Here is a 57,671-nt window from a genome sequence, read left to right as displayed (position 1 = left end):
TGCGGGCGGGCTGCCGCCAAAGGCAATTCGCTCCGGCGCGAGTTCACTGAGTTCCCGCGTTGACGCTTCCGCGTGCCTCTGCCTGCGTCCCCGATAGATCAGCCAGGCGGCCAAAGCCGCGCCGATCAGAAGCCATTCCATGCTTGCGCCCCGCCCCTATGGGTACTTAATCGAAATCATGACATGTTTCGGATAACCTAGACAACGTGGAATTGCCTCGGAAATACTCTTCCGCACTTCAGAAGCGTTGGTTGCGTTAAGCTCCCTATCTGTCTGCTTCATGATCCTTTGCCTTCAGACACTCGAACCGCCACAAGTCATGACGTTCCTGAACGACTGGCGACATACGGCTCTTTACGAGAAGAACGCGGTCAACAGACAAGGACGGAGTTCGAAGACGTCATTACAGACAGACGAGCGCCGGGACGATAGGCGGCCACTCACGGCCTACGCGCGGAGCCGTTCCAACTTCGTCCGGACGGAACGGAACCGCCTCCGCCACGGGTCGGCTTCACCTTTCGCGCCGAGAAACCGAGAAATCGGACCGTTGTTGGCCGCGCTTGCATGAGGGAAGCCATCGAGAATCCTGGAACCATCGATCCCTGCCCGCTTGGCTATTTCGGAAACCGCACTGGATACCTTTTCGCCCATCGGCACCACGAGCGCGCCCCGAACCTGGTAAAGTTCCTCCGCCAGCCATATGTTCGCGTTCCGAATCAACCAAGGAACTCGGTTCGGATCGGGTGTGCCGCCATAGTTGTCCCCATTCGCAAAGACGGGATAACGGATCAGCGAGGTGAAATGCGCCATGGCCGCGTGCTCCGACCACAAGGCGGCTGACGTTTTAATGCCGAGGGTGTCAGGCACGCCGGTGGCATCGAGAAGCTTTACGAGATTCGACCGCATTTGCCCCGCGAAGCTGGCGTAAACCTTCGCCCGAGCTATTGCCTCGCTCAAACCAGCTCCCTCCCGCAATGCCCGATGGGCTTCGAACAAGGCATCCCGCATCTGCCTTCGGCCCGGCGTCAGCCCAATGATCACGATCCGAGCTGTCGGGTTAACGTACTCGAACGGGGCCCAAGCGACGGAGAATTCCGTGCCCGCACTACTGTGGCTGCTGATAAGGAGCCGACGTGGGCGCTCGATTTCGCTCTCCAACTCGTCGACGGTCATCGAGTGCAGGAGCGTCATGAAGCGGTCGAGATCTAGCGAAGCGACCGACGCCTCGTCGCCGAACGCTTCGCGAGGCTCGGCTTTGACACTTTCCGTCGGCATGGGCGCGCGAGGAGAGCGAACGACATTCGGATTCTCTCTCGGGGCCGGCGCGTCAATGATGCCCTTGCTCACCAGGTTTCGGTGCGCTGTAGTCCTTCCTCGCATCCAGATAGGCCAGCCCTTGAGCCATGCTGCACGAACTTCGTCCAAAGAGCGGAAAACCACGCGATTCTTGAGGTGATGGCGTTCCTTGCCGAACGACGGATCCGCGCCCGCGTAAGTCCCGCCCTCGAAGACCTCGAGCTCAAAGATCTCCCCGGTATCAGGTCGGATTCGGTACATCGTGCTTCCTTATGCTTGATGGTGGGTCGGATGCCGGGAGGGCTACTTCAAAGATCGGTCCACCGTTCGGTAGCAACCGCCCCAAATAACAGGCTGGGTCTGAGAGGCACCCAGCCAGTCAGGATGCGCTTAAGTGCATGAAGCTAACTCTCCACACGCCGTGACCCCTTCGGATACGCGCCGGGCTACGACACGGTTCAGGAGCTCGACAAATCGGCCGTTCTCCTGGGCACACTTCCAGAAGTTCACAAATCGGCACACCAGCTGGACGTTCCCGATTGCATAATGACCATTGCTGTCGATGCGATCAGCTGAGGCCAGCATGTCGTGCTCAAAACCGTCCTGTCCGTCGAGGTGCATCGGGAGCTTCGTGATCGCACAGAGTCCCTGCTGGCTCTTCATAAGATCGGCGAGATGGGACCGCATCTCCGCTTCCGAGCATAGGAGTTTCTTGTCCTTCAGGGTCTTCAGAACGAGTTGACCGTTCGAATTCTTGACGGTGTCCCTGATCGAAAAAATCATGCGGGTTATCGCCATTTCGGAAAGCTCAACGTTCTTTCCAAGCGACTTGCCCTTGCCCTCCCCAAGCCGCTCCCTCCAGTCCGGACGTGTGTGCCACGCGTCCAGACTAGAACCCTCGATCAGCGCACGCAGGTAGGCCTTCATGTCCTCGTTCGCGACCCTGAAGATCGCCTGTTGCGTGACCAGGTAGTCCTTGGCTTTCGGGTGTATTGAATTCCATGTGAGGGCGACGGTCTTCCTGTTTCGCCGTAACCATCCGCCGACCGGCTTCGCGATCATCACCTGATCATCGTAGGGCTCGAACACTGGCGCATCCGCGGTGGTTTCAGCCCAATAAAGGTTGTTGCCGTCGCGATGCAACCAGACGTCACCTTCGCTCTCCGTGAGCCGTGTGGCGCGATTGAACCAGAGTGTCGCGCGAGCCTTGATGTCTCCGTCGAGAGAACCCGCAGGCGCCGCCGCCCGTTCGAGCGCCAGATAGCCTTCGTAGTCTCCTCCATGCCATGCCTCGAAATACGGCCTGTCGAAACCAAGCGCGACCAGGTTCCGCTGCAGGCATTCCGCCCAGAGTTCATTTCGGTCGCCAGTCATCGAGATGAATATTTCGCCTGCCATGATATCTCCCAAACCATGCACGTGATGACCGAAGCACCGCTCCTGTCGACGACGTTGCGGGAAAAATGCCCAGATCGGTTTTCGAAATTCTTACACATCCGGCAGTCAATCCAGACGGCAAGGTTCCACCCTTCGCGGATGCTTGTTGCCAGAGAGAAAACGCGAATCCGGTAGCTAGTGGCGGTTACTCCCGAATACTGCGGAATTTACGCTTCTTGGAACATGGACCCGCCAAAAGCACCGCGCGCCGCCTTCCATCCTTCCCTTCTCATCTAACAGCGCAGTTTCCTGGGGACACATGACAGGAATTGGCACCCAACACCGCTATGGCATGCAAACGTACGGTTCCTTGGGGAATCATCGGCAGCTGATTGGGAGCGGGAGGTTGGGTAAGTGGCGTATCGATTTGTTCACGCGGCGGATATCCATTTGGATTCTCCGCTCAGATCTTTGGCTATGCGAAGCCCGGAACTCGCCGACCTGATCGGGAATGCGACCCGGCAGGCATTCGTGCGTGTCATTGATCTCTGCCTTCGAGAGCAGGTCGACGCGCTGCTGCTGGCTGGCGATCTCTACGACGGCGAGCAGACATCGATGAAGACGGCGCGGTTTCTCGCGGAACAGGTGCGTCGGCTGCACGAAGCGGGCATTCGTGTTTTCATCATCAGGGGCAATCACGACGCCGTCTCGCAGATCACGAAGGAATTGGTCTTTCCGGAAACGGTGAAGGTGTTCAGCGGGCGGGCCGAAGCCATTGCGGTCGAGAGAGCGCGAGGCGACTTCCCCGTCTTCGTTCATGGCCTGAGCTTTGCCGAGCCGCAGGCACCTGAAAGTCTCGTCGGCAAGTACAAGCCCGCGATCGAGGGCGCCTTCAACCTCGGCATCCTTCACACCAGCCTCTCTGGATCGAGTGGCCACAATCCCTATGCCCCATGCAGCCTCGCCGACCTCCAGGCGACGGGCTTCCAATACTGGGCACTGGGTCACATCCACAAACGATCGGTATTCGAAGGGAAATGCACCGTGGTCATGCCCGGTATGCCGCAGGGGCGCGACATCAACGAAGCCGGCGTCAAGTCGGTATCACTCGTGACCGTCACCGACGATCTGTCAGTCCGGATCGAAGAGCGTTTCACGAGCGTCGCGCAGTTCGAACGGGTTGAAGTTGATACGAGCCAGACTGAAGACTGGATCGGCCTTGCTCGGGAAATCGGAAGGGCGCTGGAGCGGAGCCGGACGGATGCCGCTTCCGATCACCTGGTTGCGCGCGTCCGCCTGACGGGCACCACTCCCCTCGCTTGGCGCATGCGGCGCGACATAGATCTCCTCAAAGCCGAAGCCGATGACCGGGCATCCACGGTCGGGCGCTGTTGGGTCGAAAAACTCGAGGTCCAGTGCCAACCGCCCTCGGCTGCGCTGGTCGATTCCGGAGATCCGCTGGCGGAGCTGCGGCGCCTGATCTCGGACGAGGTAGCAGGCTCGGATGCGTTCAAGGCTGCGGCATTCGACGTCGCCGAGGAACTGAGAGGACAGCTGCCGCCGGAATGCCGACACATACTTGGAGAGGACGAGGCCGCCTTCGACATCGTCGTTGCTGACCTGCTGAATGAGGGCGCGGACAACGTAGTCGCACGCCTGCATGCCGACTCGGACGTGGAGGCCGCCTGATGCGTATTCGTCGTCTTGATCTCACCCGCTACGGCAAATTCACCGATCACGTGATCGACTTCGGCCAGCGCACCAAAGGCAGCCCGGACCTGCACATCGTGTACGGTCCGAACGAAGCCGGGAAGTCGACAGCACTTGCCGGCGTGCTCGACCTCCTGTTCGGCATCGAGACGCGTAGCCCCTATGGCTTCCTGCATTCTTATCCTTCGATGCGGCTCGGCGCGGCTCTGGAGCTATCTACGGGCGAGCGGGAAGTCTTTCGTATCAAGCGCCCACAGAACAGCCTCCTCGATGCGGATGACCAGCCGATTTCCGAAGCCGTGCTGCGCGGTGATTTCGGAGGCATCGATCGGGAGTCGTACCGGACCATGTTCTCGCTCGACGACGACACGCTGGAAGCAGGCGGCGAAAGCATCCTGGCGAGCGAAGGCGATCTCGGCGAGCTCCTGTTTTCGGCCAGTGCTGGCCTGGCTGACCTGAGCCATCGGCTTGGCGACCTGAGAACGGAGGCCGACGGCTTCTACAAGAAGCGAGCGCGGAGCGGAGAACTCGGCGAACTGAAGAGTCAGCTAGAGGCCCTCAAAGACGAGCGAACAAAGATCGACACGCTGGCCAGCCGATATGCCCAGTTGGTCGGGGCGCGAGAAAGTGCTTCGTCACAGTATGAAGAAACGATCGCCACCCGCGGCCGAATTCAGTCGCGGATCGACGAGATTCAACGTCTGCTCGCGGCGCTACCGCGCCTGACGACCCTGCGAACCGTCCGTGAGAAGCTCGCTCCCCTTGATTCCCTGCCGGAGGCCCCTATCGGAGTGGCAGAGGAACTTGCAACGCTGCAGAAAGATGAGATCGAGCTGGCGACGCGTTCGAAAAGCGCAGTCGAGAACATCAATGAACTCGTGTCGGAGTTGGAGAAGGAGTCCGTCGACGATGTTGCACTGAGGCTTGCCGAACGCGCGTCGCGGCTGCCTGACCTGCGGGCTCGCTATCTCACCGCGGCGAAGGACATTCCCGAGCGTCGATTGCAGATACGTGAGGCCGACGCCGCGATCGCAGGAATTCTGCGTCGGATTGGCCGGGAAGATGAGACCGATCCAGCACGGCTGGTTCTCCGGACGTCCGTGATCGGTTCCCTCCGCGAACTTATCGAGAGCCGTTCCGGCGTAACGTCGTCGCTCCGGTCGGCTGAAGGCGAGGTTTCAGGCGCCCGGCGTCGTTTGGACGAGGCTCGAGAGAAGCTCGAGGCAGCGGGACAAGGAACAGTCGTCACACCCGACAGCGACGCCGTCATGGCAGGTCTCGCGACTGCGCTGGCCGCGCTGCGAGCCGACGACCACCGCGTCCGTCTGCGACTGGCTGACCGTGCGCTTGCCTCACATCAGGAGACGCTGTCTACGAGGCTGCGGGGCCTGACACCATGGACCGGGGACCCACAGCAACTTCTCGAGATGGCGGTGCCGGACAAGTTTACCGTCAAACAGTGGAAGGCTGACCTGGCAACGGCTCGAAAGACGGTCGAGCGCCACCAGCAGGAGGTTGAGCGTCTGGCATCGGACCGGCAGCACCTGACCGCCGAACTCGATGCGTTGGAAGCCGTCGCAGGCGTGGTGACTGACCACGAAGCTGGTACCGTTCGGGCGGCCCGCGAGCAGGCATGGGCAGAGCATCGCCGGAAATTGGACGAGAGCACTGCCGACGTCTTTGAAAATACCCTCCGGCGCGACGACCTCGCAACGAACGCCCGCCTCGTGCATGTCAATGAACTTGCGAGACTTCATCAAGGCCTTCAAGCCGCTGCTGTCTTGGACGCAGACATTGCCCGCGCCGAAGAGCTCCTGGAAGCCGCGAAAACGCACCTCCAAAGCTTCAACGGCGAAATCGCCGAGGCCTTCTTGCGCATCACGCCGGGCTTCCGGGGAGACACGTCCCCCGAACGGCTTGAGTCTTGGCTAGACTCGCGCGATCTCGCTCTTGAAACATTGTCTTCAATTCGTGCAGTCGAGCGCGACCGGGCAGCGGCGAAGGCCGATGGTGCAGCCGTTGGCGACCGCCTGAAGGCCGCTTTGGCCGCCTGTGGCGTGTCGCATGATCCGAACGCCAGCTTCGAGGCGCTCGCAGTGTCTGCGCAGGCCGTCGTCGACCGGGCATCCGAAATCAAGCGGCTCCGGCAAGACTTCGAAGACCGTGCGCGGGAACTGGGAGACCGCGAGCGCATCCATAAGGAAGCCGTCGCGGACGATCGGCGGTGGACATCCGAATGGACGGCGGCGTGCTCCACGTCGTGGCTGGGCGGCGAAGGCCCGCGGCCGGTGGCGGACGTTCGAGAAATCCTGTCAGCGGTCGGCGATCTCGGCTCCTTCATCGAGAAGAAGAGCGGGCTGGCGGATCGGGTCGCGAAGATGGAGCGGGACCAAGGCGACTTCACTGCCGAGGTGGGCCGCCTCGCTGATGAACTGAGCATCCCCGCACAGCAGTCGGCTCCGCTGGATCTCGCCGCGGCGATAGAACATCGCATTCGCGAGGCCGAGTCCGCCAGGAACCGCCGCCTTGAGAAAGAGCAGGCCGTCCAGGTAGCGAGGGAAAAGCAGCGCGAGTTGTCTGACGCCGCCGCGATCCATGGACGACGGAAGGCAGAACTCCTCCAGTTCTTTGGCGTGCCCTCGCTCTCGGACATCGGTGTCGTGCTGCGGCAGCTGGAGCAGCGAGCTACGCTCAGGGATGAAGCTGATTCCGCTGCGGCGGACATCATAAACGCTGTTGGATCACCTACCCTCGACGAAGCTGAAAAGTCTCTCGAGAACACTGATCGGGCAGCCCTTGAAACGGAGGCGGCAGAACTCAAAGGCCGTTTCGAGGATCAGGATCAACGGAGCCGAGAACTGTTCACCGAACACAGCAAGGCGGCAGACGCGGTCAATGCGATAGGAGATGACGATGCCGTCGCTCGGATCGAAGAGCGTCGTCGGACTGTGTCACTCGAGATCGAAGAGAAGGCTGTCCGCTATCTGAAGCTCCGGATTGGAGTCGCGGCGGCCGAGCAAGCGCTCCGCATTTACCGGGAGCGCCATCGGAGTTCCATGATGGCTCAGGCATCTGAGGCGTTCCATACGATCAGCAGGGGTGCCTACAGAGGGCTTGCGACCCAGCCTGACAAGGACACCGAGATGTTGGTCGCCGTGAGCGCAGATGGCGGATCGAAAATTGCGTCAGCGCTTTCGAAGGGAACTCGATTCCAGCTCTATCTTGCGCTTCGCGTTGCTGGATATCATGAGTTCGCGTCTTCGCATTACCCGGTGCCATTCCTTGCCGATGACATCATGGAGACCTTTGACGATTTCCGTGCAGAGGAGGCCTTTCGTCTCTTCGCGGGGATGGCGAAGGTGGGTCAGGTGGTCTACTTCACCCATCATCGGCACCTGTGCGACCTCGCGCGGAAGGTGTGTCCGAGCGTCACGATCCACGAACTGCCGCAGGCGACAGTGCCGTTGCATCTAGTAGAGAGCAACCAAAAAGTCGCCTAGCTGGTAGACCATCCTGAAGGGTTGGCATCGACTGGAGAACGACTACTCACAGCCGATGCCGGAGTTCAAGTTTTGACCAGGTTGCTCCGTATTGATGGGATGAACCTCCGCTGCACCACCGGCGCGATCGCATTCCTAGCGATGCTGTTTTCCATTGCTCCCGCAACTGCGGATGATCCAACAATTGTCGCCTGCCAGTTCGAGAAGATGCCGCCGATGATCCTCACCTTCAGAGGCGGAATGAGTGCCGACGACAACACCCTTCAGGTGGGCCAGACGCCGCCGGTCCCGCTGAGCGTCGGGTCGAGTTTGATGACAGCCCAGTACGGCGCGCAGGAATTCGTGTTCTCCCTTCGGCTACCTGCGAGCGTCAGTGTGAGCGCGCCAGGTTCCGACACGCAGACGTTCTACGGGGAATGCATCAGCAGCCTTCAGCCGCCTCAGCAATGAGGGGGACAGGAGTTTTGACGATGAAACAGGTGCTCTTGGCGGTCGGACTGCTGCTCGCTTGCGCTGTGTCGACTTCGGCTGCGGATTGGGGCAGCTACGGCAATGCTCGTTTCGGCTACTGGATCGACATTCCGCCAGGGTTCTCGAAGGTGGAAGAGTCCGAAAACGGCGATGGCGGGATATCGGTGTCGCCTGACGGCGACACCGAGCTGAGGATCTGGGGCAGCCACATTACTGAGGGCGAATTCTTGTCAGAAGTCGGTTTGCGCATCGACCAGGACAAGGCGGAAGGCTGGGAGATCACGTACGAACGCAAAACGCGGCGGTGGGCTAGCTGGTCCGGCCGAAGGAGCGAGCGCGTTATGTACGAACGAGCCATTCCGTTGTGTCGGGATCAGGCTGCCTATTTCCAGATCGAATACGATCGTTCCGACATCGAGCGAAACGGCCCCGTGGTGGAACGGTTGGTGAAGTCGCTGAGGTCGAACGGCGAATGTCGATGAATGGCTATCTCGTGGGAGGTCGGTTTGATTAACCGAGGTACGCTCGACGAATAGCGGAATGCCGTGATTTCGGGCATAGTGTCCGAGGCATCAGGGGTTACATGGGCGAACTTATCCGAATTGGTCGGCGGCAAAGAAGCCGCTCGAAGGCCAGGCGTTCACGAGGGAGGACACCTCGAAGCGCTCGATGGCTGATTGCGGCTGCACTGCTGGCCGTGGGCGTGGCTGGATACGCAGGGGCTAACTTCCTCTCTGGCACTGGTGAGGCCCTTGGATTCGGGACGGTCCTGCGACAGACGACCTCCGCCTCAGCCGCCACCCTGGTTGGGCGTGCCTCCGTCATTGATGGGGATACTATCGAGATCCACGGCGAACGCATCCGCTTAAACGGGGTCGATGCGCCGGAGTCATCGCAGACATGCGAAGACGGCAATGGGAAAGCTTATCGCTGCGGTGCCAGGGCAGCGAGCGCGTTGGATGAGTTTCTGAGTGCTTCGTCTCCGGTCCGATGCGAGTTCGTCGAGCGTGATCAATATGGTCGCTTCGTCGGCGACTGCTTCCGTGCGGACGGAACCAGCGTTCAAGAGGCGCTCGTCCGGAGCGGGTGGGCAATGGACTGGCCTCGTTACAGCAATGGCGCCTACACAGGCCAACAGGAAGCCGCGAAGGCGGAACGGCTCGGAATCTGGGTCGGGGCATTCCAGTCCCCATGGGAATGGCGGGCCGCGCAGCGCGGGTCGAAAGAGGCACCGGCTCAGATAGCACCGCTTGTCGGGGTGTCGTCCAGCTCCAGCCCTGGAGCCTGTGACATCAAGGGCAATATCAGTTCGAAGGGCGAACGGATTTATCACCTGCCTGGCCAGGAGCATTATGGCAGGACCAAGATCTCCACCAGCAAGGGCGAACGGTGGTTCTGCTCAGAGGCGGAGGCGCGCGCCGCCGGGTGGCGGGGCGCCCGTCGCTAACAAGGAGATCAGCGCCTTTCTCAATCCTCTGCGGTCGCAGCGTCGGTTGCCACTGCGGTGCCATTCCGTTTTCGAACTCTGATCTCGATGCGCCGACGAGAGGCGACGTCGCCAGCCTGAGCGCCATTCGTCAACGTATCGTCCGGCAGGATCAACTGCGCGCCAGACATCGGGAGCACGGTGAGCCCGTCGAGCCCCGGCACGTCTTTCAGGATTTCAGCAACAGCGATCGCCCTGGCCAGGCCCAACCCGGCATTGTCGGCCGGACGCAGTGTTTTCACGGGCGTGGTCCCGCTGAGCACTCCCTGAAGGGCGCCATCCATGTTGGATTCGATCCCGGAGATTTTCTGTTCGTCGGTGTGTCCGATCACCTCAATAACGTCGACGTCATACCGAGCGGCAATGTCCGCGATCTGCTCCGCGGTTTTTCCTTGCAGGCTCGCGAGAAAGGCAGGGCTCAGTTCGGCACTGCCGGACCGGAAGAAGTAGCCGTTCGTTTCGCTGAGATTGATGATCGGCGGCCACTCGTGCGGCTTGGCTTCACCGTCCGCGGCCTGCGCCTTGCGCACCATCTCCAGCAGTTGGTCCTCGGGCTTCTTTTCGGCGGCCGAGACGACGACCTGATCGCGCAGGACCTTGATCGCCGGTGCGAGCTTCTCGATGTCTTCCGCTGTCAGACCTTGTTCGAGCAGTTCCTTGGCAACGGGTGCAAGGACCTCGAAATCCTTCGCGGTGATATCCTGTTCCTGGAGCTTGAAGAGTGTTTCAGCCCCAGTCCTCACCTCTTCAATAGTGACTTCCCGCGCCTTCAATTCGCGAAGGATAGGAGCCTGCTTCTTGACCTCCTCAAGCGTCAGCCCGGTTTTCAGAATCTCCGCCAATGACGCCTTAGCGAGTTCTAGCTCGCGCCACTCCTTCTCGAGCGCATCCCTGTCGGTGACCGCCTTGCGAAAGACCTCGAGCTTTTCGGCAAGCAGGGCGTTTGCGTCCTTCTGCGCCTCGAGTTCCTGCTCGACGGCAAGCTTGTCCACCTTCGCCTGCTCGGTTGCCGCCTTCTCGCGCATGACGATCGCCCCGGCGGCCAGAAGGAGGCAGAAGACGAGCAGCAGCATCGACTCCGCCATCGTGAGGCCGAGGATCAGGCCGCGGCCATATCCTCGTTGCTCGCCCGAAACAGATGTCCCCTGGATGCTCAACGGCGTTGCCACCAACGCTTGGCGTCCGCATCCCTAGTCGAAGACTCAAGGTCGTCGAAATTGATGTCCACATTCACGCCAGTGCCGCTCTTGGGAGCCGTCCGCGTCGGCTCTACAACTTCCGTCGCTATTGTCGCCGCGATGGCCTCCTCCAGGGGCACCGTCGGGGCCGCTCCTGCCGCAGGATGATAGCTGCCGCCGTTCAAACCTCCGGACACGCCCGGGGCAGGCGCAAGGGACTCAAAGACGGCAGGCTTCGGAGCGGGGCGGAATTCAGCCACCAGCTTCTCGAGGAGCTTCTGAATGTCTGCGTTCTGCTGCTGGACATGCTGTGCCAGACCGTCCGTGCTTCTCTGAACGGCCGTAGAGACCTCGACGGACTTCTCCATCATCTGAACCGACCTGCCCGTCGTTTCCACGATCTTGGCGACAGACGCGGTGATCAGGTCCATACGTTGAGCCTGCTCCCGGCTGACGGCCTCAGTCTTGGCGCCGTAATCGACGACGATCTTTCCGAGTTCTTTGACGAGCGGACCGAGCTCGTTCTTGAGCACGGCTTCCGGAACCATGACCGCCTCCAGCTTCTTGGAGATCGCCTCCACCTGAGTGCCAAGCTGGGTCGTAGAGTTCGCCACCCCGCTGTTGGCCTTCTCGAAGACGTCACCTGAATTGTCGACCTTCTCTGCGATCTCGGAGAGCTTCGACGCGATCTGACCGAAGCTGGCATCGATGGCCGAGCTGAGTTTGGACGCCGCCGCCTCGACAGGCTTCATGGCCTCGTTAGCCATCTTCTCGAGCGCGTCCTTGAGCTGCACGCCTGTCGTGTCCGCCTGTTTGACGATCTCGTCGAAGCCTTCGCTGATCATTTGATTGCTGACGCGCCGGAAGTCCGCGAACTCCCGCGTTGCTTGCTCCAGTTCCGACCGCACGCGGCGTGTCATGTCAGCCAGTTCGAACCGTGTCGCGCGCTCGATGTCGAGGACGTCGCGCCGCGTCTGATTATAAAGGATGCGAAGGGCGATGCCGACGATCGTGGAGGTAATCGCGATGCCGAAGTTGCGGATGACATCGTCCGTCGATGCTGCCGACGTGAACTGGTAGAGGGAAACTCCCATGCTCGACAGGGTGAACAGAAATCCCATGTAATAGAGGTTGTCGCCAGTCTGTTCTCCGTGCAGCCGGATCCGTCCTGCGAACAGGGACAGTCCCAGATATCCGAACATCAGCAGTATCGGGACCACCATGGCGACGAACGGATTCACGCCCCATAGCTTCGAAATCGCGATGAAAACGCAACCCGCGAAGGTGAAAGCGGCAAAGGTGTAGAGTGGCAGGTTCAGCAGAAATCCGCCATTCCGGTCCTCAGGTCTAACGTAACTCAATTCACGCCCTCCAGCCGCGGTGACGGCAGCATGTTGCCGTGTGACCGTTGTATCCATTCGGCCCAGAACTCGAGGTGATCGCGGCCACTGAACGCCTTGGCCTCGCGGTCCACATACCAGACGGCGACATCGATCCCGTCAAGCGATGTCCGGTATTCAGCGTTCGCCGCGCTATCGGCGTAGGTATCGTACGCGATCCCCGACTTGTACTGGGAATAAAGACTGGTGTGCTCAATCATGTCGGACGCCACGATGAGTTGCTTTGGCATGCCCGGCTTGTCGAACCGATCGAAGACCGAGAGCTTGATGTTTTGGATGGCCGCCATGATCGGTGACGCGTTCCCCGCCTGACCATCGGAAATCTTCCCGGAGACTTCGTCGAGCGGCTTGCTGAATGCCTCTTCCCACTGGCGCTGCCGTCGAGCTGGATTATTCGTCCATTGGTCGACGGTGGAGCCATCTCCCGGATTGCAGCCCTCGAACATCTTGACGAGTTCCCCGGGCTTCTCCGTCAGTCCGTAAATTTCGAGCAACCCTCCGACTGGGATTGCCGAGACGGCCTTACTGAACTTGTTCTTGACGTCGATCAGCGTCGTTCTCGAGATCGGGTCCGTCGTGTCGATCAGGAAAGCGTTCACGGCTATCGGACCGTCAATCGGGCACAGCGTTTGCTTATCGAGCTTCGCCTGGGAGTTCGCCCTAGCATATAGATAGCCAAGGCCACCGATCAGGACGACGGATGCCAGCAAGAGGCAGACACCGCCCACGATGGCTCCGGTCCGGCCGCTTCGGCGGCCCTTTCTTCTTCTGCCCCTAGCCATTTGCGGCGGTCTCCGGATGCAGCCTGTCGAGTTCGCGGTACTGGTCGATGCCGTCGTCGCAGACAGCTGCAATATTTCTGATCTGCTCGGACAGTTCGGCCTGAGCATTGCGTATGGAGTCCGCGACGTCCTTGTCGGTCAGTTCGCTTTCCCCAGCCTTCGTCGGCTTGATGCGATCAAGCTTCCAGGCGTTGTCGAAGTACTTGGGAGGGCTATCCGACCGTGCCTTCACGTTGGCTTCCCGATATCGCTTCAGCAGCACGTTCGCCGTGCGCTCGAGCTGCTCCTGATACTGGACGAACAGCGAAAGCAGCTTCGCTCGATGGGCGATGATTGCGTTGTGTTCCCTGCGACGCCCACTCAGGCTCTTGATGATGAAATCGACCTTCTCGTTATGGTCGTCCCGGACGCTGAGCAGGTCCTCGATCAGTTCTTCCTGGCGAGTCGAGTACTTCGAGCGCGCCGCCAGCAGCCTTTTGTAGACGCCAGCGTACCCTGGATAGGGATCACGCAGATACCAGCCATCAATAGAGGCAAAGATCGAGAACATCAGGCCGATGCCGAACAGAAGCCATGACTTGATGTCCGTGAGGCCCAGCGGATCGGTCAGGATCCTGTTCATCACGAGCGGACCTGCGTCCTCAAGGATGCTTCCGGTCACCTCGCGGTAGTGGGCGAGTCCGAGGTTTAGGGCGACTGCCAGCCCCGCGTAGAGGACGATGGAGACGACGCCGAAGAGTTTCAGAAAGTACGACCGATGCGCGACGAGACTGACGCAGAAGAGCGCGAATACGAGCGCGATGCCGATGTTGAGGAACGAGAAACTGAAGGCTTCGGTGATCCCGCCAACGATGCCCATGTCGCTTCCCTTGGCCAGGAAGATGCCGTTCATGATCGACTCGACGAGGAACAGGAAAAACAGGAACGAGACCTTGAAGAACCAGACGTAGCCTTCGGATACGCGCGGGGCCCGCGTGATCCGGTGCCGCTTCCGGAAATCGGCATAGTCCTCTTCGGCCGCGTTCAGGGCGCGCCTCAGGCCATGGAGTTCATTCCTGCCTTTGACGATCTCCGCCTTGAAATCCGAAACACCCTCGGCGTTGGCCTTGTGGATATCCGAAAACTGACCCTCGAAATCGAGACTGCCTAGCCGTGCGGCGAAGAGCTGCAGCTGGTCCTCGAGATTGTTGTAGGCCGTGCTCTTCGCATCCTGGACCTTCCCGACTACCGCCAGTTCGATATCGTCCAGGGACTTGGAGCTCTTTGACGGCTGCTCGAGCGTACCGCGGTTCTTACCCTCGTCTGCGAGGTTCATGTCCCGGGCGACGCGTTCCACGTCGAGGTTGGGGAATATTTCGGTGGTGACCACGAAGTCGTGGCTCGACTCCCGAACCTTTTCCAATAGCCGATTGAATCCGTCGAATGTCTTCGCCAACGCCCCACCCTGCCCGTTACCCATATTAGCCGTCTTCTTGGGTCCCTGTAGCAAAAAATACGACGGGAACACTACATACGACTGTCGCCGTCCACCTTGAGTGCACGGTCACTGCCCAGCCCAATGACACAGACCGACGACAAAATCTGTCGTTAGCGCGGCGCGAACTACCTTGTTGCTGCAGATTCAGCGACTGATCCACGCCAGAACAATGTCGTGTGCGCGACCGGTACTGCTAACACCAGACAACCGATATCCGGAAGTAGGTCGTCACTCTCGGCGGTCAGTCATTGGGGAGATCGTCGTCCTCAAGGGGACCGCCTCCCGCAAGCAGCGCCCTACCCTTCGGCGAAGAGCTCGCCCGGTCAAGTGTCACCCTGAATTGCCGATTGTCGTCGCGAATGATCTGCGGACCACGGCTAGCCGCCGCTTCTAGCAAATCATCGAACCTCTTACGCGCCTCGGGAACGTCCCAGACGTTGGAGTCCTTCGACGCACCCGATTCCTTGCCCAAACCAGTACTCATTGTGTTCCTTGTCCACAAGCAAACCGCGGATTAACGGAATGCCGGTGACTCCGACATAGGTTCAAGCTGTTTACATAGCATGGATGGTCGCCTTGAGCCCACTGCCTAGCATGTATGTCCTGGATACGAATGTGCTCAGCGAGCTTGCGCGCAAACGGCCGAACCCCACCGTCGTCGACTGGGTGGCATCGGAACCTACCGCGATGAGCATCCCGTTCGGCGCCGTGATCGAAATTGAAAGGGGCATCGTCAATCTTGCCAGCCGCGATATTTCCGGAGCGCATCTGTTTTCGGAATGGCTGGGATCGCTTCTGGCGTCGGACATTGTGTTTCTGCCGATGGATTCAGATACTGCTCGCCTCTACGGGAGAATGACGATGGTACCGGCACTCCGTGACCTCTGGTTTCCATCCACGCCGCCCAAGAAGCTGAAATTGGGCCAAGACCTTTCGATAGCGGCAGTGGCGATCATCACGGGAGCCCCGATCGCGACCATGAACATCAAGGATTTCCTGCGGATCGACAGATATTTCCCGCTGCCGGGCCTCTACAATCCTGCGATGAGCGAATGGTGCATTCGGCCCAGGGTGCCCCCGCAACGCATCAAGATGTGTCCGCACGAAAAAAGATGATCGCACCAGCACAGTGCGTAGCTCCCGGTAGCGCGAGGTCTCCACCCGTCGGCTCACGAAGTGAAGCAACAACCGTCCAGCTACGCTACCCGACAGCGCGCCGGTCGGCACGGTCACGAACCATGCAGAGCGAGTTCACAAGTCGCATTTCCTCAAGGGTCGAGCATTGGACGTCGAGCAGGCGCGGCGAGCAGAACAGCATGGCCAGCGCCTGTGCACGCGAGATCGCCACGTTCAGGCGGTTCAGGCTGAACAGGAAATCGATACTCCGCGGCATCTCGGCGCCGCTGGACGTCGCGAATGAAATCAGGCACGCCGGAGCTTCCTGCCCCTGGAAGCGATCCACTGTTCCAATGCGTGCGCCGTCAGGAAGCTTGGAGGTCAGCAGGTTGACCTGAGCGTTGTAGGGAGAGACGACGAGGATGTCGTCGATCGTCATCTTCCGCTCCACGCCCTCCCGGTCGACGAACGATGCGCCCAGAAGACGCTCGAAGGCAGCGCATACGGCATCCGCTTCTTCAATGCTCTCCTGTGAATTCCCCTCATGTGCAATGTCGATGAAGGCGACACCGGTGGCTGGCAATCCGCCTCCGGCAAAGCGGATCGCCTGCCGCGAGGCGTCCTCGTCGCTCTCGAGGCGGCCGTCGTAAGCCAAGCGCGAGACCAAGCTGCACACGTCTGGGTGCATCCGGCGCGAAACAGGCAGGAAGATGCCGCGATCGGCGGCCACGGCATGATCTCCGCCGAGGAGATACTCCAACGTAGACAATGCTGTCTCGCCCGGATGCACGCCCTGGATCGGTTGAGGCAGCTGCATCTGGTCGCCTACCAACACGATGTTGCTAGCGCAGCCGGACGCGGCCATCAGGTTGGCGATCGACACCTGTCCCGCCTCGTCTACGAAGACATGGCTAAACGTGCCAATGAGGTCAGGCCGGGCGAAAAGCCAGGCGGTCCCGCCGACGACGGAAGCCGTCATCAGGACCGCGTCCTCGTTCTTCGAAGTCGAGATGATCGTGGGATCGTCCGGCGCGTCTTCAGGCTTGGAGATCTTCTTGGCGATCTGGATGCGGCTTCCCGCCTCTCGCGCCCTCTTCGCCACCTCGACCAACAGGTTGTTGATCGCCTTGTGGCTGTGCGACATGACGGCGACACGCCGCCCCTTCTGCACTAGGTCAAAGATCGCCTTCGAGCTGACATAGGTCTTCCCGGTACCGGGAGGTCCTTGGATCGGCAGGCATCCGCCCTCCAGATTTCGGATCGCCGCCACGGTTTCGATGACGCGTTCCCTTCCCGGAATCAAAGGATCGCCAGATCGGACGTCGCGGATACGAGGCGGTTCGCGCCTTAGGAAATCCGCAAATGCCGAGCCCTTGAACCCTGCGGCAATCAAGCCGTCCGTCACGCGTGCGACGGCGGCCCGAAGCACCTTGGCGTCAAGAGGCTGCTCAGGAACGAGGTCAACGCTATCGGGCGGGACGATGGCCTTAGGAAACTTGACCGTGATTTCCCGTGCCGTTCGGTCGAGCTCGACGATAGTCGCCTTTCCCTTCATGCCGCGCATGGCGGCGCCGCTGCCTTCCCGCATCTTTGTCTGCTGGGGAGGATAACGGTACCGCCTCTCCTGTCCTGAGGCGGGACGGATCGCGGACAGTCTGCCGATACTCTCGAGATCGTCGATCAGTTCTGCCGTTTCCCTATCCTGCCTGTCGAAGTATTCCCACCAGCCCGGCTTGTCGGCCCGCTTATGAAATCCGTTCAGCTCGAAAACGAGATCAGCCAAACGATCGCCGATCTGCAGGCGGAGTGCTTCGATCCTGTCGCGCAACGCGATACGTTCCGGCTCTTCGACCGGAGCGGAGGTTTCAGGAGCCGTCGGCACGAACCAGGGCAGCTCGGAAGGCCTCACCTTCTCCACGAGCCAGTCGCGCAGCCCCTTAGTCGATCTGCAGTCGACCTCATTGTAGGCGGCGATCTCGTCTAGGAGCTTCTGGTCGCCGGTGTCGAGCCATTGCTCATAGGCGACGATGCTGGCTCCGGCAGTGGCCACCTCCCCGTCCCGCTTCTCCATATAAAAGGCTTCGAGGTCCTTGATGGAGTAGCCCGCTTCCGAGGCCACCAGACCCTGCTGGACGACCCGGTACAGGTCGACAAACTTTCCGGTCCGCAGCAAGTGGTCGAGGTGGTGCTCCGCGACGCCATAATTCGTCGCGAGCCGCTTCAATGCGGTCACCTCATAGTGGTTGTAGTGATAGACGTACGCCTCTGGATGCCGGGCAAGGTGCGACGTGAAGAAGGCCAGCACGTCTTCCGTGGCGATCCGCTCCTGCTGCTCGTCGTGTGCCCACCACGTGCGGAATTCCGACCGACCATCCGTCTCACGGTATACGCCGAACAGGTATTCACGCCCGCCGTCGACGAGCGGGTCGCCTTCCATGTCGAAGAAGAGGTCGCCATTGGCGGGACGCGGCAAGCGCAAGAGCCCGCGGCCAGATTCCATCGATCGGAGGATGAACGAAGGGGTACCGCCATCGCAGCGGGCGCTCTGAAGGCGAGCCTGGTTCCTCAACCTCCACAACACCGTTTCCTGGATGCCGGGAATCGGCAACTCGGAGTCGGCGAACGCCCGCATGGTGGAGATTCCTGCACCCGCCAACTTCCGACGCTGTTGTCGCGTCATTCCGGCAACTTTCACGAGACTGTCGGCCTCTGTCCAATTTGCGTCGCAATGCTCACGCCAACGGCATAGGCCGCAGGCGCTAACGGGCTCGGCCACGGTCGTCCAAGGAGCTTCGACGAACTCTTCGAGGCGGCTGGCAAGGCGTGACGCATAGTAGACGGCGTCCTCAACGAGGAAGCTCGCCCTTTCGCCGTTGCCTAGCTGAACGTGGGCCGAGCGAGGGAGGGCGACTTGTACTTCCGAAATCGCCTTTGAGTAGATGCTCAACTGAAGCGCATGCTTCGGATCCGCGCGCCGCTTCAGCTTGGTGTCGACCGCCTCATAGCTGAAGTGACCAAGGGCAGACGGCTTCTCTACCCGCTCCAAGAAGTCGGAATAGCCTTGCCATCGCCCGGTTCGCAGCGCCCCTTGATAGATGACATCGAAACCATCGCGCATGGCCGCTACGGTCGCGGCCGCCGCCTCGTCAAAACCATGACCATCGCTCTCGATTGTCGCGATGCGCCGTCCAGCCGCCTTCAACGAAGCCAGATAGGCCGCTTCGTGCTCGTGCCCCTTCTTCTGCAGCAACAATGCGTCTTCGCTCTCTTCCGCGGGGCTGATCGCGTCGCCTCGAACGAGAGCCAAGTCAAGCGCCGTCGCATGCTCGCAGCCCTGAAATCGCATCAGGTCCGTCGGCGACAGCACGATTTCTTTCGCGCCTGACAGTCTCATTGCCAGTTACCCAAGCCAATCCGACGGTAACTATACGCTAAAAGTATTGAGCGAAAATTTCTGTCATTGGGGGCACGGATGTCGTTTGAAAGTGCAAGGAAACTTATCGAGCTTGCGGCAATGGTCCGCGCCCATCGTCAAGGGGTAACTCTCGACGATGTCGTCGAACGTTTTAATGTGGCTATGCGAACCGCCCAGAGAATGGTCCATGCCCTGGAAGAGATTTTCATCGACGCAGACAGCTACATCGATGATCTGGGCCGTAAACGCTGGCGTATGCGCGGCAACGGGCTACGGGACTTCCTGACGATAACAGCCGAACAGACAGCTGCATTGGACGTCGCCATCGACGCCATGGTTCGCGACGGGGCGACTGCGGAGGCCTCTCACCTCCGGACGATCCGCGACGTTGTCCATGCTCTGGTTCCCGACAACCGTGCCATTCGGATCGAGACCGACCACGAGGCTCTTTTGGAGGCGATGGGCCTGCTGGCGCGTCCGGGCCCCCGTCCGCTGGTCGACGAAAAGCTGTCGGCCGTCGTCGCAGAAGCGATCAAAGGCTGCACCTTGATCGAGTTCGACTATACCTCGAATGACGGTAAGACGCGCAGGCGGTCGGTGGCGCCTCTCGGGGTGCTTATCGGCAACAGGCGGTACCTGGTCGGCCGTGATGGCGAAGAAGAAGAAGGTCGGTCGAAGCACTTCCGGATGGACCGGATGTCGGATGCGCGAAACACCGATCAGCCGTTTGTCCGACCGCAGGCCTTCGACATCCGCCGGTTCGCCGAACGGGCGTTCGGCGTCTTCGAACGGGAAGACGAGTTCGGCGAGGTCGTGCTGACGTTTTCGCCCGATGCCGCAAGCGAAGCACGATCCTACGAATTCCACCCGTCGCAGGTTGTCACCGACCTGCCTGATGGCCGGCTGGAGGTCCGCTTCCATGCCTCCGGACATCTGGAGATGGCATGGCATCTGTATATGTGGGGCGACAAGGTCGAGGTGTTGGCTCCCGACCGCCTGCGCAACTTGGTTGGGAATCACCGCCGCGGAGATTTTCCAGCTCTTCCGTAAGCGAAGTCGAAGTATCTCCGTGGAGCAAGTGTCGGAGATCGCGTCTTGTCATGGGAGAGGCAGGACGCAGGCCGAGCCGGAGTCGCTCCCCTTGTCTCAAACTTGCAGGGTGACAGCTTCTGACACGCTCGCATGCTGATCTTTTCGCCGTAAGGTAACGGAGAAGATTGGTGAGCTTTACCCACTACAACCTCGGGCATGTTGATCGCGGCAGCGTCGTCGTCGTGACCCTCCAAGGGAACGCTGCGAACGTCCGGCTGATGGACGGCCCCAACTTCAGCAACTACCGGGCGGGCCGACGGCACCGCTATGTCGGCGGCCTCGCGAGAAGTTCTCCGGTCCGCCTTCAGGTTCCGAATTCGGGAACCTGGCATGTCGCGATCGACATGCAGGGCCTTCGCGGCTCGGTCAGGACAGGCGTTCAGGTCATTCCGGGTGCTGCGCTCCGACCACTTCCGACAATCAACGAGGCTCCGCTGCACAGCGTTCCAACGCTCGTGCGAAACGCGGAGGACGAACTCGTGCCTACGGCAGAAGCGCCTGAAGGAAGGGTGTTCGATGTTTTTATCTCACACGCCTCGGAAGACAAGGACGACGTAGTCCGCCCGCTTGCAAGCGCCCTGCGCGAAGCCGGCCTGTCTGTTTGGTACGACGAGTTCGAGCTGCGTATCGGCGATAGCCTGCGGCGCAAGATCGACCGCGGTCTCGGAAGCAGCCGCTTCGGCGTAGTCGTCCTTTCCAATGCCTTCTTCGGCAAAGGATGGCCTGAGTATGAACTCGACGGGCTGGTGACACGTGCCGTCTCCGGCGAGCAAATCCTTCTGCCGATCTGGCACAATGTCACCAAGCGCGAGGTGATCGGCTATTCGCCTTCTCTCGCCGACCGTCTGGCGCGTAGCACCGCTACCCATACTGTCGAGGAGATAGCCGCCGAAATCGCGGAGGTTGTGCGTATGCCTATGGCGGCCTGACGGCCACTTTATCGGAGAAGACAGGATGAGACAGCAAGTCGAAGACGAGTGGAATGGTTGGGACGGTGACACGATCGTTCGCCTCACCGATGGTTCGGTATGGCGCCAGGAAGAGTACCACTATGAGTATCGGTACGCGTACCGCCCCAATGTGACGCTCTCGAATAACATCATGCACGTCGACGGAATGAGCCGCAGCATCCGGGTACGCCGGATCGACTAGAAACACGGTGTAAACGTCATTCACCTGCGCCGCCAGCTGCAGATCGTCACGAGTCATGGGACACGCGGAATCATTCCGGCGACGCCCGGGGTTCACGTCTGCTCGCGATGTCGTCGAGCCATTTCGCAAGAACGCGTCCACCTTTTTTGCATCCGCGGGAAAGCCAGCGGAGATTTGGCAACTGTTCGCCTAGTGCCGACATGACACGAGAGAGCGAGAAATCTACAGCGCGCCGCCAACGTCCTGACACTCGGGGTCGACAATAATGGCTACCACATGGACCCTGATCCGCTCCGCGCTGGTTCGGTATCGCCGCCCCGATCCTTGCGAAAGAACACGAAGTCCAAGGTTCGGTGCGCGCAGCCCCGCCGCCCGCCGCCGATCATCGAGGCGATTACCAGACCTACTCGCCGCAGAAGTAGGCAACCACGACGCCCGTTCCATTGTGGTCCTGGGGCCCGGCCGTTCCGCGTGATCCAGAGGCCCAAAAAGCGCACGGCATCGCCACTACTCTCTTGGACGAAATCGCTGCCTACGCCGACTGCATCGACAGGGCCCGCGCCGAGGCCGCCCCTGCGCCCGGATCGTCGCAAAAGACGCAGGAGGAAATCGCGTCAGCTACCTTCACCGGGATTGGCGCATTCGTAGAACGCACGCAAACGATCCGGAGGCTGCCCGACGCCGAGCAGCAGCGCCAACTAATCGGAATGCGAAAGCCGTTTCAAATCCAGTCCCCGCCCCGTGGGGATTGGAGACGCTAGCGCCCGCTCCAGATCTACCTCGGACCCCGTGAGCGCCCGCATGATCGCCAGTCCCATTGCACGAGCCATCCTCGGGGGGAACGCGTTCGCAATCTGTCGAAACTGTTGCTGCTTGCTTCCGCAGAATTGCCAGACGTCCGGGAAATCCTGAACCCTGGCCATCATCCGAAGAGTCAATTTCGGGCGCATACCCGCCGGGGAGTTTTTGTCGGGAACCGACTTTGCCAAACCGCCCGGATCGACCCCAAGGTCGGTCCAGCTCTTGCGGCTCTTTTTCTGCGCGAGATCGATACCCTTCTTTTTCTGGCTGCCGCCAATCAGTGTCGGCGCGTAGCCATTGGCTTTCGCAGCCCATGCATCCACGTGCTTCCAGCCGTTTGCACCCATTAAATCCTTCAGAACTTCGCCAACGGTCGGTGCTGCAGTCCGCAGTGGAGTCGGCCACCTGAACCTGTGCATGATGCCGGGCCGGAATCCTACGAGGACCGCCCGTTCCCGCTTCTGACAAAGCCCAAACTCGGGTCCGTACAGCGTCCGCCACTCGGCGTCGTAACCCATGGCCGCCATCTCGGCGAGAATCTCGAGCCGATACATACTGTTGGTGCTCTGAAGCGCGCCGGTCACGTTCTCCAGCATCACAGCCTTCGGTCGAAGCTGTCTCACCAGCTCCAAGGCTTGGGGGAACAGGTCTCGCGCGTCATGTCTGCCCATACGCTCGCCCGAGGCCGAGAACGGCTGACATGGCACCCCTCCTGCGAGGAGATCGATTCCTTTGTAGGCGGCGAGATCGAGTTCCCTGAGGTCTGCCTGAACGACATTCCATAGAGGCTTGTTCTGGCGCAGAGTCGCCGCAGCGTCCCTATCGATTTCAACGAGCCCAGCATGTGCGAATCCTGCAGCATGGAGCCCGAGCGCCTGGCCTCCGGCGCCGGCACAGATCTCAAGGACCGACACGGTCTGCTCGAGTTCCGGCGTTGCGAGATCATGATCGCCTGCGGTGTCGAGAGGCAGCCTGCCGCTGAGGCGCAACCGTCTGCGCGAGGCACGCGGGTCGTTGTCTCTGTCGTGGCCGAAGGCCCACGCCAAATCCCAGATCAGCAACTGATCGATCTTCAGTGGAGCGCTTTTCGGCCAGTCCCAGTCGACGTCCGGGAATAGGTCGCGCTCGCCAATACGTTGAAGCGCAACAAGTACACGCGGCCACCCAGCCCTTTCGACATTGAGTCTGGGCGTCTCGGATGTCGCGAGGAGATTGGCGTCAAGGTGATCTGGCATCCTGCGATGCAGGTCTCGAGCCTTCTCGCAGAGCTGCTCGGCCCGTGCGACAGTGGACTCAGAACGGTCCTCGTGGGGGTCGATGATGGAGAGTTCGAGAAGTTCGTTGATCACCCCTTCCAAATCCCGCAGCCAATTCGACGCTGCGTGTCGCGCTTTCTTCGCCGCAAACGCCTTGAATGCCCTCTCCCTCGATTGATCAGGACTCTCGCTACGCACCGATTCAGCCAGCCCGATATCTCTTTTCAGGGCGCGCAACTCCTTGGTCTGAAGACTGCGGCCCGAGCAGATCATGGAAAACGCTTCGCGCCGGACGATCTCATTCTGCTGAGCGAGCTCGAGCATCACGGTCACGGCTACGCCGCTGTCGATTAGAATTTCACGCTGTTGTCCAAGTACGGAAACCAACTTCGCGTATCTGGCGACGTCCTGACGGGGCACCTGGCATTCGTTCGCAAGAAATGCAGCAATGCTTGCTCGCGGCAGTGTCTCCTCAAGGCTCTTCCAAAGGTCGCCGATCCGAAAGGCTTCGCGCGCCTGTCTCGCTCGCCAAGTCGCGACGGACTTCTTCAGCTTGACGAGCTCTCTACCGTAGAGGGCTTCGAAATCGCGATCGAAGGGCGGCGCAGCCACGTCGTCCCCGGCGCCCGCGTCATCTCGATTGTCGGCAATTTCAGCCGTCTGCTCAGCCCTCTCGGCAGCTACGTCCGTCAACGGCTCTTCAACGACCGCTTTGATCTCACCCTGTCGATCCACTCTAGTTCCCCTCCACCTTGAAAATTAGATAGATCAAGGGGCTACAGGCAGACGCTTTGAGATGACGTTAGCGATACCCGTAAAATGCGAGGTATTCCCTCTGAGCAAAATCGTCTTAACGAGCCCTTATGTCGGGCCTCCATTTTGGTGGCCTCGCTCGAACGAAATTGAAACCCGACTGTCCTACCTCTGCCTTCCAATCCATAAAATGACGGGGAGCGAAAGTGAAAGTAGTCGATCTATTTTGCGGCTGTGGCGGGTTCAGCCATGGAATGAGAAAAGCGGGTTACAGCATCGTCGGCGCATTCGACGTCAAGCCCGAGGCGCTTGCAGTGCACGCGGCGAACAATCCCGCCGTGGGGCCGACACCTATGCCGAAATGGATGGCCCATCGCTATCGCAAGAGGCGCGAGTTCATGCACGCGGATCTTGGCAATCTGCTGCGGTGGGTGCCGGAGATCAGCCATCTGAAACCGGACGTGATCGTCGGCGGGCCGCCCTGTCAGCCGTTTTCGCCCTTTGGTAGACGCGGCGGCGACAACGATGAGAAGTCCCTGCTGAGCCTGGCTTTTGCGATCATCACGACCTCGGTCCATCCCCGATTTTTCGTCATGGAGAACGTTCCCGAGCTCCAGAAGACAGAAACTTTTCGCAAAGTAACGGACCTCTTCCGCACCTCCGGGTACGGCCTGACAGAGCGTGTGGTGACCACAAGCGACTACGGGTCCCCTCAGAAGCGGAACCGTCTGATCCTGGCGGGTTGTGTCGGAGAAACGGACGGATGGCTAAACGAATACCTGGACCAGACGCGGCATGAACATAAGCCTGTCATCCGAGACGTTCTGGGCGAAGGATTCGGGCCACTCTTTTTCCGGCGCGGCCATTATGCCGGGCAACGCAGGTCGTTTTTCAGGACTGACGAACACTGCCCGACCATTACGTCGACGACTGGCAGGGGGACGCGGGCGCCATATGTTCTGAGGCCGGCCGATATTCGCGTCCTTCGGTCGGTGGGCGAAGGAATCGCGGTTCTTGGGAGGGGCCCTGACTACGTCCCGCAAGCGGGCGATACGATCCCGGCGAGGAATCTTCCTGTCGGAGGTCAGAAAGAACTCGCTTTGCTCGCGAGCTTTCCAGCCAACTGGAAATGGCAGACTGAGGGAGGACGGGCGCCAACCAAAGCAGACGTCATGCAGATGATCGGGAATGCGGTTCCGCCCACTTTGTCCGAAGCACTCGGTGAGAGCTTGCGGCTATACCGCATCGGCAAGATGGAGGAGACGCCGGACGTCCCAGATTCGATCCATCCCCTGTTCTACGAGTGGCTACGGGACAACAAAGCCTTCGACGAGACCCGTATCGAATCCCTGCGCCGTCATGGTGCACGGGCACGGGCCTTGGTTGCTCCTCGCGCCCTTTCAACGCCGGAACAGGAACTCAAAGCCTTCGATCAGATCGTCAAGATGAGGCCCCTGATCGCCAGTGATCCTGATCAGGCGGCGATGCGCGAATCCTTGTATCTCGCTTATGATTGGTCGCTTGCTTTGGAGGGCCGACCTCCGGAGGATTCGTTCTTCGATGACCATGAGCGCGAGTCCGCGGACGAAGAGTACGTCAATCCTCCCCCACGGTTCTCGCGGCTCCTTTGCGCTTCTGCTCGGGCATAGTTCCCCATTTCGCTAACGCGTGCATCGTGATTTCGATATTCCGTCGAGAACAGCAGATGTTGCTCCCATCTCGCCCTAGGACGAGATGGGAGGCTTATTTGCCGGGGTAAACGAGCGATCAACATCCGGAGTACGACATTTCGCACAACTCAGCTGATCTGGATCAGGAAACTCGGCGTTTGACCCTTTGTGGACGGTCTGCTGCCGTCGGCCGGTTTTCGCGATCGTCGGTGATCAACTGCTGTGGATCGACTCCTGACTTGCGGTTACCTGCAATGGGCAACTTCATCTGCGGAGCACGTCGAGCTTCCTCCGGTGTAGGGCGGCGTGGCTTTCTGATCTTCGCCCCTGTCCTGGCGCGCGCCTCGAACGCCTCGCGCGCCAGATTAAGTTCCAGGAGCTTGGCCAACGCCTCATCATCAGAGATATCCTCAGGCCATCCGTAGGCTGCGGCAACGGCTGCGTCCAAATCCGAGTGGGCGTCGACCAGCCACTGCGGACGCCGATTGTAAAGAGTGGTCAGGGTGCGGTCACGCAGGATTGCATCGGACGCTGCGTCCTTCGCGATCATTCGATCGGGATAGCCGGGTACGACCTCGGGCTGGATCTGAACAAGGTCGCTGGGGTTGAGCCAGGCATTTCGCAGGTCGTCAAGTCTCTTGGCCGCGCTTGATATCGCGATAGCGCGAGAGTCCCTTTCGTATCGAACCGCAGGGATGTCCGGTGTGAGCCCCTCGGGGAGCGGGAAGGTCTCGAATACCCCCGCACTATTGTAGGTCGGATCATTGCCGACGCCGTGCCACGAACAGGTTCCCAAGCTCCATGCCTCGTGAAATCGAGAGTGTAGAATCCCGAAAAAGACATCGTCCGACCGAGAAAAGGCAAAGATACGAGAGTCGGGCACAATTGATCGATCAAGCCATATGAATGTACGATGCTTTGCGACGCGAGGTGTTGCCGCGTAGCGCGAATGACCGTGCAAGGAAGCATGGAAAGCTGGCCTGGGCTCGACGTGCCGCCACCAGCGCTCGCGGTATGCATCACGCCTGTTCTGTGACCGCTCCGGAAACACATGCTCTCTGATGTGTTGGAACGGCGCCTCGTAAAGTGCGGCCTCCTGCTCGGACATCTCCCAGCCGAAGTCCACGATCCACATGTCGCGGCCGCGGCGAGTGATATCCATTCCATTGCGCCATGGACGGAGAACGTCTGAGTTCGGCCTGCCGTTAGGGTTCATCGGCATGGAGAGCCAGGCACGCGCCAAGCTGCCTGGGACATCGAACGCGCCGCCTTTCGTGTCTCCCATGAATGCCACGTTCTGATTCTCAGCGAGACGCCGCGCCTTGGTAAGATCGGTCGCGCCGGCGGTAAGGTCGGAATTTATCTGAGCAACCGACTTGCCATCGAGCCGCAGCTCGTCATCACCTTGGCCAAAGCAGATGAGCGACACTCGCACGGCTGCTCCATCCACGACCCACGGTTCATCGCTCCAAGCTTCGAATAGTCGGCTCTCAGCGACGATCCTATCCAAAACCTTTCGGTTCGCGCCTCCACGTATGGAATTTGTCGTGACCAGACCCACTCTGCGCGTTCGATGTGCTGCCACCGCGGCGCGGGATTTCTCCACCCAATAGCAGACGAGATCAGCCTCGCGAGAAACTCGCCCGTGGTACACCTCGAAAAGGCGTTCAACCGCCGCATCACCCAACGCTTGTCGCATCAAACGCACGCCAAGAAACGGTGGATTCCCAACAATGAAGTCTACTTCAGGCCATTCTGCTTCAGCGTTTCCCGCGGTTGGCCTTAGAGCGGCCAGAAGATCTCCTTGCGCATCACGATCTGCATCAGTGTCTTCTGCCTGCCTTACCAAGGCGTCGCGTCTCTCGATCGCATCCAGCTTGCGCAGGATCGGAATTGATTTCGAGCGGATTCCGTTCTTGATCTGCCACTGAATGTCGCCAATCCAGATTGTTGTGCGCGCGAGCTCGGCCGCCATGGTGTTGACTTCGATCCCACGCAGGATTTCCGGCCCTACGAGCGGAAGCTGAGCGGGCAAACCGAGCATCTCGCAGTCTAGGTTGGCGCGGTGTTCGATATCCTTCACGCCCTGTAGAGCGAGGTACAGGAAGTTCCCCGACCCGCATGCCGGATCCAGGATGCGGAGTTTTCGCAACCGCTCTGTGAACCGGGACCGTACTTCCCCGGCGGCTTCCTCCCGTGTCATCCGGCGGGATCGCTGCCTGCGCATTGGCGGCTTGCGATTGCCAGTCAGAAGTTCGACGATCTCCTGCCTTGCTTGTTCCCATTCCTGTCGAAGCGGCCTTAGGACGACCGGGTCGACAAGACGCATGATCTTTTCTGGGTCGGTGTAGTGCGCGCCAATCTGCGAGCGTTTCTCCGGGTCCAGGAACCGCTCGAACAGAGTTCCGAAGATCGTCGGATCGATGAGGCCCCAGTCCAGGCTGTCTGCGGCGACAAGCAGACCGATGTCGCCGTCATCGAGCTGAAGCGCTCGGCGGCCATCAAACAGGCCGCCGTTGAACCATGCGATGTCGGTCAGATCGAACTCGCCGCCGCGCTCCATCGCTTCGAAAAGCTTGTTGAGGTAGCCTATGGTCCGGTCTGGTGCGCGGGCGGATCGCCTCAGGAGCTTGGTGAACAGCCCATCCGGCAGGAGGTTCACACTCTGGGCAAAGAAGCAGAACACGAGCTGATTCACGAAATGAGCGATCTCATCCGGAGTGCCGCGCCCCCGAAGTCTAAGGGCGATCGTGGAAAACTTGTCTGCCGCCTCCTTTGTGACCGCGGCGCGAGTTCTGGTCGGCCTGAGCTTCTCCGGGTTGAAGAAGACGTTGTACAGCATCTCGCGTGCTGAAGGCTGCGCGAGGTCGTTCAGAGTGATCTCATAGGTGGACGGGACGGTGTTGGTCCAAGCGGTATGGATGCGAAGATGTTCGATGTCGCACACGATGTGGAGGGGCGGGCTCGATAGCGCCGGTGCATAACGCATCAACTGCAGGAGCGCCTCATCGAGGTTGCCGTTCTTACGCTTGTATTCCCAAGCGAAGTGACCCTTCTTCCACACGTCGGCGAAGCCTTTGCCCCCTCCGAGCTTGTTGGCGCCTTTCTCGAACGCGAAAAATTCGCCGTTCGGATCCTCATGGATTGGAGTTGGGTGGCCAACCAGCGAGCAGATATCGAGGAAGTGTTCTTGAGCCGTCTGCCGCTCTCCAAGATTCGACTTCCGCCATTTCTTGATAAAAGCAGTCGGCGTCATGGGCGCGAGCCCTGTGGCACCCATACTCATATGCGGTCCCCTTCGACATAGGCATCAGCCCGGCGGAAGAGGGTGTCAATCAAATTCTGATTATTGGTTAATATTAGAAAACCCAACTTGACAATGGAATAACGTCTTGTGCTGTCCACTACCGCATCGCCGTCCGTTGACGCGGTTCACTCGGGCCGCACCAACAATGCGGGCAAGAATATCGCCCGGTAATGTCGGGGTCGAACTCGGGGCGCGCGTGTGATCCGTCAGACACGGCAACCGACAGATCACCTTGTGCACGACGTACCGGGGCCTGCCGTTGGAGGCAATGGTGAGGAATAAGAGCCCACCAGTCCGAAAACTAGGCAGCATCCGGCTGAGCAATAATTTCGTTCGGATAAACAACGCGATTGAGCCGAAACACCAGGTTCTCCACGAAGGCCGCGATCTTGGACGCATACTGCGGCTGGATGTGCCTAACCGCACCACTGGCCTCACGATCGCCTTCATGAGCGATCTGATTGCGGCGCTTCACATAGCCGGCGAGACTTCGCTTCAGGTCATCGGCGGTGCTGTTTGGACCGGGCCATAGGGCAGATACCGAGTCAAATATCCCGGTGTGCCCTATCATGTCATAGCCGGCGTTGATCTTCTCAGGGGCCTGGTACGAGAGGAATGTCAGCGAGTTGTCCCGCAGTCGATTGGCTAGTTCCTGATGTAGATTCGTCACCGCAATCACGGGCATTGCGTCCCGAAAATTCTGGGCGTTCCGTATCGGCACGATGTTGACCATCGCCTCAGCCAATGAGTTCGGCATCGGGTTCGTCTGCAAGACGTGAGGTATCCGCTCGTACAAGACGGCATGCACATATGCGTCCAAGGCCGAGAGGCTCGTGACGATTGCAGATCGCGGTAGCCACAACAGATCTTCATTTTCCGCCGTAAGGCTGCCTCTCTGGCCTAGTCCGCGTGCACGGCGAAGCTCTTTGTACATAGCGATGAGGCTATTCGCGGCCGCAATTGAGTTTTGAAAGTCCGTATAGGCCGTCACGTTATCCCCCCATGTCGCCACAGACGCTTCGCGCCCCGTAGCGTGATATAGCCAATCGTATCACCCCGGAATCCTTCATTTAGAACGGGCGATCGAAAAACGTCAGATCCTATCAATCCGATATATTCTGGTAAGCATTCCTACATTGATTGACGCCAAAAGGCCCCTCCACGGCAGCGACTTGCCGGCGGCAGAGGGCATCACCATTGTTCAAGTTCATATCGATAGCTGAGCGGGATGGCCGCGAAGTCAGGGGCTGAGGCCTCCGGTATGTTCATGCCGGGACCCCTCTCCCGGCTTCCAGTCCGTCCCTCGACGTCTTCGTAAGCTCCGTGGATCTGTTCCGCGGAGCCCGGCAGTCTGCGTTTCAGAGGGGTTTGAACATGCGCAAGAAAGTTTCCATCGACCGTTCCATTCCGCGGGCACCGTTGCCTGACGAGTTGCATCCCGACTGGCTGTCCTCGGCAGTCGTGCTCACCGACTCGGTGGGTGACGGCAAGGCCGCCGAAAGGAGCTCATCTATAACGAGCTGACGGTTGGCAGCGGCTCGTGGGTTCCGCCTGAACCTAGCCGCGCCTCGCGTCCCATCCCGCTGCGCTCCACCGCGTCTTTTCGCGGCTCCGTCGTCGACCACGCACGCAACCGCGAGTTCGTCTACGAGAGCAAGCCTGAGCGCGGGTTCATCTACATCTCGTTGGTGAGCGAACTGGTCGTGGACTACCTCGACCAGCCGCCGTTGGTTACCTTCAGGTGGCCTGATGGGAGCAAAGGCGAGCACACGTTCGACGCACTCCTGACCTTGAAGGACACCACTCGCGTCGCGGTAGACGTGAAGCCGAAGACGAAGGTCCAAAAATCCCGGATCCTCGAAGTTCAACGGCTCATCGAGGAACAGATCGGCAAGGCATTCGCCGACGTCTATCTGCTTCGCACCGAGGACCACATCCACCCGGACGATGTCTACGACGCTCGGATGTTGCTGCGCGCGCGCAGGCTTGCTTGTGCGGCCTCGGACGCGGTCGTCGCGAAGCTAGTGGGGGGCCTTCATGGCTGGTGCCGGCTGCGGGACCTGGTCGCCGTCTCCGGCATCGGCGGGAATGCCTTCAACGCCGCTGTCCGCTTGATCGGCGACGGCATGCTTGAGGTCCGGGACTGTGCCCGGGTCTCGTACGAATGCTTCGTCAGGCGCGCCCGCGCCTGACCTTCACCAAACAAGGAGAACTATGATGACCGTCTTCAACGGCAATACTTTCCGCACTTCGGCTCCGACCACTTATGGATTCGAGCCTGGTCACGTCTTCGCAATCAAGGAAAGATTCGACGAGGTTCTTTACAAGCACATCAGCCATGACAGGCATGTGCTTACCGCCAGCCCGCTCGCGAACCCCGAACTCCGCCAGGTCTTCTCCCAAGACGACCTGCGCGAGCTCGTCGGGGATGGCAAGCTCGATCCCCGCATCGAACAGAACAGGGAGTCCCGCCAGAAGCTGCTTGCCCGCTCGCCGGACATCAAGTCGGCCCGCGACCTGCCGGACGATGACCGGGAAGAGCTGGCATTCTACTGGCAGCTCTGCCGTCACGTCGTTCAGATGTACGACGATGGCAACACCAGCCTCACGGACAAGGCGCTGAAAGGCGCTATCGGCAAGGTCATGGCCACACTCGTCTACGGCGTGGAAGAGGAAGACGTCGTCGGGAGCGTCAGAGGCAAAGAGCGTGCACGCCTCAAACAGCAGGGCGGCGCGGCCGAGCGGACGATCCGCGCCCGGAAGGTCCAAATGAGCAGGGACGCGCCATCTCCTTCGACCCTGCGCAGCTGGATTCGCGTACTCGAGCAGCATGAATGGGATATCCTGGCGCTTCGCGACCACCGCAAGGGCCGGGTCGGCCATCGTCTGCCGAAGATCACCGACCCGCATTCCGTCGCTTTGATGGCGAAATGGGTGCAGGCATACCTCGACCGCAGCCGCCCCTCTGCCGCGATCCTCTTCAAGCTGATGGTGGGTTCGATGACGCTTGAGAAGGAGAATGCGCAAAGGCTGGTCCAGGGCAATCCTCCCCTCCGCGGCACCGACGCTCCTTCCTTCGCGGCCGCGAACCTGGAGCGGACTGCACAGGGTCTTCCTCCTATGCCGGTACCCTCGAAGAGCACCTTCGAGCGCGCAATCCGCAAGCTCGATAGCTTTACGGTCCAGGCAGCGCGCCGCGGCCCTGCATACGCCCGTAGAAAGCACAAGGTGAGCGGTAGGATTGAATCCGTCCTATTCCCGGGCGAACGTGTTTCGATCGATTGTTGGCGGGTCCAGCTCAGGACGCTGAAGCTTCCGCATGAGTTCTGGGAAGGCATGCCGGAGGAACTCGTTGACAAGCTCGGCAGGGTACGCCTCGTCTTGTGTGCTGCGGTCGATGAGGCAACGAAGGTCGTGTTCGGCGCAAGGCTGAACTGGACCGCGAACGCAGACACCGCGATCCGTACCTTGGAAATGGTGTGCCGGGACAAAAGCGAGATCGCCATCGCGGCAGGCTGCCGCTCCACCTGGCACCACGCCTGCACGCCTGAAACGGTGCCGACGGACTCTGGGTCAGAGTTCATCGACGCGGGGTTTCGTTGCGCCGTCCGCGACATCGGCTCCGCCAACGAAATCGGCCCCGCCTCGCACCCGGACGCCCGGGGCATGGGCGAGCGGTTTTTCGAGACGCTCGACCTCCAGTTGATGCAGTTCTTCCAAGGCCGGACGTTCTCGGGCGTTGACGACAAGGGCGACTACGACGCCGGTGCCGTCGCGAACATGGTGACGGAGACACTCGGTCAGGCGCTGGTGCGCTACATCGTGGACGTCCACCACAACTCGCCGCACGCAGGCTTGGGTGGCCAGACCCCGAATGACGCATGGGTAGAGCGCGCCGCACTTTACAAGGTGCTTCCCCCGCCTGCGCCACACGTGATCAGGACCGTATTCGGCTTCTCCGACAACAGGCGTATTCAGAACCGGGGCGTGCGTTTCCTCGGACGCTACTACCGTTCCTCCGAGACGGCCAAGCTTCGCAAGTCAATTGGACAGGCAGATGTCCGCATGAGGGCCGATCTCGAGGACCTGGACATGATCTGGGTGTCGAAGAACGTGCCCGGCGCGGAGTGGTTCGCAGTGCCCTGTGAGGTCGACATGAAGGGAGTTTCAGCTGCTCTCTGGCTCGAAGCGATGGCCGCTCTTAGGCGCAAGCATGCCGACGTATCGAAACTGCGGGAACATGTTGTCCACGCCGCTCTACGCGACCTCCGGGACGCGGGCAGGCACTCCGCAGCGGCTGCTGGCATCGGCCCATCGGCGATGTCCCGCACGCAGCTTTTGAAGCTGGAGAAGGAGTTGGTGGAACACTTCGATTACACGGTCGCGGGCGATCGCGGGCGGTCGTTCGAAGGACTGGAAGACGACGCGATTGACGCGCTGGAAGCTGACGCCGGCCAGGAAGCCGGCGTGACCGGACAGTCGGAGGAGGCTGCTCGGGAAGCTGGTGACGAGGATGACTACGACGAGTCGCAGCGTCCCGTGGCGCGGCGCCGTACCCGTCTCGGCTCCGATTTTCTCAAGAAGGGGGACTGACCGATGAGCATGACGAACACCAAGATTGTGGGTGGAAGGTCCGCCGAGTTCCTCAATCGAATCGTGTCGAACCAGTCGGACAAGCGTCGCGCAGTGAACGAGGCTCTAGGCCGCGTGCTCTCGGCGTACCTGCCCACGGCCTATGACGACCAGCTCATGGAACAGATCGACTGGCTCCTGGACTCGATGCTGCTCGAGCTTGGCGAGCAGCCCGGAGTGGCCGCTGCGGAAGGCATGGTGCGCGGTGGCCGCGCGCTCGTCGTCACCGGAGAGGCTGGGGCGGGCAAGAGCCGAGCCCTCGCCCACGCATTCGCCAGCCGCTCTGAGTTCGAAGGCTTCGGCAAGCCCGGCGAGTGGTGCCCGCTGCTGTCCGTCGTAGCGCCCTCCCCGTTCACGCTGGGCGCTCTCGGCAACGAGATCGCCCGCAAGCTCGGCTACCACGGCCGCCGGGAGATTCAGCACAGCAAGGTGTGGCCTGTCGTGCGCGAGCTGATGGCGGAGTGCGGCATCCGCATCCTCCACATCGACGAGGCTCAGCATGGCGACGAGATTCAGAGCGACAGCATGACCCAAGAAGTGGAGAACACGTTCAAGCGGATGATGCAGGAAGCGGACTGGCCTATCTGGCTGATTCTCTCAGGCCTGCCTGAGCTGTCACGCTTCTGCCAGGCCGATGCTTCCATGAAACGGCGCGTCCGCGTCCTTCCTTTCGAGGCGCTGACGTTCGACGACCATGCAGGGGCAGTTCGGCAAACGATGAGGGATCTCGTAGCCCTCTGTCCGTCTGTCGGCTGCGCCCAGCTTCAGTCGGAAGAGTTCGCGCACCGTCTGCTCCATGCAGCGACTTACCAGTTCGGGATCGTCGTCGAATACGTGCAGGACGCGATCGCGGAATGCCTGACGGTGGAAAGCGGCGGAGAACTTGGCCTCGGCCATTTTGCGGATGTCTACGCCATTCGCACCGGAATGCGGAACGACGACAACCTCAATCCCTTCCTTGCCAATGACTGGACGGCCGTCCCGGTCGAATCGGCGCTTTACGAGGACGTTCTCGACGATACGGGGAAGCCCACGGGCGCACGCAAGCCGAAGGGGCGCAACACGAAGGGAATGAGAAAGTGAAGCTTTCGCTGACCTTGGAGCACGGGGACCGCGAGACCCCGTCGGACTTCGCCTCACGGCTATCTACGCGGGCTTGCCGGGACGACATGCGCGAGTTCTGCCGTGACTTCGGCATCGACCCGCGCGGCGTCATTAACGGCGAGTCGGAATCCGTCGGCGCGCTGGCAGACCTTGCGGGCGTGCGGCGCGATCGGCTGCTGGAGGAGTCGTTCACCCGCATGGAAGGGCGGAGGCGCGAATTCCGACACAAGAACCAGGACCTGTTGCAGTCCAGCCTCGTCCGCAACCGCGTGCGGATGTGTCCCGCGTGCATGGCCGATGACGTCGAGCGCCTGGACTGCCGCCTCGCCGCCCGGCCGCACCGTCGCAGCATGTGGCTCATCCGCGGCGTCCGGACCTGCGCCAAGCACGGCATCGCCCTTGCCGAGATTGGGAAGCTCGATGGTCCCCACACCGTCCACGACACCACGCGCGCGATTGCGGACGCCATCCCGCGGCTCCGGTCACTCGTGGATAACGCGTCGCTGCGAGCGCCGTCGCGGTTCGAACGCTACCTTCTCCGGCGGCTGGACGGCAAGACGACCGAATCTTGGCTGGACGGGCTGCCCATGTATGCGGCCCTGCACCTTCCCCTCGTCGCCGGCGCGGTTGCGGTCCACGGACCGGGCGTTACTTTGGATGACATCGATGGTGACGACGCGTGGCTGTGCGAGACCGCGGGCTTCGACATCGTCGACAACGGAGCCGAAAGCATCGGGGCGTTCCTGGACGACCTGCAGGCGCCGTTCCGCGACAGCCGCTCCGCAAAAGGCCCGAAGGTCATGTATGGGCGCCTGTACGACTGGCTGGCTCACGAGTGCCGTGACAGGGCATACGACCCGGTACGAGACATCATCGTCGACCACGCCTTGGATACGCTGGCCCTCGGCCCCGGCGACGTTCTCTTCGGGCGCCAGGTTACTGCCCGCCGGAAGCACTCGGTCCGGTCCGCGTCGCAGGAATTCGGGCTGCATCCCAAACGCATGCGCAGGATGCTGCAGAGGGCGAATCTCACCGATCCCGGCCTCACCGGCTCCGCCGACAACAAGGTCACCTTCGACGTAGGGGAAGCCGATGCGCTCCTGAAGGGCCTCGCGGAGTCCATGAGCATGGAACGGGCGCGGGATTACCTGAACGTTCCCCGGCCCCACGACCGCGGCCTGCTGGAGCGGGAATTCATTACGCCGATGATGGCGGGTGGCCGAGCCAAGGGTGGACATGCAATCCTGAAGAGCGATCTCGATGGCTTTCTCGAGCGTTTGCTGCGTGATGCCGATCCGGATCTCCACGGCAATCCGGAATTGATGCCGCTGATCGCCGCGGCCCGGTATTCATGCAGTGCAGTGATGGATGTCGTGGCTCTGGTACTTGACGGCAAGCTCAGCCGGGTTGGCCGCGATCCCGGCCACTCGGGATTTCTTTCCGTGCTTGTGGACGCGGATGAGGTCCGGCCTTTAGTCACCGGACCGGCTTATGAGGGTTACAGCATGAGGGACTTGGAGCGCCTCCTTCCTGCGAAGTCGCGCGCGGTGAAGGCCTTGGTCGATCAGGGATTCATTGCTGTCGATATCGTCAAGAACCCCGTAACGAAATGGATGCAGCCGATCGTCCGCGCCGATGAACTTGCCCGGTTCAGGCGCGAGTTCGTCTCTCTGCGTGTCCTATCTCAGGAACGGGGCGACCATTTCCGGCGCGTGAAGAAGACGCTGGTCGCCGCAGGAGTCGAGCCGGTCGCCGACCCTGACCTTCTGGGGCAAACCCTCTATCGGAGGTCGGATATCCCCTAGGCTTCCCCTACTCCCATCGATCGCGGAGAAAACCCTCGTGCCCTTCGGCCCGGGGGGTTTCTTTTGCCCAGCATCCGGTTGGCGCCCAAAAGGCGTCGATTCTGAGCAGCCTTCGTGCGAGTAGCGGATGAGTATCCATGAAGCGGTATATATAAAATCCCTGCGATTTCAATAGTTTACGTACCACGGTGAGCGAGAATTAGTGACGCGCCAGGAGAAGTAGCCTGACGCGTCAATGAATCTTGCTCAACGTCAGGATACTTTGCTCGATCGACACTCGAAGTTCGCTCACCTCGTTAAGGGATTGGCGGCTTGAAAAGAAGAAGGCCCGGATCAGGATCCGGGCCTTCTTCTTTTCTCCACACTTAGAGGTTCGCTGGAGCAATCGGTTTCGCGGGTCTGATAACAGAATGCGCCTTAGCGCGGCAACGGATGTCGAACGGCAGCGCCCCAGCGCGTGGATTTCTTTCCATCACCAAGAAGGAATTCAAAGAAGGCATCAGCAGCCGCTTGCGGCGACACCGCGAACAGGATCACAAGGTAAGAGATGACCGCAAACGCCATCGTATTGCGCATATCGCGCGACCACGTTGCCCCGATGTAGAGGGAGTCGCTGTTCGCCCAGACGGACCCGGCACCGGTGACCGTCGCTGTGCCCGCACCCGAGGCATGACCGATGTAGGCATCAGTATTACTCACTGCGCCGCCTTCCTCGATGATCAGCGTGCCGGAGCCTTGAACGCCGACAATGAGAACGTCGCTGTTCGTCCAGGTGGAGCCTAGACCGGTCACCATCGCCGTTCCGGTGGAGGCCGAAGTGAGACCGAGAACGCCAACTGTCGTGGTGACCGTGCCGCCGCCCTCGATGCTCAGTGCACCGGGACCGGTTACGCCGATTTCGATGTCTCCCCCCACGTTCCAATCAGGTGACGTGGGCGGTGTCCCGAGGGAACGCAGGGACGAGCGATCTGCGAAGATTACCGGATGGGCCAACGAGCCCGCTTCGAGTCAATGCAACGTTCGACCTTGTGAAACCCGATACAGCACGATTGCTGCTTGCATCCATCAGTGCGGATAGATCCTTGAAACCCTCAAGGGAAACACCGCCAAGCTCCGCAAAATACAGATCCTGAGCCTAGGCGGGCACGGTCGCGGGCCGAGCCTGTTCCGACAACTTTTCGGGATCGCGCTGTTTCGTGGGGAACAGATCCTGTGCCAGCACGAGGTGGCGGTCGAGGAAATTCTCCTTGATGACCACGGCGGAGTCTTGGTCGACGATGACCACCGCGATCTGGCCCGGACCCTCGCGCCGCTGTACAGGAGCGGGCAACGGACCGGACAGGCTTTGAAGCGTCGGCTCGATCGAATAATGATTGCCGGCGAAATTGCTGAACGGGATGCCGCGATAGGTCCCGCTAGCGGTCATGTGCACATGACCCGAGACCACGGTGCGGACATCCGGATGCCCGCGCAGGATCTCGACCAGTTCTTCCCCCTGCTCCAGGATGATCCTGTCGTTCTGGTTGTGAAGCGGGCAGATGTTGTGATGCAGCACCACGACCACCGGCATCGACGCGTAGTCGGCAAGGCGCTTTGACAGCCAGTCGAGCTGCGCGGCGCTCAGCCTGCCGCTGCCGACGCCCGGTTCGGAACTGTCCAGAATGACGATCCCGCAGCCGTCGAGGGTGACCGAACGGTCCATCTTGCCGGTTTCCGGATCGGCTACATCGCCGAATTCGGCCAGGAAGTTGGGCCTGTTGTCGTGGTTGCCAAGCGTGACGACGTAGGGCAGATCGATCTCGGCAAAGAGATCCTTGAGCCGACGATAGGAGGCCGCGTCACCGTGATCGGCCAGGTCGCCAGCGATCACCAGCAGGTCCGCGTCAGCATGGTTCTTGTTGATGAAGGCAATCGCCTCCTGCGTCCGCGCATTCGTGTCGAGCGAATGGGAGAGTTCGGTTTCGGGCACGATGTGGAGATCGGCCATCACGATTATCTTTGGCACTGGTTCAGGCTCCGTTCAGAGGGAAGGTACGAGTTCGGCATGCGGCATCAGTCCGACAAGGCGCATCGCCTCCGCGAGATCTGACGCAACCCGGTGGCCAAGGGCGAGAAGCTCTGGCGTCGGATGAATGAGGTCGGGAACCTGGACCGTCACCAGTCCCGCTGCCACCGCAGCACGTACGCCATTGGCGGAGTCCTCGAACCCGGCGCAGAGCGACGGGGCAAGTCCGAGCGTGGCGGCAGCCTTGAGGTAGATATCGGGCGCGGGCTTGCCGTTCTCGATCTGGTCGCCGCCGATGAGGACCGGAAAGTGCTTCCGCAAGCCCGCGCGGGAAAGACGATCATGAGCGGAACTGGCGTTTGTGGATGTGGCCACCGCCATCGGGATGCCACGTGATGACAGCGATTCAAGCACGTCACGGACATGCGGCTTGACCGGCACCTCCGCCGCCAAGCTGGCGTCGAATGTCTCCCGCCAGACTGCACTAAAGCGATCGTAGTCGGTCAGATGCGAGATGCCCGCGACGAGACGTTCATGTCCGGCCCGGGAATTGAGCCCGACGACGCTGAAGAACAGCTCGTCGTCAGGTGGTAGGCCCGCCCATTCGCGGGCATAGCGATAGGACGCCTGCGACAGTTTCTCTGTGTCAATCAGCAATCCGTCCATGTCGAAGATGGCTCCGACAACTGGGTTGGTCATCCTTTTACTCCGGTCATTGTAATTCCCCGAATGAAGAGTCGTCTGGCGAAGAGAAACGCGACGACCAGCGGGGCGGTGACGATGGTGGCTGCGGCAAAGGTCACGCCGTAGTCGATGCCAAGGTCGCCCTTATATTGCATCATGGCTAAGGTCGCTGTGATCTTGTCCTGGCTCTGAACCACGATCAGCGGCCAGTAGAGATCGTTCCAATGCGACACGAACGAGAAGATGGTGAAAGCCGCAATGGCCGGAACCGCGCTTGGCACGATCAGGCGAAGAATGATTTCCATCTCGCTGAAGCCATCGATCCGGGCGGCCTGAATGATGCTGTCCGGGAATGACCGGAAGAACTGCCGGAACAGAAAGATCGCGAAAACCGAGACGAAAAACGGAAACATCATCGCCAGATAGGTGTCGAGCAAGCCGACCTTGACGATGCCGACATAGAGCGGGATCGCCGTGACATTCACCGGAATGGTGATGCCGGCTATGACCGCGCCGAAAAGAATGCTCGAACCTTTGAAACGCAACTTGGCAAGCGCATAGGCCGCCGGAATGGCAGTTGCCAGTTGGACCGCCAGGATGCCCAGGCACACGATGAGCGAATTGGCGATGTAGAGAAGATAAGGTTGGTCGAAGAGCACTTTGCCATAGTTGATGAAGCCGTAGAACTGGCGCGGCAGCAGCGAGAAGTCCGATCCGAAGATCTCGCTTTTCGGCTTGAGGCTGGATGAGATCATCCAGATGAACGGAAAGGTCATCGCCAGCCCGCCAAGGAACAGCATCGCGGTCACCGCGTGATGTCCAAAGCGTCGCAGGGAGAGAGAGCGAGCCCCCGACGGGGCGGCGAGTGCGTCGTGGTACGTGGAATTGCTCATGGGAACTCTCAATACCGAACGCGGCGATCGGCTGACCCTGCCTGGAACAACGCGAACAGGAACACGATCAGCAGGAAGGCGAAGGACAGCGCGGCTGCGTAGCCCATGTTGAAGTATTCAAAACCCTCCTTGAAGGCGAGGTAGAGGTATACTTCGCTGGCGCGATCCGGCCCGCCCTGTGTCAGCAGCGCCACCGTGTCGAACAGCTTGAACGCGGTTATCGAGCTTGTGACCGCAACGAACATCGCCGTCGGTCCAAGCATCGGCCAGGTCACACGGAAGAACCGGTCGAGCGGCGTATCGGCGCCGTCCACAGCCGCGGCATCGTACAAGGACGGGGGTATCGCAGTGAGGCCCGCCAGAAACAGCACCATGTTGAAACCGATGATGCTCCACACCGAGATGATGGCGAGCGAGAGCAGCACCATGTCGGGATCGCCGAGGAAGTTGATGGCGTCGAACCCGAGCGAGTTGAGCGCAACGTTGATGATGCCCTGCTTGGAATCCATCAACGCGGCCCAAACCAGCGCCATGGCGGCGAGCGTGGACGTCACGGGCAGGAAAAAGAGCACTTCAAGCACGGAGCGGAAGTGCTGCCGATCCTGGATGAGAATGGCCAGGACGAGCGGTATCACGAATGCTGCTGGCAAAAAAAGCGCCGCATAGATCAGGGTGTTGCGAAGCGCATTGCCGAAATTTTCGTCTTCCGCCATCTGGCGGTAGTTCTCCAGCCCTACAAAGCTCATGCCGTCTCGCACAAGCGTGAAGTCGGTGAAAGAGAATACCAGAACGAGGATGATAGGCACCAGATAGATAGCCAGGATGAGCAACGCCGCGGGAGCGGTGAGCGCGTAGGCAAGCCGCTGCTGGCTGCGAGCCAGCGTCGTGGCCGCTGCCGTCATAGCGCTGCCACCTGTTGCTGCTGCGCGGCGATTGGTGCCGGCGATGGAGCGACTGACGGGGTGGCAGCGGGGCCGCGCAGGCGCTTGCCGTCGGCGCCAAAGAACAAAAGTCCTTCCCGGATCAGGCGAATGGATTGGCGTCCGCCAATACGCAGGCTGGGTGTCTGGACCCCGGGCGCCTTATGGGCCCGCAATCGCAACTCGACGCTGGGCTCGGTGGTCAGCGTGCCATGCAGGATCAAGTCGGCGCCATGATCCTCGACACCCGTAATATCGAAATCGAGCGCTTCCGAGGTCTTCGCTCCGCGCTCCTGAGAAAGATCCCCGTCAAGCAACGCGGCCTCCGTCCGGAAGGCGATGAAAAGGTCGCCGCTGGCGCTGGCGGGTATTGCGACGCCGAGCAATTGGTCGCCGATGCGCAGGCGTTGATCGACCACTTGAGCTGGAAGCAGGTTTATTTCGGGAGATCCGATGAACCGCGCCACATCGACATTGTCGGGGTCGTCGTAGAGCGCAACCGGTGGGGCGACCTGCAAAAATCTGCCAGTCTGCATGATCGCCACCCGGTCCGACAGCGTCATCGCCTCGGTCTGATCATGGGTCACATAGACGAACGTCAGCTTCGAGCTGTCGTGCAGTTCGGCGATTTCCTTGCGCACCTGCGTGCGCAGCTTCGCATCAAGGTTGGAGAGCGGCTCGTCCATCAGGAAGAGCTGTGGCGAGCGCACCAGGGCGCGCCCGAGTGCGACGCGCTGGCGTTGTCCGCCCGACAACTGGGCTGGCCGGCGCTCCAGGAGGTGATCGATACCGAGCTGCCGAGCAGTTTCAAGAATATGTGCCTCGACGGCGGGGCGGCCACGGCGTGCGAGGGGATGAATCCGCTCGACGATGGGCAATCGAGCATGCCAGGGCAAAGACGCCATGATCAGCGGCATCGCCATGTTCTGCGCAACCGTCATGTGCGGATAGAGCGCGTAATCCTGAAAGACCATGGCGATCTTTCGATCCTTGGGCGGCAGCGCGTCGACCGGCTTGCCGTCGATGCTGATGGTGCCGTGGTCCTGAGCCTCCAGGCCCGCGATGATGCGCAGAAGGGTCGACTTCCCGCAACCGGAGGGGCCGACGAGGGAGACGAATTCTCCCTCCTCGACATCAAGCGACAGGCCGGCAAGGATCTGGTTGGCGCCGTATGCCTTACGCACGTCGCGAATGGAGAGCTTTGGCATGGTTTTATCCTTTGTCTTGTCGGCCTGAAGTCCAGAAGAATGGCTAGCGCTGCATCAACTCTTCAGCCACTTCCTTCATCTTGTCGGCGCCGTCTGCAGGCGTCGTCTCGCCGAGCATCACCGCGCGCAAAATGCTCCTTTGCTCACGCCAGATCTTTTCGCTCTGTGTCCCGGGATAGCCCTGCCACAGACCGGCGCGGTCATAACCGGATGCCGGGGTCGCGAAGAACGGGTTCTCTCGGTAGTAGGGCGCAAGGAAGTCCTCGCTGAGCGAGCCCAGATTGGTCGGCAGGTAGCCGGTGTTCTTGGCGGTTATCGCCTGGGCCTCGGGGCCGGACAGGAACTTCGCATATTCCCAGGCGGCGTCGATTTTCTCAGGATCCGTTGCGGTGATCAGCATGGCGTTGCCGCCCGTTGGCAGAGTGCCGTTGGCATCGTCCATGATCGTGAACTTGACGGATCGCAGATCAAACTTGTCGCCCACCAGCTCCTGAATGTTGCGAGCCGAGGCAGGCGAATTTGCATAGAGGCCCATGGTGCCGTTGGTGAACGACTTCATCTGGTCGCTCGCGGTCATCGCGGGGTCGTACTTGCCGTCATCGACCAGCCGCTTCATCAGTTCCATCGCCTTCAGCGAATAACCGTTCTCATCGAATGTGACCTTGGTCTGGGTTTCATCGAGAACGCGTCCGCCCTGATGAGTGATCAGGATCTGCCAGGGCCAGTCATCGCCCCACTGCTCGGCACCGTAGGACATGCCCTGGATGTTGTCGCCGAGGGCATGGATCTTGGCGGAGAGCTCAAAAATGCCGTCCCAGTCCGTGGGGAAATTGTCCGGGTCATATCCTGCCTGCTTCAGCAGGTCGGCATTGTAATACCACTGCGGCACGGAAGCATTGAACGGCATGCCAATCTGGATGCCATCGACCTGACCGAGCTCGAGCATGCGGTCGCTGTAGTTGGCCGTTACCCACTCGGCGCCTTCCTTTTCCAGAAGGGACTTGAGATCGACGATCTGGTTGCGCGCCTGCAGCGCACGCACCAGCGAGGGAAGCTGGTTATAGGCCTGGAAGGCGCAATCCGGCAGCGTGTTGGTCGCGGATTCGCGCATCAGGCGCAGATGCGTGTCGGCGTAGTCCTTGGCTGGCGCAGCGTACTGCACGACGATCTCATCCTGCATTTCATTGAACATCTTCGCCAGCGGTTCATGCTGACGGGTCAGGTGCCCGGCATTGGCCAGGCAGGTGATCGTGACCTTCGCGGCGGCCGGACTGGCTGAGGCGGCGAGCGCGAGTGCTAAGGGGAGAAGAAGTTTCTTCATCTGGCTTCCTGGCGTTGGAAAAATAGGGGCCTGTCGGCAACAAGGCTGTGCCTATGTGAACTTGGTGACAGCGACATTGCGAGGGAATGAAGGTTTGGTGACGATTCAGGACTACCGCGGGCCCTGCAACGGTCAGCACGCCGGCCTGAAGGATTTCGCGACGGAGTCGCCACTGGCCGATTGACGTCCCAGTCCATCCGTCATGGCACTGACGTGGTGCTTCTGTCGCTCAGCGCGTTCCTGATCCAGCGCTGGGGCACCGGCCGGCCGCGTAAGCGTCACATGCGCCCTACGGCCGGAACAGGTTGACACGCATCACCTGCGCGATGCCGCGCGCATCGTTGCGATCGGTCTTGTTCACCTGAACTTTCAGAAACGCTTTGGCATGCCGCTTTCGACGCAGATCACTGGAAAGCCCGCTTCTGCCAACCCGCCGAATAGCCATTGCGACAACGGCCCGGCTTCAAGCCCGATCCGGAGTCGCAGCCGGGGTAATGTGGTGGAGCATGACAAATCTTCCAAGCCGCATGGCGCTCCACATCGTGGTCTGCCGCCTGATTTTGGACCTATCGTCGAGGACCGGTAATCGGCGTCATTCTCCCAAATCCCAATACAGCGCAGCCATGATGGCTAGACCTTCGGCCGCTATCGAGATCGGCAGATGTTCGTTTGGAGCGTGTTGCAGGCAACCGGAGTAGGAATGGGGTATCCATATCGTCGGCAGTTGCAGGTCGCGCGCGAAAATGTCGTTGGGCAGCGAGCCGCCGAGATTGGGCAGGATCGCCGGCGGCGCCTTCATCGTTCTTTCCAGCGATGCGGCGACACGGTCGACCCAGGGATGATCCGGGTCGAGACGCGTCGCCAGAAAGATGGCATCGTGAGGCTCGTGCACGACTACGCGCGGATATCCGGCCTCCTGGAGCCTTTTTCGGACGGCAGGAACCACCGCGTCGACATCGACGCCGACCGGAAAGCGCAATTGCAGCCGCGCCCGAGCCGACGGAGGAATGGCGTAGAGCGGCTGGGCAAGATTGCCGCACTCCATTTCCATCACCTCGAAGCTGCTCCAGGCGAAAACCTTTTCCTCCGCCGTCAGGCCCGGCTCGCCCCACCACGGCTCGATCGGCGGATCGTCTGCAGTCGGGGTTATCCTGAGGCGCGAGAGGTGCTTGCGCACATTGTCCGGAATGGAGCCGGGCGTCAGTTCCGGGACGCGGATTTCGCCGTTCCGGCCGATCAGCGCTCCGATTGCGTGGCAAAGCTCCACACCCGGATTGCTCAACAGCCCACCCCAATTGCCGGAATGCTGGAAGCTCTCGCGCGCCTTGATCTCGATATAGAAAGAAACACCGCCCCGCGCGCCGAGAAAGATCGTCGGTTTGTCGATTGCAATGCGCGGCCCGTCCGAAGCGATCAGCACGTCCGCCCGAAGAAGGTCGGCATGTTCGGCGCAGATTTCGCGAAGGCCGAGCGATCCCGATTCCTCGCCCATCTCGATCAAATATTTCAGGTTGAAGCCAAGTCGTCCTCGCGTAGCCAGAAGGGCCTCCAGCGCGGTCAGGTTGACGTTGAGCTGTCCCTTGTTGTCGGCAGTGCCACGCCCATAGAACCGCCCGTCGCGCTCGACCATCTCGAAAGGCGAAAGCCCTTCGCTCCAGCCATCAAGTCCGGCGACGACGTCGCCATGCCCGTATTGAAGGACGGTCGGCAGCCCGACGCCCTCGATGCGTTCGGCGTAAAGGCATGGCCCCGGCGCCATGGGATGGTGCAACAGGCGTGTTGCAAAGCCCATGGACCTGAACAGCGGCGTCAGCTCGTGTTCGACGAACCGTTCGAGATCGCCCTTGGCCTCCGGCACACGGCTTGCGGACGCGATCGAGACGAACCGCGCCAGACGCTCCCGGAAGCGTCCATCCTCCATTGCGTTGACCGCGGTCGCGATTGCTTGTTCACGACTCATGCGGACACCACCGGGCTTTGAAGAGCGAGATTGAAATGGCAGCGAACCTCTCGTCCTTCGGTTTGGCGCAGAGGCGGCGCCTCGTCCGCGCAGACCTGCTTGGCGTAGGGGCAGCGCGTGCGAAATGCGCAGCCGGAAGGCGGCTTCGACGGATCTGGAAGTTCTCCGGGAATGGGATGAAGCGTGCGGTCGGCCGGATTAAGGTCAGGGGCTGCATCAATCAGCAGACGCGTATAGGGATGTTTCGGGTTCTCGAATATGTCCGATGCAGGTGCCAGTTCGACGAGTTCACCCAGATACATCACGCCGATGCGATCGGCCATCAGGCGCACGACGGACAGGTTGTGCGTGATGAAGAGGCTTGTCAGCCTGATACGCGCCTGAAGATCACGCAGGAGATTGAGGATCTGGGCCTGCACCGAAACGTCGAGCGCGCTGGTCGGCTCATCGAGAATGAGAAAGTCGGGTTCGCCGGCAAGCGCGCGGGCAATCGAAATGCGCTGGCGCTGACCGCCGGAGAATTCCTGCGGGTATTTTCTGCCGTCGGCGGCGGAAAGGCCGACTTGCTCGAGCAACTCGTCCACGCGAGCATCGATTTCGGCTCCCCGGCGCAGCCCGTGCGTTCGGATCGGCTCGGCGACGATATCGCGCACGCGCCAGCGTCCGTTGAGCGACGAGAACGGGTCTTGAAACACCATCTGCAGACGCGGTGTTTTGCTCTGGAAGGCGATGGAGCCCGCGCTGGGCGCCATAAGCCCCGCGACAAGGCGCGCAAGGGTGGACTTGCCACACCCGGATTCGCCAACCAGACCAACGACCTCGCCGGCGCCGATCGAAAAGGAGACGTCGCGCACGGCGCGAAGCCCAGGCGACTTCCGTCCCGCAAGCCGTTCGAGCAGGCTCGCTCTCTTGCCGTATGTTTTCGAAACGTTGCTGACAGACAGAACTGCGTCGGCCTTCATGCGGGTACCTTTGCCGATAAGGGGTAATGGCATGCAGCCTGGTGCGAGCTGTGCTGCGAAAGTTGCGGTATGACTGAACGGCAATCCTCGCCCGCGTGAAGGCATCTTGGATGAAAGGCGCATCCGGAGGGGAGCGAGCCTATGCCCGGCATTGCGCCGGGGATCGGCTTGACCTGCATGGCGCCAGTCGCGTCCGGCGCCGGCGTCGCGCCTATCAGGCCTGCCGTATAAGGATGGCGCGGTTCTTCGAACAGTTGTGTCGTGGTTGCGATCTCCACCACGCGGCCGGCATAGAACACCGCGACGCGGTCGGCCATCTTGGCCACGACGCCGAGATCATGGGTAATCAGGATCATCGCTGTGCCGGTTTCGGCATGAAGCGCGCGCAACAGGTCGAGCATCTGCGCCTGGACCGAAACGTCCAGCGCGGTCGTCGGTTCGTCGGCGATGACGATGTCGGGTTCCGCACACAGCGCGAGCGCGATCACAATGCGCTGCCGCTGACCACCGGATAATTCGTGCGGCGCGGCTGCGAGAATGCGCGAAGGGTTCGGCAGGCCGACCCGTTCCACCCATTGAAGCGCCCGCCGGTTCAACTCGCCTCGTCCCAGCTTCAGATGCGCCGCCATCGTGTCGGTCAGTTGCTTGCCGATCGACAAGACGGGATTGAGGCTGGTCATCGGGTCCTGAAAGATGAACCCGACACGTTTGCCCCGCACGTGTCGCAGGGCTTTTGGCCGCATCAGATCGAGCCGGTCGCCGCCAAGCGTGATTTCGCCCGAGGTTCGCATCAGCGGGGGGACGAGAAGATCAATGATCGCGGCGCCGGCAACGGACTTGCCTGCGCCGCTCTCGCCGACGACGCCGAGGACCTCGCGCGGCGCGACGTCGAAGGAGACGCCGTCGAGGACGGGCAGACCGGTTCCATCGCGCATCAGCGCAATGTTCAGGTTTCGAACGGAAAGCAGCGGTTCGCCCGTCATGACCGTCCCCTCAGTTTCGGGTTGAAATGATCGCGCAGATGATCGCCGAGGACGTTGACGGCCACGACCAGAGCGACCAGGACCAGGCAGGGCCATACCGAAATCCACCATTCGCCCGATTGCAGGAACGCGTTGCCGTTGCGGATCAACGCACCCAGTGACGGATGGGTCAGGGGAATGCCGATTCCGAGAAAGCTCAAAGTCGCCTCGGTGATGATGGCGATGCCGAGATTGATCGTTGCGATGACAAGAACCGGCGCCATCACGTTGGGAAGAATATGGCGCAGGACGATGGCGGTGCGGCTGCGGCCCGTGATGCGCGCGGCGGCCACGTAGTCCTGATCGCGCTCGACCATGACGGAGGAGCGGATGGTGCGTGCGAACTGCACCCAGAAGGCAACCCCGATCGCGAAAATGACGATGGTGATTGCAAGCCCTGCGCTCCGATCGCGTCCGATCGCCGCGGTGGCGATGCCGTCGATGACCATCGCAAGGAGGAGGGCCGGATAGGCGAGTTGAACGTCGGCGATACGCATGATCACCGCGTCTGTCCGCCCGCCTATGAACCCTGAGATCAGCCCGAGTGCTCCGCCGACAACGAGCCCGATAAGGACGGCCGACGCGCCAACGATGATGGAGGTGCGCAGCCCGTAAGCCATGGCCGTCAGGAGGTTGCGCCCCTGATCGTCGGCGCCGAGCGGAAATTGCGGGTTGCCGCCCTCCATCCATATCGGCGGCGTGAAGGAATCCATGATCGACATGCCGGCAAGCCGGAACGGATCGGGGGTGAACATGGGGACGAGAAAGGCGTAGAGCACCAGCGCGAGGATCGTGATGGCAGCGAACGTCGAACCCGGTGCGCCGCGGGCAACCGACCAGATCATGGCTGTCGTCCTCATGCGTCTTTCCTCTTCAGGCGAGGATCGATGAGCGGATAGGACAATTCCACGGCCAGATTGATCAGCATGTAGACCACGCCGACGAAGATCAGGTAGATCGCGATGACCGGTATGTCGGCGGCCTGCACCGATTGCAGAAACAGCGAACCCAAACCTGGCCAGGCAAAGACGCTTTCCGTCACCACTGAGAACGCGATGATGTTGCCGAGCTGAAGCCCGAGCATGGTCACCGTCGGCAGCAACGCGTTGCGGATCGCGTAGACGAACCAGATTCGCGCTTCGCTGAGGCCCCGGGCACGGGCAAATCGTATGTGTTCGCTGTGCCCGACCTCCATGAGCTGAGTGCGCAACATGCGGATAACGAACGTCATTTGAAACGTGGCGAGCGTGATGGCCGGCAGGATGATGGCCTGCCAGCCCGACAGGGTGAGGAGGCCAGTCGTCCAACCGCCGACGGTCACAGTGCCACCCCGCCCGAATGACGGGAACCACCCGAGCTGAACCGAGAAGACCGCGATGAGCAGAATGCCCACGACGAAATTGGGGAGCGTGATGCCCGCGATCGAAAAGAACATGATGCCGCGCGAGAAGGGTGATTTCGGCTTGACGCCGCACATGATGCCGGCCGGGATTGCGATCAGGACCGTGATGAGCAGGCTCACCAGCGCCAATTCCATTGTCGCCGGCAGCCGCTCGAGGATCATGGTGCCGACTTCGTCCTGCGTGCGGTAGGAAAGGCCGAAATCGCCCTGCACGAGACCGGCGAGGAACGACAGGAATCGCAGGATCAAGGGCTGGTCGAGATCGAGGCGCGAGATCAAAGCGTTGCGCTCGGCGATCGTCGCATCGGGAGGCAGCAGAAGTCCGATCGGATCACCGAGCGTGGCGATCAGCATGAAGGCGATGAAGCTAATTACCAAAAGGACCAGCACCGTCTGGAAAATGCGTTCGACGGCGTGAAGGATCATTTGGTTGCGGTCCGTGCCAGTTTGAGGAGAAAATCGGTGCAGGCCGCCATTTGATCCACGGCGATGCTTTCGTCCGGCTGATGCGCGTCGGCAATCGAACCGGGGCCGACGACCACCGAGGGCACGCCGGCAGCCTGAAAGATTCCAGCTTCTGTTCCATAAGACACCGCCCGCGGCGCCGTCCGGCCGAGCAGTTTCAAAAGTTCGGCTTCCAGCGCGGCATCTGCGTTTGGCGCGAGCGCTGGAATGCGCGCCTGGATGTCGATGCGGATGCCTGTGTCAGGGCTGATAATCTTCATCGATGCTTCGAGCGACCGCGCAAAGGCGTTCATACGATCGAGAACGGCATCGAAGCTTTGGCCCGGCACCAGCCTCATCTCCCAGAAAAATTTGCAATGCTCGGCAAGGATATTGCCGTGGCTGCCACCTTCGATCTGGTTGACCTGAATGGTCGAGTAGGGCGGGTCGAGCGTGTCCAGTGTCGGTCCGTTGCGCATCTGGGCGTAGATTGCGGAAATCTCTTCGATCAGCGAAGCGGCGATCATCACGGCGTTGACGCCGCGCTCGGGCTGCGAGGAATGGCCGGACTTGCCGGTGACATGGGTCCAGCCGATGCAGCCACCCTTGTGCGCGTTGACGAGTTCCATCCCGGTCGCCTCGCCTATGATCGCGAGCCGCGGCCTGGCGTTTGCGCCGACCCATTCGGCCATCGGCCCGACGCCTGTGCAGCCGACCTCTTCGTCATAGGAAAAGGCGAGATGGATCGGCGCACGCAAATCCATGCGCGCGATCTGCGGCAGCGCCGCGAGACAGCAGGCCAGAAAGCCCTTCATGTCGGTCGCGCCACGTCCGACGAAGCGCCCATCGCGTTCGCGCAATGTCCAGGGATCGCCCGACCAGTCCTGCCCGGTGACGGGCACGACGTCCGTATGCCCGCTATAGACGATACCGCCTGGCGCCTCAGGTCCTATCGAAACCAGAAGGTTCGCCTTGTCCCCGGACGGGTCCTCGAAGCGGCGTGTGCGAGCGCCGCTGGCGGTCGCCAAGGCTTCGACGTGATCGACGAGCGGGATGTTGGAAACCGCACTGATTGTAGGAAACGCAACTAGCTCGGCGAGCCGGCGGGCGAAGTCTGCGTCGGCGCTCATTCCGGCACCGTGAACCATGCAAGCGGATAGGCCAGATCGGCGAGTTGGACGACGTCCACACCCTCCTGAAGACCCCACAGGATCTGCAACTGGTGGACAGGAATAAAGGCGTGATCCTCCTTGAGGATCGTCAGGGTTTCCTCCAGAAGCGCGCTGCGCTTCTCAGGGTCGGTTTCAGCGCCGATTTCCGTGGTCAGCCGGTCGATCTCCGGATTGGAGTACCCGCCGATGTTGAACGCGCCGCGCCCGCCATCCTCGTCGCGGGTGACGGCGATGCCGGTCAGGAACTGATGCGCATCGTAGGTGTAGGGCGAATAGCTCAGCATCGCGAGGGACGTGTTGTAGCCGGGCGGGTTGATCTGTTGAGCCCAACGCGCCGTCGCCTGCGTGCGCGGAGTGATATCGATGTTGATCTGCGACAGGAACGATCCGATCGCCAGGCATGTCGCTTCGTCGTTCATGAAGCGGTCGTTGGTACAATCGAGCGTCACCTGGAAGCCGTCGGCGTAGCCGGCTTCTTCCATAAGCGCGCGTGCCCGCTCGACATCAGTCACCGCAGGTGCGCTGAGCTCGTCGGTCGAACCTGCGACTTCCCTGGCGATCGGTAGCCCGACAGGGGTGGAATAGCCGCGCATGACTCGCTGCTGGATAGCCTGCGTGTCGATTGCCAGGCTCATGGCCTCGCGGACACGCTTGTCCTTGAAGGGATTGCCGTCGGTTCCCCCGCCATGGAGAAGCGCGTCGCGCAACACGTCGGGCTGAAGGTAAACCGTCCTCAAATCCGGTGTCGCGGCAATGCGCAGCCCCGCCGTCTGTTCAATACGCGCGGTGTCCTGCGGCGGCACGCCGTCGATCATCTGGACTTCTCCGGTGATCAGCGCGGAGACCCGTGTGGACGGGTTGGAAATCACGAAGAAGCTGGCGGTCTCGACATTGCCCTGCCGCTCGCCCCACCAGTCGGCATTGGCAGAGAAATCAGTGCGCACGCCCGGATCGCGGCCGGATATGATGTAGGGTCCCGTGCCGAGCGTGTTGCGGTTTGCATATCCTTCCGTGGAATTGTCGGCCTGGCCGGGCTCCACCGCGCCATTGTCGCGCGCCCAGTCCCCATCGACCATGAACCAGTTGACGATCTGGTTGGGAAGAACCGGATTGGGCTCGTCCGAAATCAGGCGTATCGTCAGATCGTCGACCTTCTCGATGCTGGCGATATCGGCCAGGTGAGAAGACATGCCGCCCTTCTTGGCACGCTCGAAGGAGAAAACGACATCGTCAGCATTGAAGGCGCTGCCGTCGGAATAGGAGACGCCCTCGCGCAGCTTAAACTCCCACGTCAGATCGTCGACCTGCGACCACTCTGTGGCCAGGACGGGTTGCAGCGTTAGGTCTGGGCCACGCTGCACGAGCGGTTCGTAGACGTTGCGCAGAACCGCGAAGACCAGCGTGTTCGACACCGCATGCGGATCGAGCGTGTAGGCATCCAAAGGTCCGGCAAAGCGGAAGTCGGCGGCAACGGCCGGGAGAGAAGTGGCCGCCGTAAGCGCTCCGGCGGCTGCACAAACGCGCAGTAGATCGATCATTGAAAATCCCCTTCTTGCTCTTGTCGCCGCACGAATTGTCGGACGTCGCGCCGGCTCTTTGGCCCATTTCGTCCAACGATAGGCGAACGGAACAGCGATGCAAGAAGAATTTGATCAAATGCGCAATCTTGGCGATTGGCTGCGCTTGGGCTTCTTTCGAGGACCGTCAGCCCAAGAATACGGCAACGAAAAACGCCCCCTCCGGACGGGCAGTCTGAACGGCTCTGTTGCGGACTTTCCAGCAACACTGGGATGGCATGAGGTCAGCCCCACTCGCGGAGCGCATACTAGGTTCAAAGGCCGTCATTTCGATCGATCCATCGTCCTGCTATGCGTATGATGGTACCTCGCCTATGGCCTGAGCCTGCGCGATCTGAAGGAGATGATGGCCGACCGCGGCACCACCATCGACCATTCGACGATCCATCGCTGGGTCGTCCATTTCTCGCCGATACTGCTGAATCGCTTCAATCACCGAAAGCGAGCCGTAGGTTTTCTGGCTCCGATGGTCCGGAGCGGCCGATTATGCCCGTAAGGCCGTGATCAGGCCAAGGACGCCGACGATGGTTATGGCTCTCTTGATGTTGTAGGCGAGCGCCGTCAGGCTGAACTCACCACGTACATTCTCCAGCCCCGCATCAGGAACGCGCCCACAGCAGCAGAAGTAGCGGCTTAACAGTCGGCCCGGTCTAGCGAAGGGCCGCGTGCCAGGTGTCCAGCTCGCTGTGGGCAGGGCCGACGGGGGTGCTCAGGACGCGTTTCTCACGCGTCGCCTCGTTGCGATATTGCCCGGGCGGCATGCCATAGGCCGCGCGAAACGCCCGGCTGCAATGGCTCTCGCTGGAAAATCCGCACATGAAGGCAAGCTGGGACACGGAGCGCGTCTCGGAGCGCTGGCGCAGGGCGTTGCCCAACCGCTCCAGCCGCCGGGCGAGGATGTAACGGGCTACTCCGCCGGAGGTTTTGAACATCTGGTAGAGCACCGTTCGGGAGACGCCGAGACCGTATGCGACGAGATCGGCGTCGAGAGCCTGATCGGCCAGACGGGCTTCGATGAAAAGCTCGGCCCGCTCGCGGCGCAAGGCGGTGAAATGGGCTTCCCGGTTTGCCGGCGCATGCTGGCCGTCCAAACTGGCGAATGCGCCTGCGACCAGTTCCGCCACCGCCCTGCCGGCGCTGTCCGCCATCTGGGCCGGGACCGCGCCACCGCGCCGCACCAGCAGGAGCATGAATTCGCCGAGAAGCTGGGAGGCGGATGCGGGAAGGATTGCGCCGTGCGCGCCCGGCCTCATGGGCATGGCGCGTTCGATCTGGTCGCGCGGCAGGTTGATCGTCACAATTCGCGCACCATCGGCACAGTTGCGGTGCGGGCGGGTCATGTCGTGGAAGATCACCTCGCCTGGTTGAACCAGGCGCTCCTCGCTTGGCGCGCCGTTTATCCATCGGCCGGAAACCAGAAGCTGGAGCACCACATGGTCGAAACCGTCGCGCTTTGCGTGACGTGCGCTTCGGCTGTGGGTGACGCCGCTGATCCGGCGGTCGAGAACGATCATGCGCGAGAGCTGGTGCGCGCGCGCTTCAGCGTGAAAGCGCTCGCCCGTCATGGCAACGTCCGACGCCACCGGATAGAGGTCATGGTAGCGGCCGAACCCGGCAGCGGTATCGTCACGGGTCGCTTCGGAGGAGAATACGAAGGGTTTGTCGCTCGTGATCAATAGGGACGCCTGAAAACGATGCTTCGCCGGCGTCCTGCTCAGGCGAACCGGTGGGGAAGCAGGCCAAAGTCTTGCCCGCAGAACACCGGTATCTCTACTGTCCCCGGAAGTAAAGGGATCGCCATCCCCAATCGAAAGGGCGCGGGAGGCCCGCGCCACGCGACACGGACCTTCCTGTTCATGACTGCTTGACCGTCAATCGTACGTGGCTTCCTTGCCGTCGAAATAGATCGTGTCCGCATCGCAAATATCGATCGATGTCTCGTCGCCCTTGATGCTGGACCCGTCTTCGGCTTCCCAGGTGACGTAGAATTCGATGTCGCACGCGCCGTCATGGTTGAATTCCATGGCCGCGGTTTCGCCGGCGTCGAGCTTGAAGTTCATCCAGTTCGCGCTCCACTCCCCCTCCTCGCCGGTATAGAAACCGGTAATGATGTAGTCTGAGCTGTTCTCGATATCGAACTTCATGCCTGCAGCGCCCGCGACGGGCGCGGAGATGAAAAACGCCAATGCGGCCGACATGGCGGCGGTTTTGAAGGGTGTCTTCACGGAGGTTCCTTTGTTTGTGTTGCCGGGGCGGCGCGTCAGGAGAGGGCTGGAGCATCGGCCCGAAAGCGGAATCCGGTTTTCGGGCTGATCCGATGCTCAAACAAAGAGATGGATCGCCGCTCCGTCCGGAAGGATGCACGGCGATCCATGCCCTGGTCACCCTGTTTCGCGTGGGCGGAGACCTGCGTTGCGTCCCAGCCGCGCCACACCTGTGCCGGGGGGCTGTTACCTGGAGCGGCAACGACCGGTTTTGGTTGTTTCCTTGTCGCCATCATCGTAGGTGATCCCGATCCTTTCGCCCGCAAGAGACGCGATCGTACCGGAATACCAGTCGCCGGCATTCTTGTAGTTGCACTCCACCTTCATGCCGATCATCCAGTCGTAGGGGCGCACATTCCTGCTGGAGACCGTTTCCCGGTCGCCGTCATCGTAACGGATCGTTACCTTGCCATTCTGAATCTTCTCGGCGACGCCTGGAAACCAGTAGCCGGAATTTTGATAGTTTCCGAGAACCCAGTCCCCTGCCGTCTGGGCGCCTGCACTGCTACATCCCATGACGATGGCGGCCGCAGCGAGCCGGATGGATGCATTCCTGATCAACGTATTTCTCCCGTTAGCCGACGCCGCGCTTGGCGGCGGGATGGGCAGTTTATCGAATGCGGATAGCTGTTCCATTGACCACCCGTCCGTATTGATTGACCGAGCGTGCGACGTGTCTTGCGCATACGAGCAGCAGAATGCCGAAGCGTGTCGAGTTTGCTCCGGGATTCGGGTTGTGCGAACGCCCCCCACCCGGTTCGTCATGCTCGCGGCATCCCCACCCCGATTCGTCATGCTCGGGCATCCCCACCCCACTTCGTCATCCTCGGGCATCCCCACCCCACTTCGTCATCCTCGGGCGGAGCGTCGAGCGAAGCTCGATGCGCAGACCCGGGGATCCATGCCTCGCCGGTTCAGCCACAGGATGGGGCAGAACTTGGCGCGCCCGGTCACCGGAGACCACGAACCATCGGGACCACCCCGCCCGTCGCCAACCGACGAGGCATGGATTCCCGGGTCTTCCTCCGCTGCGCTCCGGTCGCCCGAGAATGACGAAGTGGGGTGGAGATCGCTAAGGTGGGGTGGTTTCGGCTGGGCCAAGTTCGGAGGCGGTGACGGTTTTCGGTGACCCTACCCCACCCACTTCGTCATCCTCGGGCGGAGCGTCGAGCGCAGCTCGATGCCAAGACCCGGGGATCCATGCCTCGCCGGTTCCATCGCAGGATGGTGCAGAACCCGGCACTTATCTGGGGCACCGGAGATCACAAACCATCCGTGACCACCCCGTCTCTCACCAACTGCCGAGGCATGGATTCCCGGGTCTCCCTCCGCTGCGCTCCGGTCGCCCGAGAATGACGAAATTGAGGTGGAGATCGCCGGTGGAAAGATTTCCACATCGCCGAAGCCGTTTCCCAAGCCCGATCAATTACTTGCGAAAACCATCGCCGCAACCCCGCCCCATTTTATCCACCTCCCCCAAACCCGCGCGATAATCCCGCCGCCTTGACCAAAGAGGCGCGGAGGATGCGATGGACTGGAAGGCCGCGATCGAGACGAACCGTCAGGCGCTGAAGCGCGTGCTGGCGAGCCTTGGGGCGATGGCCGGTATCACCAGCGGCGGCGGCGCAGACCGCACCCTTCCCCGCCATCTCCACCGCGCCGTGCTCCGCCTGCTGCGCCCGGCCGAGGCGGCAGCGCGCCGGCTGGTCATCGTCGCCGCGCGCGGCCTTGTCGTCACGCTTACGCCGGCGCGCCTGCGCAGGCCGAAGGTTCTCGCCGGTCCCCAAGCGTCCCCGGCCAAGGCCGGCCACGGCTTTCAGCTCTTCGACCCGCTGCCGCGCGCGCACCGGCCTCGGCGATCGTCGCGGAGCGGCGTTCCGCGCATCTGCTTCCCCGGCCTGAGCGACCCGTTTCCGATCCGCCGCCCGCCCGCAGCCGACGCCCCGGTCGATGCTGTCCGCCTCACTCTGCGCCTCACCGCGCTCGCGTCGGCGCTGGACGACCTGCCGCGACAGGCCCGGCGCTTCGCCCGCTGGCGTGCGGCCCGCGACGCAGGCGCACAAAATATCGGACACGCAAGCGCGCGAAACAGCCGCCGTATCCGCCGCGTCTGGCCATTGCGTCCCGGCCGCCCGCCAGGCGCGCGTCCCCGGCCAACCCACGAAATCCACGACATTCTCGACACCGTGCACGGCCTCGCTGCCTGGGCGATGGAGCGGCCCGACACGTCATGATCGCGCAGGACGGCAAACGGATTCCCGAAATGACCAGACCGGAAACGGGGCGTGGCATCGAGGAAGTGCGCGCACTTCCTTCTCCCCGCCTGCGGGGAGAAGGCAAGACCCGCGTTAACCCTGCATTACCGCGATGTAATCTCCCGGCAAGCGCGCCGTAATGTGCGCGTCGGCACTGTGCGAGGCAGGGACATCGCAACGAGGACACCACCCCACATGAAGACACTGATCATCGCCCTTCTGGCCGCCTCCGGCGCCACCGCCGCCTATGCGGAGACGGCGGACAAGGACGCGCGCGGCGGGTTTCGCGCCGAGATGCGCGCCCTGATCGATGCCGACGGCATGGATGTCGCCAATCTCGCCAATCTGATGCAGGAGCGCGAGCAGGCGCGGTTCGAGGCGCTCGATGCCGATGGCGATGGCGTCGTGACCCGCGAGCAGTTCCTGGCCGCCGCTGGCGAGCGCGCGGCGGCGCGCTTCGAGCGCATGAAGCCCAACGAGGACGGCATCGTCACGCGGACCGGCCGCGAGGCCGGCCGTCTCCACCGCGACGGGCCACGCACTGAGCGGCGCGACGGCAGGGCCGAGATGACGCAGGAAGAGCGTGCGGAGCGCCGCAGCGCGCGCGTCACCGAACAGTTCGAGCGTCTCGATACGAACAGCGACGGCATGATCTCGCCGGAGGAATTCGCCGCAGGTCAGGAAGCGCGCGGCGAGCGTTTTGCGCAGCGCCGGGAAGAGCGCGCGGAACGTCGCGAAGCCCGTGCGGAGCGCCGCGCCGAGATGCCGGAGGCGATGCGCGACGTGCATGCCAAAATGCGTG

45 protein-coding genes and 2 pseudogenes (2 of these 47 only partly in view) are annotated in these 57,671 nt (G+C 61.2%); 18 read left to right on the top strand and 29 right to left on the bottom strand.

The window, feature by feature from the left end; genetic code table 11:
* The 3 genes from AAFN55_RS09620 to AAFN55_RS09610 form a co-directional block, all read right to left on the bottom strand.
* Positions 1-141 carry the 5' portion of a TerB N-terminal domain-containing protein gene (locus AAFN55_RS09620; protein ID WP_347798626.1) on the bottom strand. 2,223 nt of this gene lie to the left of the window's left edge, so only the first 141 of its 2,364 coding nucleotides appear in the window; its start codon is at positions 139-141; its stop codon lies off the left edge, out of view.
* Positions 142-447: 306 nt separating this feature from the next.
* On the bottom strand, positions 448-1,557 hold the full coding sequence (locus AAFN55_RS09615) for a hypothetical protein (RefSeq protein ID WP_347798625.1): 1,110 nt from the start codon (positions 1,555-1,557) through the stop codon (positions 448-450).
* A 129-nt stretch (positions 1,558-1,686) separates the two neighbouring features.
* Positions 1,687-2,694, bottom strand: coding sequence for a hypothetical protein (locus tag AAFN55_RS09610; protein ID WP_347798624.1), 1,008 nt, complete (start codon positions 2,692-2,694; stop codon positions 1,687-1,689).
* A gap of 393 nt (positions 2,695-3,087) precedes the next feature.
* Between AAFN55_RS09610 and AAFN55_RS09605 the strand changes: the two genes are divergently transcribed.
* From AAFN55_RS09605 to AAFN55_RS09585, 5 genes are all read left to right on the top strand, one after another.
* The gene (locus tag AAFN55_RS09605; RefSeq protein WP_347798623.1) at positions 3,088-4,362 is read left to right on the top strand and encodes a DNA repair exonuclease; all 1,275 of its coding nucleotides are present in this window, start codon (positions 3,088-3,090) and stop codon (positions 4,360-4,362) included.
* A complete protein-coding gene (locus AAFN55_RS09600; RefSeq protein ID WP_347798622.1) occupies positions 4,362-7,883 on the top strand; it encodes an AAA family ATPase in 3,522 nt (1,173 codons plus the stop codon). The genes AAFN55_RS09605 and AAFN55_RS09600 overlap by 1 nt, the downstream gene beginning before the upstream one ends.
* A gap of 72 nt (positions 7,884-7,955) precedes the next feature.
* Positions 7,956-8,333 carry a hypothetical protein gene (locus tag AAFN55_RS09595; protein ID WP_347798621.1) on the top strand — a complete coding sequence of 126 codons (378 nt, stop codon included), beginning with the start codon at positions 7,956-7,958 and terminating at the stop codon, positions 8,331-8,333.
* 20 nt (positions 8,334-8,353) lie between these two features.
* Positions 8,354-8,836, top strand: a complete 483-nt coding sequence (locus tag AAFN55_RS09590; RefSeq protein WP_347798620.1) for a hypothetical protein — start codon at positions 8,354-8,356, stop codon at positions 8,834-8,836.
* A 101-nt stretch (positions 8,837-8,937) separates the two neighbouring features.
* A complete protein-coding gene (locus AAFN55_RS09585) occupies positions 8,938-9,801 on the top strand; it encodes a thermonuclease family protein (RefSeq protein WP_347798619.1) in 864 nt (287 codons plus the stop codon).
* 20 nt (positions 9,802-9,821) lie between these two features.
* Here the strand turns inward: AAFN55_RS09585 and AAFN55_RS09580 are convergent, their stop codons facing one another.
* The 4 genes from AAFN55_RS09580 to AAFN55_RS09565 form a co-directional block, all read right to left on the bottom strand.
* The gene (locus AAFN55_RS09580) at positions 9,822-11,009 is read right to left on the bottom strand and encodes a hypothetical protein (protein WP_347800229.1); all 1,188 of its coding nucleotides are present in this window, start codon (positions 11,007-11,009) and stop codon (positions 9,822-9,824) included.
* Positions 10,994-12,379, bottom strand: coding sequence for a hypothetical protein (locus AAFN55_RS09575; protein ID WP_347798618.1), 1,386 nt, complete (start codon positions 12,377-12,379; stop codon positions 10,994-10,996). The genes AAFN55_RS09580 and AAFN55_RS09575 overlap by 16 nt, the downstream gene beginning before the upstream one ends.
* Positions 12,376-13,128 carry a hypothetical protein gene (locus AAFN55_RS09570; RefSeq protein ID WP_347798617.1) on the bottom strand — a complete coding sequence of 251 codons (753 nt, stop codon included), beginning with the start codon at positions 13,126-13,128 and terminating at the stop codon, positions 12,376-12,378. Before AAFN55_RS09570 ends, AAFN55_RS09575 begins: the two co-directional genes overlap by 4 nt.
* 64 nt (positions 13,129-13,192) lie before the next feature.
* The gene (locus AAFN55_RS09565) at positions 13,193-14,635 is read right to left on the bottom strand and encodes a hypothetical protein (protein WP_347798616.1); all 1,443 of its coding nucleotides are present in this window, start codon (positions 14,633-14,635) and stop codon (positions 13,193-13,195) included.
* A gap of 609 nt (positions 14,636-15,244) precedes the next feature.
* On the opposite strand from AAFN55_RS09565, the gene AAFN55_RS09560 reads away from it, so the two are divergent.
* The gene (locus AAFN55_RS09560) at positions 15,245-15,793 is read left to right on the top strand and encodes a PIN domain-containing protein (RefSeq protein WP_347798615.1); all 549 of its coding nucleotides are present in this window, start codon (positions 15,245-15,247) and stop codon (positions 15,791-15,793) included.
* Positions 15,794-15,878: 85 nt separating this feature from the next.
* On the opposite strand, the gene AAFN55_RS09555 is transcribed toward AAFN55_RS09560, so the two are convergent.
* Positions 15,879-19,187, bottom strand: coding sequence for a TM0106 family RecB-like putative nuclease (locus AAFN55_RS09555; RefSeq protein ID WP_347798614.1), 3,309 nt, complete (start codon positions 19,185-19,187; stop codon positions 15,879-15,881).
* Positions 19,188-19,265: 78 nt separating this feature from the next.
* On the opposite strand from AAFN55_RS09555, the gene AAFN55_RS09550 reads away from it, so the two are divergent.
* The 3 genes from AAFN55_RS09550 (at position 19,266) to AAFN55_RS09540 (ending at position 21,452) form a co-directional block, all read left to right on the top strand.
* Positions 19,266-20,258 (top strand): WYL domain-containing protein, encoded by a 993-nt coding sequence (locus AAFN55_RS09550; RefSeq protein WP_347798613.1) that lies wholly within the window; start codon positions 19,266-19,268, stop codon positions 20,256-20,258.
* Between the two features lie 170 nt (positions 20,259-20,428).
* Complete coding sequence (locus AAFN55_RS09545) at positions 20,429-21,229, top strand: DUF1883 domain-containing protein (protein WP_347798612.1); 801 nt, start codon at positions 20,429-20,431, stop codon at positions 21,227-21,229.
* Between the two features lie 25 nt (positions 21,230-21,254).
* Entirely contained in the window at positions 21,255-21,452 is a 198-nt protein-coding gene (locus tag AAFN55_RS09540; RefSeq protein ID WP_347798611.1) for a hypothetical protein, read from the top strand.
* A 698-nt stretch (positions 21,453-22,150) separates the two neighbouring features.
* On the opposite strand, the gene dcm is transcribed toward AAFN55_RS09540, so the two are convergent.
* Positions 22,151-24,244 carry a DNA (cytosine-5-)-methyltransferase gene (gene dcm, locus AAFN55_RS09535; RefSeq protein WP_347798610.1) on the bottom strand — a complete coding sequence of 698 codons (2,094 nt, stop codon included), beginning with the start codon at positions 24,242-24,244 and terminating at the stop codon, positions 22,151-22,153.
* 224 nt (positions 24,245-24,468) lie between these two features.
* On the opposite strand from dcm, the gene AAFN55_RS09530 reads away from it, so the two are divergent.
* Positions 24,469-25,911, top strand: a complete 1,443-nt coding sequence (locus AAFN55_RS09530) for a DNA cytosine methyltransferase (protein ID WP_347798609.1) — start codon at positions 24,469-24,471, stop codon at positions 25,909-25,911.
* Between the two features lie 163 nt (positions 25,912-26,074).
* On the opposite strand, the gene AAFN55_RS09525 is transcribed toward AAFN55_RS09530, so the two are convergent.
* Together AAFN55_RS09525 and AAFN55_RS09520 are read right to left on the bottom strand one after the other, a co-directional pair.
* Complete coding sequence (locus AAFN55_RS09525) at positions 26,075-29,218, bottom strand: class I SAM-dependent DNA methyltransferase (RefSeq protein WP_347798608.1); 3,144 nt, start codon at positions 29,216-29,218, stop codon at positions 26,075-26,077.
* A 322-nt stretch (positions 29,219-29,540) separates the two neighbouring features.
* Positions 29,541-30,230 (bottom strand): HEPN domain-containing protein, encoded by a 690-nt coding sequence (locus tag AAFN55_RS09520; protein ID WP_347798607.1) that lies wholly within the window; start codon positions 30,228-30,230, stop codon positions 29,541-29,543.
* A gap of 383 nt (positions 30,231-30,613) precedes the next feature.
* On the opposite strand from AAFN55_RS09520, the gene AAFN55_RS09515 reads away from it, so the two are divergent.
* From AAFN55_RS09515 to AAFN55_RS09495, 5 genes are all read left to right on the top strand, one after another.
* The gene (locus AAFN55_RS09515) at positions 30,614-30,763 is read left to right on the top strand and encodes a hypothetical protein (protein WP_347798606.1); all 150 of its coding nucleotides are present in this window, start codon (positions 30,614-30,616) and stop codon (positions 30,761-30,763) included.
* A 179-nt stretch (positions 30,764-30,942) separates the two neighbouring features.
* Entirely contained in the window at positions 30,943-31,431 is a 489-nt protein-coding gene (locus AAFN55_RS09510; protein WP_347798605.1) for a hypothetical protein, read from the top strand.
* A gap of 25 nt (positions 31,432-31,456) precedes the next feature.
* Entirely contained in the window at positions 31,457-33,832 is a 2,376-nt protein-coding gene (locus AAFN55_RS09505; protein ID WP_347798604.1) for a Mu transposase C-terminal domain-containing protein, read from the top strand.
* A gap of 3 nt (positions 33,833-33,835) precedes the next feature.
* Positions 33,836-34,954, top strand: coding sequence for an ATP-binding protein (locus tag AAFN55_RS09500; protein WP_347798603.1), 1,119 nt, complete (start codon positions 33,836-33,838; stop codon positions 34,952-34,954).
* Complete coding sequence (locus tag AAFN55_RS09495; protein ID WP_347798602.1) at positions 34,951-36,780, top strand: TniQ family protein; 1,830 nt, start codon at positions 34,951-34,953, stop codon at positions 36,778-36,780. Before AAFN55_RS09500 ends, AAFN55_RS09495 begins: the two co-directional genes overlap by 4 nt.
* A 417-nt stretch (positions 36,781-37,197) precedes the next feature.
* On the opposite strand, the gene AAFN55_RS09490 is transcribed toward AAFN55_RS09495, so the two are convergent.
* From AAFN55_RS09490 to AAFN55_RS09420, 15 genes and pseudogenes are all read right to left on the bottom strand, one after another.
* Positions 37,198-37,773 (bottom strand): hypothetical protein, encoded by a 576-nt coding sequence (locus AAFN55_RS09490; RefSeq protein ID WP_347798601.1) that lies wholly within the window; start codon positions 37,771-37,773, stop codon positions 37,198-37,200.
* A 142-nt stretch (positions 37,774-37,915) separates the two neighbouring features.
* Complete coding sequence (locus AAFN55_RS09485; protein WP_347798600.1) at positions 37,916-38,785, bottom strand: metallophosphoesterase; 870 nt, start codon at positions 38,783-38,785, stop codon at positions 37,916-37,918.
* A 15-nt stretch (positions 38,786-38,800) separates the two neighbouring features.
* A complete protein-coding gene (locus tag AAFN55_RS09480; RefSeq protein WP_347798599.1) occupies positions 38,801-39,484 on the bottom strand; it encodes an HAD family phosphatase in 684 nt (227 codons plus the stop codon).
* Complete coding sequence (locus tag AAFN55_RS09475; RefSeq protein WP_347798598.1) at positions 39,481-40,362, bottom strand: carbohydrate ABC transporter permease; 882 nt, start codon at positions 40,360-40,362, stop codon at positions 39,481-39,483. Before AAFN55_RS09475 ends, AAFN55_RS09480 begins: the two co-directional genes overlap by 4 nt.
* A gap of 8 nt (positions 40,363-40,370) precedes the next feature.
* A complete protein-coding gene (locus AAFN55_RS09470; RefSeq protein WP_347798597.1) occupies positions 40,371-41,264 on the bottom strand; it encodes a sugar ABC transporter permease in 894 nt (297 codons plus the stop codon).
* The gene (locus AAFN55_RS09465; RefSeq protein ID WP_347798596.1) at positions 41,261-42,490 is read right to left on the bottom strand and encodes an ABC transporter ATP-binding protein; all 1,230 of its coding nucleotides are present in this window, start codon (positions 42,488-42,490) and stop codon (positions 41,261-41,263) included. The genes AAFN55_RS09470 and AAFN55_RS09465 overlap by 4 nt, the downstream gene beginning before the upstream one ends.
* Before the next feature lie 43 nt (positions 42,491-42,533).
* Complete coding sequence (locus tag AAFN55_RS09460; protein ID WP_347798595.1) at positions 42,534-43,811, bottom strand: extracellular solute-binding protein; 1,278 nt, start codon at positions 43,809-43,811, stop codon at positions 42,534-42,536.
* A 295-nt stretch (positions 43,812-44,106) separates the two neighbouring features.
* Positions 44,107-44,288: pseudogene (locus tag AAFN55_RS09455) on the bottom strand (transposase); the annotation flags it as partial.
* A 115-nt stretch (positions 44,289-44,403) separates the two neighbouring features.
* Complete coding sequence (locus AAFN55_RS09450) at positions 44,404-45,771, bottom strand: M20/M25/M40 family metallo-hydrolase (RefSeq protein ID WP_347798594.1); 1,368 nt, start codon at positions 45,769-45,771, stop codon at positions 44,404-44,406.
* Positions 45,768-46,733: an ABC transporter ATP-binding protein gene (locus tag AAFN55_RS09445; RefSeq protein ID WP_347798593.1), complete on the bottom strand. Its 966-nt coding sequence runs from the start codon at positions 46,731-46,733 to the stop codon at positions 45,768-45,770. The genes AAFN55_RS09450 and AAFN55_RS09445 overlap by 4 nt, the downstream gene beginning before the upstream one ends.
* Positions 46,730-47,716 (bottom strand): ABC transporter ATP-binding protein, encoded by a 987-nt coding sequence (locus AAFN55_RS09440; RefSeq protein WP_347798592.1) that lies wholly within the window; start codon positions 47,714-47,716, stop codon positions 46,730-46,732. Before AAFN55_RS09440 ends, AAFN55_RS09445 begins: the two co-directional genes overlap by 4 nt.
* On the bottom strand, positions 47,713-48,615 hold the full coding sequence (locus AAFN55_RS09435; protein ID WP_347798591.1) for an ABC transporter permease: 903 nt from the start codon (positions 48,613-48,615) through the stop codon (positions 47,713-47,715). The genes AAFN55_RS09440 and AAFN55_RS09435 overlap by 4 nt, the downstream gene beginning before the upstream one ends.
* A complete protein-coding gene (locus AAFN55_RS09430) occupies positions 48,612-49,583 on the bottom strand; it encodes an ABC transporter permease (RefSeq protein WP_347798590.1) in 972 nt (323 codons plus the stop codon). Before AAFN55_RS09430 ends, AAFN55_RS09435 begins: the two co-directional genes overlap by 4 nt.
* On the bottom strand, positions 49,580-50,731 hold the full coding sequence (gene argE, locus AAFN55_RS09425; protein WP_347798589.1) for an acetylornithine deacetylase: 1,152 nt from the start codon (positions 50,729-50,731) through the stop codon (positions 49,580-49,582). The genes AAFN55_RS09430 and argE overlap by 4 nt, the downstream gene beginning before the upstream one ends.
* Positions 50,728-52,311 carry an ABC transporter substrate-binding protein gene (locus tag AAFN55_RS09420; protein ID WP_347798588.1) on the bottom strand — a complete coding sequence of 528 codons (1,584 nt, stop codon included), beginning with the start codon at positions 52,309-52,311 and terminating at the stop codon, positions 50,728-50,730. Before AAFN55_RS09420 ends, argE begins: the two co-directional genes overlap by 4 nt.
* A gap of 247 nt (positions 52,312-52,558) precedes the next feature.
* Here AAFN55_RS09420 and AAFN55_RS09415 point away from each other — a divergent pair.
* Positions 52,559-52,798, top strand: a pseudogene (locus AAFN55_RS09415) (hypothetical protein); the annotation flags it as partial.
* A gap of 202 nt (positions 52,799-53,000) precedes the next feature.
* Here the strand turns inward: AAFN55_RS09415 and AAFN55_RS09410 are convergent.
* From AAFN55_RS09410 to AAFN55_RS09400, 3 genes are all read right to left on the bottom strand, one after another.
* Positions 53,001-54,026, bottom strand: coding sequence for a helix-turn-helix domain-containing protein (locus AAFN55_RS09410; protein ID WP_347798587.1), 1,026 nt, complete (start codon positions 54,024-54,026; stop codon positions 53,001-53,003).
* A gap of 195 nt (positions 54,027-54,221) precedes the next feature.
* Positions 54,222-54,575, bottom strand: a complete 354-nt coding sequence (locus tag AAFN55_RS09405) for a hypothetical protein (RefSeq protein ID WP_347798586.1) — start codon at positions 54,573-54,575, stop codon at positions 54,222-54,224.
* A gap of 225 nt (positions 54,576-54,800) precedes the next feature.
* Positions 54,801-55,175, bottom strand: coding sequence for a tudor domain-containing protein (locus AAFN55_RS09400; RefSeq protein WP_347798585.1), 375 nt, complete (start codon positions 55,173-55,175; stop codon positions 54,801-54,803).
* Between the two features lie 968 nt (positions 55,176-56,143).
* Between AAFN55_RS09400 and AAFN55_RS09395 the strand changes: the two genes are divergently transcribed.
* Complete coding sequence (locus AAFN55_RS09395) at positions 56,144-56,848, top strand: hypothetical protein (RefSeq protein WP_347798584.1); 705 nt, start codon at positions 56,144-56,146, stop codon at positions 56,846-56,848.
* A 216-nt stretch (positions 56,849-57,064) separates the two neighbouring features.
* On the top strand, positions 57,065-57,671 hold the 5' portion of the coding sequence (locus AAFN55_RS09390) for a hypothetical protein (RefSeq protein WP_347798583.1). The gene runs 269 nt beyond the window's last position; 607 of the gene's 876 nt are visible here — the first part of the coding sequence; it begins with the start codon at positions 57,065-57,067; its stop codon lies off the right edge, out of view.

The sequence above is a fragment of the Mesorhizobium sp. CAU 1732 genome (assembly GCF_039888675.1).
Taxonomy (GTDB): domain Bacteria; phylum Pseudomonadota; class Alphaproteobacteria; order Rhizobiales; family Rhizobiaceae; genus Aerobium.
The sequence above is the reverse complement of the archived record's forward strand: the minus strand, read 5'-3'. Positions and strand labels throughout refer to the sequence as shown.

Excerpts from the sequence above, each read along its gene's own strand:
- AAFN55_RS09465 (WP_347798596.1), bottom strand. The coding sequence starts at position 42,490 with ATGCCAAAGCTCTCCATTCGCGACGTGCGTAAGGCATACGGCGCCAAC.
- AAFN55_RS09430 (WP_347798590.1), bottom strand. The coding sequence starts at position 49,583 with ATGATCCTTCACGCCGTCGAACGCATTTTCCAGACGGTGCTGGTCCTT.
- AAFN55_RS09505 (WP_347798604.1), top strand. The coding sequence starts at position 31,457 with ATGACCGTCTTCAACGGCAATACTTTCCGCACTTCGGCTCCGACCACT.
- AAFN55_RS09500 (WP_347798603.1), top strand. The coding sequence starts at position 33,836 with ATGAGCATGACGAACACCAAGATTGTGGGTGGAAGGTCCGCCGAGTTC.
- AAFN55_RS09600 (WP_347798622.1), top strand. The coding sequence starts at position 4,362 with ATGCGTATTCGTCGTCTTGATCTCACCCGCTACGGCAAATTCACCGAT.
- AAFN55_RS09475 (WP_347798598.1), bottom strand. The coding sequence starts at position 40,362 with ATGAGCAATTCCACGTACCACGACGCACTCGCCGCCCCGTCGGGGGCT.
- AAFN55_RS09395 (WP_347798584.1), top strand. The coding sequence starts at position 56,144 with ATGGACTGGAAGGCCGCGATCGAGACGAACCGTCAGGCGCTGAAGCGC.
- AAFN55_RS09515 (WP_347798606.1), top strand. The coding sequence starts at position 30,614 with ATGCGCAAGAAAGTTTCCATCGACCGTTCCATTCCGCGGGCACCGTTG.
- AAFN55_RS09540 (WP_347798611.1), top strand. The coding sequence starts at position 21,255 with ATGAGACAGCAAGTCGAAGACGAGTGGAATGGTTGGGACGGTGACACG.
- AAFN55_RS09615 (WP_347798625.1), bottom strand. The coding sequence starts at position 1,557 with ATGTACCGAATCCGACCTGATACCGGGGAGATCTTTGAGCTCGAGGTC.
- AAFN55_RS09550 (WP_347798613.1), top strand. The coding sequence starts at position 19,266 with ATGTCGTTTGAAAGTGCAAGGAAACTTATCGAGCTTGCGGCAATGGTC.
- AAFN55_RS09445 (WP_347798593.1), bottom strand. The coding sequence starts at position 46,733 with ATGAAGGCCGACGCAGTTCTGTCTGTCAGCAACGTTTCGAAAACATAC.
- AAFN55_RS09440 (WP_347798592.1), bottom strand. The coding sequence starts at position 47,716 with ATGACGGGCGAACCGCTGCTTTCCGTTCGAAACCTGAACATTGCGCTG.
- AAFN55_RS09525 (WP_347798608.1), bottom strand. The coding sequence starts at position 29,218 with ATGAGTATGGGTGCCACAGGGCTCGCGCCCATGACGCCGACTGCTTTT.
- argE (WP_347798589.1), bottom strand. The coding sequence starts at position 50,731 with ATGAGCGCCGACGCAGACTTCGCCCGCCGGCTCGCCGAGCTAGTTGCG.
- AAFN55_RS09610 (WP_347798624.1), bottom strand. The coding sequence starts at position 2,694 with ATGGCAGGCGAAATATTCATCTCGATGACTGGCGACCGAAATGAACTC.
- AAFN55_RS09450 (WP_347798594.1), bottom strand. The coding sequence starts at position 45,771 with ATGAGTCGTGAACAAGCAATCGCGACCGCGGTCAACGCAATGGAGGAT.
- AAFN55_RS09480 (WP_347798599.1), bottom strand. The coding sequence starts at position 39,484 with ATGACCAACCCAGTTGTCGGAGCCATCTTCGACATGGACGGATTGCTG.
- AAFN55_RS09460 (WP_347798595.1), bottom strand. The coding sequence starts at position 43,811 with ATGAAGAAACTTCTTCTCCCCTTAGCACTCGCGCTCGCCGCCTCAGCC.
- AAFN55_RS09420 (WP_347798588.1), bottom strand. The coding sequence starts at position 52,311 with ATGATCGATCTACTGCGCGTTTGTGCAGCCGCCGGAGCGCTTACGGCG.
- AAFN55_RS09590 (WP_347798620.1), top strand. The coding sequence starts at position 8,354 with ATGAAACAGGTGCTCTTGGCGGTCGGACTGCTGCTCGCTTGCGCTGTG.
- AAFN55_RS09585 (WP_347798619.1), top strand. The coding sequence starts at position 8,938 with ATGGGCGAACTTATCCGAATTGGTCGGCGGCAAAGAAGCCGCTCGAAG.
- AAFN55_RS09560 (WP_347798615.1), top strand. The coding sequence starts at position 15,245 with ATGGTCGCCTTGAGCCCACTGCCTAGCATGTATGTCCTGGATACGAAT.
- AAFN55_RS09555 (WP_347798614.1), bottom strand. The coding sequence starts at position 19,187 with ATGAGACTGTCAGGCGCGAAAGAAATCGTGCTGTCGCCGACGGACCTG.
- AAFN55_RS09435 (WP_347798591.1), bottom strand. The coding sequence starts at position 48,615 with ATGAGGACGACAGCCATGATCTGGTCGGTTGCCCGCGGCGCACCGGGT.
- AAFN55_RS09470 (WP_347798597.1), bottom strand. The coding sequence starts at position 41,264 with ATGACGGCAGCGGCCACGACGCTGGCTCGCAGCCAGCAGCGGCTTGCC.